51 protein-coding genes and 1 pseudogene (2 of these 52 cut by a window edge) are annotated in these 57671 nt (G+C 50.7%); 28 read left to right on the top strand and 24 right to left on the bottom strand.

What is annotated here, in order from left to right:
* From clpB to rluD, 3 genes are all read right to left on the bottom strand, one after another.
* On the bottom strand, positions 1-2413 hold the 5' portion of the coding sequence (gene clpB / locus AACZ64_RS05410) for an ATP-dependent chaperone ClpB (protein WP_293614135.1). It extends 251 nt beyond the left edge of the window; the window shows 2413 of its 2664 coding nt (coding positions 1-2413); its start codon is at positions 2411-2413; its stop codon lies off the left edge, out of view.
* A 72-nt stretch (positions 2414-2485) separates the two neighbouring features.
* Entirely contained in the window at positions 2486-3232 is a 747-nt protein-coding gene (gene pgeF / locus AACZ64_RS05405) for a peptidoglycan editing factor PgeF (protein WP_293614136.1), read from the bottom strand.
* A gap of 8 nt (positions 3233-3240) precedes the next feature.
* A complete protein-coding gene (rluD, locus tag AACZ64_RS05400) occupies positions 3241-4200 on the bottom strand; it encodes a 23S rRNA pseudouridine(1911/1915/1917) synthase RluD (RefSeq protein WP_293614137.1) in 960 nt (319 codons plus the stop codon).
* A 108-nt stretch (positions 4201-4308) separates the two neighbouring features.
* On the opposite strand from rluD, the gene AACZ64_RS05395 reads away from it, so the two are divergent.
* The 12 genes from AACZ64_RS05395 (at position 4309) to AACZ64_RS05340 (ending at position 16798) form a co-directional block, all read left to right on the top strand.
* Positions 4309-5292, top strand: a complete 984-nt coding sequence (locus AACZ64_RS05395; protein WP_293614138.1) for an outer membrane protein assembly factor BamD — start codon at positions 4309-4311, stop codon at positions 5290-5292.
* A gap of 197 nt (positions 5293-5489) precedes the next feature.
* Complete coding sequence (gene nadE, locus AACZ64_RS05390; protein WP_036859806.1) at positions 5490-6335, top strand: ammonia-dependent NAD(+) synthetase; 846 nt, start codon at positions 5490-5492, stop codon at positions 6333-6335.
* 120 nt (positions 6336-6455) lie between these two features.
* On the top strand, positions 6456-8084 hold the full coding sequence (locus tag AACZ64_RS05385) for an ATP-binding protein (protein ID WP_293614139.1): 1629 nt from the start codon (positions 6456-6458) through the stop codon (positions 8082-8084).
* Positions 8081-9430: a sigma-54 dependent transcriptional regulator gene (locus AACZ64_RS05380; protein WP_293614140.1), complete on the top strand. Its 1350-nt coding sequence runs from the start codon at positions 8081-8083 to the stop codon at positions 9428-9430. The genes AACZ64_RS05385 and AACZ64_RS05380 overlap by 4 nt, the downstream gene beginning before the upstream one ends.
* Positions 9431-9572: 142 nt before the next feature.
* Positions 9573-10079: a GspH/FimT family pseudopilin gene (locus AACZ64_RS05375; RefSeq protein WP_339639753.1), complete on the top strand. Its 507-nt coding sequence runs from the start codon at positions 9573-9575 to the stop codon at positions 10077-10079.
* A 138-nt stretch (positions 10080-10217) separates the two neighbouring features.
* Positions 10218-10784 carry a GspH/FimT family protein gene (locus AACZ64_RS05370; RefSeq protein ID WP_339639752.1) on the top strand — a complete coding sequence of 189 codons (567 nt, stop codon included), beginning with the start codon at positions 10218-10220 and terminating at the stop codon, positions 10782-10784.
* Positions 10781-11332: a type IV pilus modification protein PilV gene (gene pilV / locus AACZ64_RS05365; RefSeq protein WP_293614143.1), complete on the top strand. Its 552-nt coding sequence runs from the start codon at positions 10781-10783 to the stop codon at positions 11330-11332. Before AACZ64_RS05370 ends, pilV begins: the two co-directional genes overlap by 4 nt.
* Complete coding sequence (locus tag AACZ64_RS05360; protein WP_293614144.1) at positions 11329-12096, top strand: PilW family protein; 768 nt, start codon at positions 11329-11331, stop codon at positions 12094-12096. The genes pilV and AACZ64_RS05360 overlap by 4 nt, the downstream gene beginning before the upstream one ends.
* Positions 12097-12108: 12 nt before the next feature.
* Positions 12109-12624 carry a pilus assembly PilX N-terminal domain-containing protein gene (locus AACZ64_RS05355; protein WP_293614145.1) on the top strand — a complete coding sequence of 172 codons (516 nt, stop codon included), beginning with the start codon at positions 12109-12111 and terminating at the stop codon, positions 12622-12624.
* Between the two features lie 21 nt (positions 12625-12645).
* Positions 12646-13026: a hypothetical protein gene (locus AACZ64_RS05350; protein ID WP_293614146.1), complete on the top strand. Its 381-nt coding sequence runs from the start codon at positions 12646-12648 to the stop codon at positions 13024-13026.
* Positions 13023-16397, top strand: coding sequence for a PilC/PilY family type IV pilus protein (locus AACZ64_RS05345; RefSeq protein ID WP_293614147.1), 3375 nt, complete (start codon positions 13023-13025; stop codon positions 16395-16397). Before AACZ64_RS05350 ends, AACZ64_RS05345 begins: the two co-directional genes overlap by 4 nt.
* Positions 16397-16798, top strand: a complete 402-nt coding sequence (locus tag AACZ64_RS05340; RefSeq protein WP_293614148.1) for a type IV pilin protein — start codon at positions 16397-16399, stop codon at positions 16796-16798. Before AACZ64_RS05345 ends, AACZ64_RS05340 begins: the two co-directional genes overlap by 1 nt.
* A 90-nt stretch (positions 16799-16888) precedes the next feature.
* Here the strand turns inward: AACZ64_RS05340 and ispH are convergent, their stop codons facing one another.
* From ispH to murJ, 6 genes are all read right to left on the bottom strand, one after another.
* Positions 16889-17821 carry a 4-hydroxy-3-methylbut-2-enyl diphosphate reductase gene (ispH, locus tag AACZ64_RS05335; protein ID WP_293614149.1) on the bottom strand — a complete coding sequence of 311 codons (933 nt, stop codon included), beginning with the start codon at positions 17819-17821 and terminating at the stop codon, positions 16889-16891.
* Positions 17821-18288: an FKBP-type peptidyl-prolyl cis-trans isomerase gene (fkpB, locus tag AACZ64_RS05330; RefSeq protein WP_036859793.1), complete on the bottom strand. Its 468-nt coding sequence runs from the start codon at positions 18286-18288 to the stop codon at positions 17821-17823. The genes ispH and fkpB overlap by 1 nt, the downstream gene beginning before the upstream one ends.
* A complete protein-coding gene (gene lspA, locus AACZ64_RS05325) occupies positions 18288-18776 on the bottom strand; it encodes a signal peptidase II (protein WP_036861479.1) in 489 nt (162 codons plus the stop codon). Before lspA ends, fkpB begins: the two co-directional genes overlap by 1 nt.
* A gap of 22 nt (positions 18777-18798) precedes the next feature.
* Positions 18799-21606: an isoleucine--tRNA ligase gene (gene ileS / locus AACZ64_RS05320; protein WP_293614150.1), complete on the bottom strand. Its 2808-nt coding sequence runs from the start codon at positions 21604-21606 to the stop codon at positions 18799-18801.
* Positions 21607-21624: 18 nt separating this feature from the next.
* A complete protein-coding gene (ribF, locus tag AACZ64_RS05315) occupies positions 21625-22596 on the bottom strand; it encodes a bifunctional riboflavin kinase/FAD synthetase (RefSeq protein ID WP_293614151.1) in 972 nt (323 codons plus the stop codon).
* Between the two features lie 86 nt (positions 22597-22682).
* Positions 22683-24377, bottom strand: coding sequence for a murein biosynthesis integral membrane protein MurJ (murJ, locus tag AACZ64_RS05310; RefSeq protein ID WP_081890863.1), 1695 nt, complete (start codon positions 24375-24377; stop codon positions 22683-22685).
* 204 nt (positions 24378-24581) lie between these two features.
* Between murJ and rpsT the strand changes: the two genes are divergently transcribed.
* Entirely contained in the window at positions 24582-24851 is a 270-nt protein-coding gene (gene rpsT, locus AACZ64_RS05305; protein ID WP_036861474.1) for a 30S ribosomal protein S20, read from the top strand.
* A gap of 88 nt (positions 24852-24939) precedes the next feature.
* On the opposite strand, the gene AACZ64_RS05300 is transcribed toward rpsT, so the two are convergent.
* A complete protein-coding gene (locus AACZ64_RS05300; protein ID WP_293614152.1) occupies positions 24940-26400 on the bottom strand; it encodes a RimK family protein in 1461 nt (486 codons plus the stop codon).
* A 127-nt stretch (positions 26401-26527) separates the two neighbouring features.
* Positions 26528-28768 (bottom strand): phosphoenolpyruvate--protein phosphotransferase, encoded by a 2241-nt coding sequence (ptsP, locus tag AACZ64_RS05295; RefSeq protein WP_293614153.1) that lies wholly within the window; start codon positions 28766-28768, stop codon positions 26528-26530.
* A 241-nt stretch (positions 28769-29009) separates the two neighbouring features.
* Between ptsP and AACZ64_RS05290 the strand changes: the two genes are divergently transcribed.
* Positions 29010-29678, top strand: a complete 669-nt coding sequence (locus AACZ64_RS05290; RefSeq protein WP_293614154.1) for a 2OG-Fe(II) oxygenase — start codon at positions 29010-29012, stop codon at positions 29676-29678.
* A gap of 18 nt (positions 29679-29696) precedes the next feature.
* On the opposite strand, the gene proB is transcribed toward AACZ64_RS05290, so the two are convergent.
* The 4 genes from proB to rplU all read right to left on the bottom strand — a co-directional run bounded on the left by proB (position 29697) and on the right by rplU (position 32804).
* Positions 29697-30818, bottom strand: coding sequence for a glutamate 5-kinase (gene proB, locus AACZ64_RS05285; protein ID WP_036859784.1), 1122 nt, complete (start codon positions 30816-30818; stop codon positions 29697-29699).
* Between the two features lie 72 nt (positions 30819-30890).
* A complete protein-coding gene (gene cgtA, locus AACZ64_RS05280; RefSeq protein WP_293614155.1) occupies positions 30891-32072 on the bottom strand; it encodes an Obg family GTPase CgtA in 1182 nt (393 codons plus the stop codon).
* 140 nt (positions 32073-32212) lie between these two features.
* Complete coding sequence (rpmA, locus tag AACZ64_RS05275; protein WP_036859781.1) at positions 32213-32470, bottom strand: 50S ribosomal protein L27; 258 nt, start codon at positions 32468-32470, stop codon at positions 32213-32215.
* 19 nt (positions 32471-32489) lie between these two features.
* Positions 32490-32804, bottom strand: coding sequence for a 50S ribosomal protein L21 (gene rplU, locus AACZ64_RS05270; RefSeq protein ID WP_036859778.1), 315 nt, complete (start codon positions 32802-32804; stop codon positions 32490-32492).
* Positions 32805-33052: 248 nt separating this feature from the next.
* Between rplU and AACZ64_RS05265 the strand changes: the two genes are divergently transcribed.
* The 6 genes and pseudogenes from AACZ64_RS05265 to ssb form a co-directional block, all read left to right on the top strand.
* A complete protein-coding gene (locus AACZ64_RS05265) occupies positions 33053-34015 on the top strand; it encodes a polyprenyl synthetase family protein (protein WP_036859776.1) in 963 nt (320 codons plus the stop codon).
* Between the two features lie 201 nt (positions 34016-34216).
* Complete coding sequence (gene fabA / locus AACZ64_RS05260) at positions 34217-34747, top strand: 3-hydroxyacyl-[acyl-carrier-protein] dehydratase FabA (protein WP_036859774.1); 531 nt, start codon at positions 34217-34219, stop codon at positions 34745-34747.
* Positions 34748-34796: 49 nt separating this feature from the next.
* Positions 34797-36014: a beta-ketoacyl-ACP synthase I gene (fabB, locus tag AACZ64_RS05255; protein WP_036859772.1), complete on the top strand. Its 1218-nt coding sequence runs from the start codon at positions 34797-34799 to the stop codon at positions 36012-36014.
* A gap of 36 nt (positions 36015-36050) precedes the next feature.
* Positions 36051-37466, top strand: a complete 1416-nt coding sequence (locus AACZ64_RS05250; RefSeq protein WP_293614156.1) for an undecaprenyl-phosphate glucose phosphotransferase — start codon at positions 36051-36053, stop codon at positions 37464-37466.
* Between the two features lie 137 nt (positions 37467-37603).
* Entirely contained in the window at positions 37604-38239 is a 636-nt protein-coding gene (locus tag AACZ64_RS05245) for a glutathione S-transferase family protein (RefSeq protein ID WP_272993480.1), read from the top strand.
* A gap of 77 nt (positions 38240-38316) precedes the next feature.
* Positions 38317-38820: pseudogene (ssb, locus tag AACZ64_RS05240) on the top strand (single-stranded DNA-binding protein); the annotation flags it as partial.
* 70 nt (positions 38821-38890) lie between these two features.
* On the opposite strand, the gene AACZ64_RS05235 reads toward ssb, so the two are convergent.
* The 8 genes from AACZ64_RS05235 to AACZ64_RS05200 all read right to left on the bottom strand — a co-directional run bounded on the left by AACZ64_RS05235 (position 38891) and on the right by AACZ64_RS05200 (position 47693).
* Positions 38891-40252 (bottom strand): MFS transporter, encoded by a 1362-nt coding sequence (locus tag AACZ64_RS05235; RefSeq protein WP_293614157.1) that lies wholly within the window; start codon positions 40250-40252, stop codon positions 38891-38893.
* A 93-nt stretch (positions 40253-40345) separates the two neighbouring features.
* Entirely contained in the window at positions 40346-41767 is a 1422-nt protein-coding gene (locus AACZ64_RS05230; RefSeq protein WP_272993486.1) for a mannose-1-phosphate guanylyltransferase/mannose-6-phosphate isomerase, read from the bottom strand.
* 38 nt (positions 41768-41805) lie between these two features.
* Complete coding sequence (locus AACZ64_RS05225) at positions 41806-43128, bottom strand: polysaccharide biosynthesis C-terminal domain-containing protein (protein WP_293614158.1); 1323 nt, start codon at positions 43126-43128, stop codon at positions 41806-41808.
* A 40-nt stretch (positions 43129-43168) separates the two neighbouring features.
* Positions 43169-44032: a dTDP-4-dehydrorhamnose reductase gene (gene rfbD, locus AACZ64_RS05220; protein WP_339639750.1), complete on the bottom strand. Its 864-nt coding sequence runs from the start codon at positions 44030-44032 to the stop codon at positions 43169-43171.
* Positions 44029-44571 (bottom strand): dTDP-4-dehydrorhamnose 3,5-epimerase, encoded by a 543-nt coding sequence (gene rfbC / locus AACZ64_RS05215; RefSeq protein ID WP_272993493.1) that lies wholly within the window; start codon positions 44569-44571, stop codon positions 44029-44031. Before rfbC (AACZ64_RS05215) ends, rfbD begins: the two co-directional genes overlap by 4 nt.
* Positions 44568-45449, bottom strand: coding sequence for a glucose-1-phosphate thymidylyltransferase RfbA (gene rfbA, locus AACZ64_RS05210; RefSeq protein WP_272993496.1), 882 nt, complete (start codon positions 45447-45449; stop codon positions 44568-44570). The genes rfbC (AACZ64_RS05215) and rfbA overlap by 4 nt, the downstream gene beginning before the upstream one ends.
* Before the next feature lie 48 nt (positions 45450-45497).
* Entirely contained in the window at positions 45498-46574 is a 1077-nt protein-coding gene (rfbB, locus tag AACZ64_RS05205) for a dTDP-glucose 4,6-dehydratase (protein WP_272993499.1), read from the bottom strand.
* Between the two features lie 12 nt (positions 46575-46586).
* On the bottom strand, positions 46587-47693 hold the full coding sequence (locus AACZ64_RS05200) for a DUF1972 domain-containing protein (RefSeq protein ID WP_272993502.1): 1107 nt from the start codon (positions 47691-47693) through the stop codon (positions 46587-46589).
* A gap of 712 nt (positions 47694-48405) precedes the next feature.
* On the opposite strand from AACZ64_RS05200, the gene rfbC (AACZ64_RS05195) reads away from it, so the two are divergent.
* The 8 genes from rfbC (AACZ64_RS05195) (at position 48406) to AACZ64_RS05160 (ending at position 56712) form a co-directional block, all read left to right on the top strand.
* Entirely contained in the window at positions 48406-48963 is a 558-nt protein-coding gene (rfbC, locus tag AACZ64_RS05195; RefSeq protein WP_272993505.1) for a dTDP-4-dehydrorhamnose 3,5-epimerase, read from the top strand.
* A 98-nt stretch (positions 48964-49061) separates the two neighbouring features.
* Positions 49062-51137, top strand: coding sequence for a glycosyltransferase 61 family protein (locus AACZ64_RS05190; RefSeq protein WP_272993508.1), 2076 nt, complete (start codon positions 49062-49064; stop codon positions 51135-51137).
* A 12-nt stretch (positions 51138-51149) separates the two neighbouring features.
* A complete protein-coding gene (locus tag AACZ64_RS05185) occupies positions 51150-51563 on the top strand; it encodes an FdtA/QdtA family cupin domain-containing protein (RefSeq protein WP_272993511.1) in 414 nt (137 codons plus the stop codon).
* Complete coding sequence (locus AACZ64_RS05180; RefSeq protein ID WP_272993514.1) at positions 51563-52666, top strand: DegT/DnrJ/EryC1/StrS family aminotransferase; 1104 nt, start codon at positions 51563-51565, stop codon at positions 52664-52666. Before AACZ64_RS05185 ends, AACZ64_RS05180 begins: the two co-directional genes overlap by 1 nt.
* A 35-nt stretch (positions 52667-52701) precedes the next feature.
* Positions 52702-53466 (top strand): sulfotransferase, encoded by a 765-nt coding sequence (locus tag AACZ64_RS05175; RefSeq protein WP_272993517.1) that lies wholly within the window; start codon positions 52702-52704, stop codon positions 53464-53466.
* A gap of 27 nt (positions 53467-53493) precedes the next feature.
* Positions 53494-54333, top strand: coding sequence for a sulfotransferase (locus tag AACZ64_RS05170; protein ID WP_293614159.1), 840 nt, complete (start codon positions 53494-53496; stop codon positions 54331-54333).
* Between the two features lie 121 nt (positions 54334-54454).
* Entirely contained in the window at positions 54455-55237 is a 783-nt protein-coding gene (locus tag AACZ64_RS05165; RefSeq protein ID WP_272992066.1) for a sulfotransferase domain-containing protein, read from the top strand.
* Between the two features lie 20 nt (positions 55238-55257).
* Positions 55258-56712 carry a hypothetical protein gene (locus AACZ64_RS05160; RefSeq protein WP_272992068.1) on the top strand — a complete coding sequence of 485 codons (1455 nt, stop codon included), beginning with the start codon at positions 55258-55260 and terminating at the stop codon, positions 56710-56712.
* Here the strand turns inward: AACZ64_RS05160 and AACZ64_RS05155 are convergent.
* Positions 56683-57671 carry the 3' portion of a hypothetical protein gene (locus AACZ64_RS05155; protein ID WP_272992070.1) on the bottom strand. Its footprint extends 775 nt past the window's final position, so the window shows 989 of its 1764 coding nt (coding positions 776-1764); the start codon falls outside the window, past its right edge; its stop codon occupies positions 56683-56685. The genes AACZ64_RS05160 and AACZ64_RS05155 overlap by 30 nt on opposite strands.

The following is a 57671-nucleotide window of genomic DNA, read 5'->3' as shown; positions in this document are numbered from 1 at the left end:
GGAGGCCGAGCTGAATTTCGGCAATACCCCGAATCTGCCCTTTGCCCAGCGGGTGAAACACCACCACTTCATCAATCCGGTTGATAAATTCTGGCCTAAAATGGCCTTCCACCACATCCATCACTGCATTTTTCATCGCCTGATAGCGGTTTTCATTGGTGGTGGAGTCGTCCGACAGATCCGTGCCAGCACCTTCATCAAAGCTGATGGTATCGAAAGAGCGATCTTCCACCACCGCCTGAATCCGGTCAGACCCCAAGTTGGAAGTCATTACAATCACGGTGTTGCGAAAATCCACCGTGCGTCCCTGACCATCGGTCAGTCGACCGTCATCCAACACCTGTAACAAAATATTGAATACGTCGGGGTGTGCTTTTTCAACCTCATCCAGTAGCAGCACCGAATAGGGACGACGCCTGACCGCCTCGGTCAGGTAACCACCTTCTTCGTAACCCACATAACCGGGGGGAGCACCCACCAGTCTTGCTACCGAATGCTTCTCCATAAACTCCGACATATCAATGCGCACCATGGCATCGACACTGTCGAACAGGAATTCGGCCAACGCCTTGCAAAGCTCGGTTTTGCCCACCCCGGTGGGGCCAAGAAACAGGAACGAACCGTTGGGCCGATTGGGGTCTGACAACCCGGCCCGACTGCGGCGCACCGCATTGGACACCGCCACCACGGCTTCCTGCTGACCGATCACCCGTTTGTGCAGCGCATCTTCCATACGCAACAGCTTGTCCCTCTCCCCTTCCAGCATTTTCGATACCGGGATACCGGTCCATTTGGAAACCACCTCGGCAATTTCCTCCTCGGTCACCTTGTTGCGCAATAAATGGGTTTCGCGGGTCTCCGCTTCACTGGCCGCAGCCAACTGCTTTTCCAGTTCCGGAATCCGGCCATATTGCAGTTCTGACATTTTGGTCAGGTCACCGGCACGCCGTGCGGCATCCATATCAATGCGCGCCTGCTCGAGATCGCTCTTGATCTGTGCGGAACCCTGCACAGCTGCTTTTTCGGCCTTCCAGATCTCGTCGAGATCAGCATATTCCTTACCGATTGACTCAATATCCTTCTGGATTTTTTCCAGCCGCTTGCGGGATGCTTCATCCTCTTCCTTCTTGACTGCCTCGCGCTCCATTTTCAGCTGAATCAGGCGGCGCTCGAGGCGATCCATTTCCTCTGGCTTGGAGTCAATCTCCATGCGAATTCGGCTGGCGGCCTCATCAACCAGATCGATGGCCTTGTCCGGTAGCTGGCGATCGGTGATGTAGCGTTGCGACAATTTGGCGGCGGCGACAATCGCAGAGTCGGTGATATCCACCCCGTGGTGGACTTCATAGCGCTCTTTCAGGCCACGGAGAATGGCAATGGTGTCCTCTTCATTGGGCTCATCCACCTGAATTTTCTGAAAACGCCGTTCCAGCGCCGCATCTTTTTCAATGTACTTGCGATACTCATCCAGCGTGGTGGCACCGACGCAGTGCAGTTCGCCCCGCGCCAGAGCGGGCTTGAGCATATTGCCGGCATCCATGGCACCCTCGGCTTTACCCGCACCCACCATGGTGTGCAACTCATCGATAAACAGGATGATCCGACCCTCCTGCTTGCCAAGTTCATTGAGTACCGCCTTGAGGCGCTCTTCAAAATCACCGCGAAATTTGGCACCAGCCAGCAGTGCACCCAGATCGAGTGACAGCACGCGCTTGTCCTTCAGCCCTTCAGGGACTTCACCATTCACGACCCGCTGCGCCAGACCTTCAATAATGGCGGTTTTACCCACACCGGGCTCACCGATCAGCACCGGATTATTCTTGGTACGGCGCTGCAATACCTGAATGGTACGGCGAATTTCGTCATCCCGGCCAATTACGGGGTCCAGCTTGCCCTGCTCGGCACGGGCAGTCAGATCGATGGTATATTTTTCCAATGCCTGACGGCTGCCTTCAGCTTCCGGGTCTGTCACTGCTTCACCTCCACGAATTTTTTCCACCACAGCTTGCAGTTTGTTCTTGTCACCAAATTTGGCCAGAGACTTGCCCAAATCTCCTTTGTCCTCGAAGGCCGCCAACAGCACTGCCTCGCTGGAAATATATTGATCGCCCTGTTGCTGGGCCTGCTTATCCGCCAGGTTGAACAATCGTCCCAGCTCAGGAGAAATAGCGATATCGCCCGTCGGGGTCTGGACCCGGGGCAACTGATCCAGTTGCTGCGTGAGCGCAGCTTTCAGCCCGGCGAGATCAAAGCCCGCCTGACTGAGCATGGGCCCGATGGCACCACCCTGCTGGCTCAACATCGCCAGCACCAGATGAACAGGCTCAAGCGCGGTGTTGTCGCGGCCAACGGCCATCGATTGCGCATCGGATATCGCACTTTGCAAGTGACTGGTAAAACGGTCAAATCGCATAATCAACCTCAATAATGTTTGTCAGAACATATAGTTGGGGCTGGGAGGAGGAATTCAAGAAGAGGTTGGTGTTTAACTGATCCAGATCAGGCTGGCCATTCGTCCGGTCTGTCCATCGCGGCGATAGGAATAGAACAACTCGGGGTTGGCAAAGGTGCAGTGCCCGCCTCCAAAAATGGCCGTGATACCGGATGCCGACAGCGCCAGTCGGGCAAGTGAAAAAATGTCCGCCTGCCAGCGGTCAGTCCGGGTTCGGAGAAAGCAGGCATCAAGCTGTTGCCTAGGCCCCCACCCTGGCGTATTGGCCAGAAAAGCCCGATAGACATCTTCGCCCACTTCAAAGTGGGGTTGACTGATGGCCGGACCCAACCAGGCCAGCAACTGATCTGGACGGTTTTTAAATTGACTAATGGCATTGGCTACCACACCGCCAGCCAATCCGCGCCAACCCGCATGAACAGCGGCCACCTCTCCACCCGCCCTGTCACAGATCAGAATCGGCAAGCAATCAGCCGTCATCACGGTACAAACCACAGCCTGCTGGTCACTGTAGCAGGCATCTGCGCGCCGAATAATGCCGTCACTCTGAGCATGGACCACATCGGTACCATGAACCTGTTCCAGCAATTGCGGCGCAACCGGAAGCCGCAGTAACGAACCCAGCAATTGCCAGTTTTGCTCCACAGACTGGGCATTATCTCCCACGTGGTAGGCCAGGTTCAGGCTTCGCCAGGCAGCCGCAGACAGACCGCCTCGACGCGTGCTGACAGCAGCCTTGACAGAGTGGGGTGCGGGCCAATCGGGAAGGATGATGGACATTGCATCAATCAGGCTGATTCATGATCGGAACGAAGTGCATCCAGCAGATGCATAAAGTCTTCCGGAGCCTCTACCTGCCATTCGACCAACGCTTCCGTCTGCGGATGAATCAGGGCCAACCTGGCCGCATGTAATGCCTGCCGCTTGAAGGTCCGCAATGTATCCTGAAGTTCGTCGGAGGCCCCTTTCGGCAGCTTTAGACGCCCACCGTAAGTGGCATCGCCAACCAGGGGATAACCAATTGAGGCCATGTGCACCCGAATCTGATGCGTCCGCCCGGTTTCCAGCTTTAAGCGAATATGGGTATGACCGGCAAAGCGCTCAATCACCCGGTAATGGGTAATGGCCTCTTTGCCGCCATGATCCAGTACAGCCATTCTGGTTCTCACCTGTGGATGCCGACCCAATGGCTTGTTGACCATTCCGCCGCCCGTCATGACACCCGGCACAACCGCCTCATATTCACGACTCACCGATCTATCCTGCAACTGTCGAATCAGCGATTGATGTGCAGCAAGCGTCTTCGCGACTACCATAAGACCGGTGGTATCTTTATCCAACCGATGCACGATACCGGCTCGAGGAATATTTTCATTGCCTGGCAGATGGTGAATCAGCCCGTTCAACAGAGTGCCCTGATAGTTGCCGGCGGCGGGATGCACAACCAGCCCGGCCGGTTTATTGATCACCAGCAGATGCTCATCCTCATAAATGATGTCCAGGGTCATGGGTTCCGCCGACCACTCACCCTCCGGCTCCAATGTTGCCTTGACTGTCAGCTGCTCGCCGCCAAACAGCTTGTCCCGGGAACGGCAGGACTTGCCATCAACCAGCAGGTCGCCCTCCTTGATCCACCGCTGTAGACGGGAGCGGGAAAATCCCTTGAACAATTCGGCAGCTATCTGGTCGAGCCGGGCACCGCCAACGGTCTCCGGAACAGTCGCATTAAGAACAACAGGTTCAGTCATTGAAGTTTTGAATCCGCTCGGGGCTGTGGTTAAATAGGCCATCTTACAGGCTTTACTTCGGCCGATAAAAACACTTTCACCGTTGACCCACCAGGATTCAATCATTCCATGCGATTTCCCGCTCTATTGTTTGTTTGCTCGATTTTTCTGACCAGTGGCTGTGCCTGGCTTGGAAGCGGTGATGACAAGGATTCCAATAAGACAGATACCTCCGGTTATACCGAGGCCGATTTTTTTGAAAAAATCCAGAAAGAACTGGCGTCAGGCTACTGGTTTCAGGCGATTGAAAACCTGGAGGCCCTGGAAGCCCAGTATCCATTCGGGGATTACGCTGAACAGGCCCAGCTGGAACTGATTTATGCCTACTTCAGGTCTCAGGATTATGAGGCGACCATCGCCTCCGCCGACCGCTTTATCCGCCTGCACCCCCAACACCCCAACGTGGATTATGCCTATTACCTGAAAGGTCTGGCCTCTTTTGTTCAGAGCAAGGGGTTTTTTGAACAATTTCTTCCCACCGATGAAACCAAGCGTGATCCAGGTTCGGCGCGCAACTCGTTTGTCACGTTCAATGAATTGCTCAACCGCTTCCCGGAAAGCGCCTATGCGCCCGATGCCCGCAAGCGGATGGTCTACCTCCGCAACATCCTCGCCCGGCATGAAATTCATGTCGCCAACTACTATTTTCTACGGGGTGCCTATCTGGCTGCCGCCAACCGCGGCCGTTATGTGGTTGAAAATTTCCAGAAAACGCCCGCAGTACCTGACGGACTGGCGGTCATGGCGCAGGCCTATCATTTCATGCAGATGCAGGACCTGGCAGCAGATGCAGCGGCCCTCCTGGCAGCCAACTACCCCCAGCATCCCGCTCTGGATGCCAGCGGCCAGTTCCAGTACCAGGACGACCCCCATTTTATGGAACCAACCTGGTTGAATAAAATGACCCTCGGCCTCTACGACCACCCGGATCCGCCCAGATTTGATTCCCGCCATGTCTTCAATGAGCGTTATCGCAATGTGTCGGGCGGCAACAATCGGGGCGAAGAGAAACGATCCTGGCTCAGTTGGCTGACACTGGGTGTACTCGACTGATAGCAACCAGCGATAAGAAAATTTCAACCGGATAAGGAGCAACAGCTCCTATATCTGTTTTTTACCGACAGGCTTTTCAACCAGGATAATCAAAATATCGTATTCCAACCTGTTTCGAAAATCCGTTATTCTTTATTACCCGTCTATGCTTGTAGAGTTCGCTCAGAAATAGCCAACCTTATTCGGAGAAAATAACGATGCAAACACCAGACGCAAAACATATTTTGCAGGAAATGAAAGTCCTGCCCAGCATTGATCCGGCCTACGAGATCACCAGGCGTGTTGATTTTATCAAGTCGATCCTGACCAGTGCTAACTTGCACAACCTGGTGCTGGGCATCAGTGGTGGCATTGATTCAACAACCTGCGGGCGGCTGGCACAGCTGGCCGTTGAACAACTGAATCAGGAACAGGGCGAGCCGCTTTATCGCTTTGTTGCTGTTCGATTGCCCTTCGGCATTCAGGCTGATGAACATGAGGCCCAACAGGCTATTGAGTTCATTCAGCCCAGTGAGTGCCTGGTCGTCAATATCAAGCCCGGCGTGGAAGCCATCCATGAAGCAGTGCTTGCTGCGCTGAACAACGGGCAGCTTCTGACCGCCTCTCCGGGCCAGACCGACTTTACCAAAGGCAACACCAAAGCTCGCACACGTATGATCGTCCAATATCAGGTCGCAGGCTTGCTGGGTGGGCTGGTGCTCGGCACAGACCACTCGGCTGAGAACGTCACAGGCTTTTATACCAAATGGGGGGATGGTGCCTGTGACCTGGCACCACTGTTCGGCCTAAGCAAACGGCAGGTCAAACAAATCGCTGCTTTTCTCGGCGCGCCTGAACGCCTCATTGAAAAAACACCCACAGCTGATCTGGAATGCCTCGCTCCACAGAGAGCCGACGAGCACGCACTCGGCATTAGCTACGATGAGCTGGATGATTTTCTGGAAGCCAAGCCTGTCAGCGACGAGGTGGCCAACTGCATTATCGAGATCTATCACAATACCCGGCACAAGCGAGATCCCATTCCAACTATCTACGACCAGTAGCTTTTGCCCGCACGGTCCTGACAACACAACCACCTGATTGGAAAATAGCGGTACTGTTCATGAATCGATACCCCTTTTTCAGATAGACTCTGACTCAATCCGACCAGGCCCCCGATCCTTATGCAACTCAATATCGGCAAAGTGACTGCCCCACCGGCACCGGACAGCCTGCTCAAGGTATACGGTTATTACCGGGTCATTTTGTCCAGCGCCTTACTCACGATGTACCTGACAGGCGTCGCGACCCGAATCCTGGGCGCAGAGATGCCACAGCTCTTTTTGGGGACAGTCAGCATCTATACCGTGCTGTGCCTGCTGTCACTGATCTCGCTGAAGGTTTATCGAGCCACACCCGGCATCCAGATGTTGTTTTTCATGCTGTTGACCGACATGGTGGCGATCACGCTGATGATGCATGCCAGTGGCGGACTGGAAAGCGGTCTGGGTTTTCTGATGCTCGCCACCGTTGCGGCAGGCAGTATTCTGGTCGCCGGCCAACTGGCGTTACTACTGGCGGCAACGGCCAGTATCTGCGTGATGCTGGAAACGCTTTCGACGAGCATGATTCTTGGCCAAAGCAAAGAATCCATTTTCCCTGCAGGCATTCTCGGCATACTGTTGTTTGCCACGGCTCTGCTGTTCCAGGTATTAACCCAGAGAATCCGCCTCGCCCAGACAATCGCGGCGGAGAAAGCCATTGAAAGCGAACAGCTGCAGCAACTCAATGAATCCATTGTCAAACGGATGCGGACCGGCATCGTGGTGGTCGACAGGCAGGACAACATCACACTGATCAACAGTGCCGCCATTCAACTGCTTGGCGGACAACAGCCAGGAAAGCCACTGGGTGCTGGCCAGCCACTCAGCCTGGTCATGCCTCTCTACCAGCAGCTTGATCGCTGGAAGACCTATCGTTGGCTTCGAACTCCCACCTTTAAAACATCTACCTCGTCGATAGAAATCCAGGCTAACTTCACCTCTCTCCACCAGGGAGAAGATAAGCAAACCCTTATTTTTCTCGAGGATACACGCTCCCTCTCACAACATGCCCAGCAATTGAAACTCGCTTCCCTCGGTCGATTGACCGGCAGTATTGCTCACGAAATTCGTAACCCGCTCGGGGCCATCAGCCACGCCTCGCAACTGCTCGCAGAGCAGGCCACCGACAACAGCCAGGCCAAGCTACTGGATATCGTTCAGCGTCATTGTCTCCGGGTAAACCAGATTGTTGAAAACGTACTGCAACTATCGCGACAAAAAATCCCGGCATTTCAAAAAATCTGGCTCCGGCAATGGCTAAAAAAATTCCGTAACGAATACATGGACACTCAGAGAACTCCCTGCATCATAGAAATCGAGACCCTGAACAAGGATATCCAGATTTTCTTTGACCCGGGCCACCTGTCTCAAATACTGACCAACCTCGTGGATAATGGCCTGCGTTATAGTGAACAGGCCACAGGAGAGCGCTGGGTCAGACTCGTGGTTTGCAGGGATACGGGTTCAGAATTGCCCTTTTTAGACGTATTTGATCGCGGCCCAGGCGTTCCCTTCGAAGATCAAAACGCCATTTTTGAGCCATTTTTCACGACATCCCATGAAGGTTCGGGCTTGGGGCTCTATCTGGCCAAAGAGCTTTGCTGCGTCAATTATGCTTCACTCAATTATTTTGGAGAGGAGTCAGAAGACAGACACTTCCGGATTGGGTTTTCGCATCCAGACCGGGTATTACCGAGACCTCAATCATGATGAAAAAACGCGTACTGGTGGTAGATGACGAACCTGACATCAGAGAGCTTCTGACCATTACACTTGAGCAAATGGGTCTGGAAGTCGTCACTGCAGCCAAGCTGACCAAAGCGAGAAAACTGCTCGAGAGTGAAGAGTTTGACCTCTGCCTCACAGACATGAAAATGCCCGATGGCAACGGACTCGAACTTGTCGACCATATACAGGCCACGGTGCCACATTTGCCAGTTGCCATGATCACCGCCTATGGCAATATGGAAATCGCTGTCGATGCCCTGAAAAAGGGAGCCTTTGATTTTATCTCCAAGCCGTTGCAATTGATGCGGTTGCGCAACCTTGTCCAATCTGCACTGCAATTAAAAAAGGAGGTTCCAAATCCGGCCATACCTGAAACCGTATTGCTCGGTGAATCGTCCGCTATAGAAATACTTAAACAACAGATTCGACGTGTAGCACGCAGCCAGGCTCCCATCTTTATCAGTGGTGAATCCGGCAGCGGGAAAGAATTGGTGGCCAGAGCAATTCATTTTCTCGGTGCAAGGGCCAATGGCCCGTTTATTCCGGTGAACTGCGGCGCCATTCCCTCTGAATTGATGGAAAGTGAATTCTTCGGTCATAAAAAAGGCAGCTTCACTGGTGCTCATCAGGACAAACAGGGACTGTTTCAAGCAGCCAATGGCGGTACGTTGTTATTGGATGAAGTGGCCGATCTGCCGCTGCCAATGCAGGTCAAACTGCTGAGGGCAATCCAGGAAAAAAGTATTCGCCCGGTAGGCGCAGAAGAGGAAGTGGCAGTGGATGTCCGCATACTCAGCGCCACTCACAAAGACCTGGGGCGGGAGGTACAGAACAACCGCTTCCGCCAGGATCTGTATTACCGCATCAATGTTATTGAGCTGCAAGTCCCACCGCTAAGGGACCGCCCGGAAGATATTCCGCAGCTGTCAGAACACTTTCTGCAATGCTTTTCCCGGGAAGCCGGGACAAAACCTCCAATCCTGTCAGACGATGCGATGGCGGCGATCAGGCAACATACGTTTCCAGGCAATGTAAGGGAACTGGAAAATATCCTCGAAAGAGCATTCACGCTCTGCAATGGTTCAACGATTACCGCCAGAGACCTGCAGCTCCCCAACCATTCAACCGTTGCTTTCGCTCCCGGAAAGGGTTCCGAGTCAGATGTCAGCAGTTTTGGTTCAATCGATGACTACCTGGGTTCCATTGAGAAAGAACTGCTACTGAAAGCCCTCGAAAAAAATCGCTGGAACAAGACGGCCACCGCTCGTGAGCTGGGTATCAGTTTCCGCCAGATGCGCTATAAGTTGCAGAAATTTGACCTCGACTAAAACCGAACAAAGCAACATCAGAAAGGGTTCAATTTCAAACAGAGGAGAGCATTGCATAAAAATCCATTTTGCCACTATAGTCCAGTGTAAGTTTTGGCACTCAAAGGAATGAGTGAAGGCGATACAGGAAAAGGATTTTCAAATGTCACGGGTAAATGGATTTACTCTATTGGAGTTATTGATCATCTCCGCTTTATTAAGTGTATTACTGATAGCGGGCATCCCGGCGATGTCCCTCTGGATACAGTATCAACAATCAACCACCCTGCAGTACTCACTTATTCATAGCATTCAGTTTTCTCGCGCCCAATCGGTCAGTATGCAGAAAACCATCACGCTCTGCCCGGGTCTCGACAACTGCACAACAGAATGGGGCCCGAACTTGTTGGTTTTTGTCGACAATAACCGCAATGGCTCAGTGGACAGTGAGGACCAAATTGTGAAATATATTGTGCTGGATGACGCTGCCCGATTTTTAAGCTGGCGCTCATTCAGAAAAAAATCGTATCTCCAGTTTAACCCTTTGGGGCTCACTAACTCGCTGAATGGTACATTTCATTACTGCCCGGATAAGACAGAAAACCCCTATCAATTTGCAGCTTCTGTGGCGAAAACAGGCAGAGTCCGAATAAGACAACCCGATTGCTGAATAACCGGTTATTTCTAAAAAATCGCCCCGCTCAACCGTCGATCTAACTGATAAAACCGCTTGTCAGCAAGGCATTGACCTACTGTCAACAACACAATCATATTGATGATGGGTGTCAGTGTTTTCTATAACAGCCATATGGCAAACGATGAAGGCGACGTGTACGTGAAAAATGCTCGGGACCAAAGAGGATTTACACTGATAGAGCTAATGGTCACATTGGTGGTTCTGGTAGTGCTTCTTGGGGTAGGCATTCCCAGTTTTAACAATTGGGTCATCAGTACACGCATGGACACAGCTACCATGAATTTGGCGGGAATATTGAAACAGGCTCGGAATGAGGCCGTCAGCCGCCAGAGTGTCATCACCCTCGCCCCCAAAGCCGGGGGCTGGACTGAAGGACTGACGATGTATACCGATACCGACGTTGGTGGCAACACGGCCTACTCGGCAGCAAATGACACCCTGATCAAAGACCTGGAATTCTCCATGGGTGGAATCACAGCCAGCACCAGCACCAATGCCGCTGCTTACATAAGTTTCACCAGTGGTGGACTGCTCAACGAAGGCAATAATCCTGTGGAAATAGTCCTCTGTGACAGCACGGAGGAGGAAGGCGGCAGCTCTATTACTGTCAATCTGGTAGGAAGAACGAGTATTTTGAAGGGAACCAAAACCAACCCGTTACCATCGTGCACATTATGAAAAAAAGGCCTAATGACAATAAATCCCACTCCGGTGCCTCCCTCATCGAGGTGCTTATAGCATTATTGGTATTCAGTATCGGCCTGCAGGGTATTGCATCGTTACAATATCAGGCAATTAAAGAAAATTTTGACTCCTCACAACGCAGCCAGGCCGTATGGGCCGCACAGGAACTTGTCGCCCGCATTCAAGCCAATAAAGCAGGCAGGGAAGACGACGATTACTCGATCACTGACTTCACTGCCGACTGCGACAGTGAGCCAGACCCCTATTGTGCCGATACCGACTCGGACGCCGAGGGCTGTGACGCCACGCAAATGGCCACATTTGATATATGGGAAACCTTTTGCAGCAGTGGCAGTTCACCATTGAATCTTACTGCGTCCATATCCTGTGTAGATGCCGGTTGTCCCCCAGAATCCGACTATCAATTAACACTGCAATGGAGCTCAAAAGCCGTGGCGGATGACACGCAGGATATGACCGATGACGAGGATGCTCGAGAGGCTTTAATCAGGCAGCAGTTTATTCAGGTATTCAGACCATGAGCGCTGATAGAACCCGACAATACGGCCTTTCCATGGTAGAGCTGCTGGTAGCCATGGCGCTGGGCCTGCTGCTTACGGTTGGAGCCCTGCAGATGATGCTCGCCTCCCAGCAGCTCTACGACACCACCGATAGCCAGTCCAGAATTCAGGAAAATGGCCGGTTTGCGCTGGATTTCCTGAGCCGCGAAATCAGCAAAGCCTCTTATCAGACCAACGATGTAGACGTGGAAAACCGGACGTTTCTCACCGAAATCTGCGCAGACGCCTGCACTGAAGACACCACCGGGCTTGCCGGCGACCAGATTGCGGCTGTTTTCAACCCGGAGAATGACCGCGACTGCGCTGACAACACTGTCGGTCCGGATGACATAATCGCCAATGTCTTTTACGTGGATACCGTCGACGGGATCAGTGCTCTCAACTGTCGCGGATTTAACCTCGAGAGCAACAGCTGGATTGGCGTTGGCCAACCCCTGGTCGATGGCGTAGAGAGTCTACAGATTCTCTACCGCGTGGAATTACCCGTTGGCGACAGCTTTTCCTACGTTTCCGCCGACGATGTCACTGACTGGGCAGACGTGACTGCTGTTCGTGTTGCCGTGCTGGTTAACAATGGCCAGGAAATCGGTTCCGGAAACCTCGAAACACGCACCTTTACACTGCTGGATGCCGGCCCTTTCTCCCTGACCGACAAACACGAGCGGCAGGTATACAGCACCACCATCACTTTAAACAACGTGATCTACGCCGATCCAGGCAAATAAAGCAGAGAAATAATGCAGAAAAATAATGCAGCGACTATAAAAAGTAACACCCCTGCTCCCGATCGCAAACAGGGCGGCGCAGTACTGATCGTCTGTCTGGTGATGCTCACTATATTGACGATTATTGGTATAGGAACCACCACCGATATCAGCTTTCAATCGAACATGGTTCGCAACAGCCAGTTACGTTTAAACGCCTTCAACACAGCACTGAGTGAACTGAATGGTCAATATCGAAAAATGGTTGATGAAAACAGAGAGGACATTCTCAATGAGGCCCAGTTCTCTGGACCGGTAACAATCCCTGCGGCTGATTTAACCCAGACATCGGCCAATAACCCTTTTTCTCAAGAGGTAACCGTTGTTTATCTGGCTCCCTGTGGGTCGGGACAAGCTACCGGCTCCATGATTGGTAGTGGTAGTCCCTTTCAAGAATTTTGTTTTGAACTTAACAGCATTGTCGAACTTGATAACACCGGTGTTGGCTCCAGTCAGACGAGCGGCATCAAGCGACTTGTGCCCAAATAACCCGAAAAAAGGTCTATCGCTATGGACATTAAAAACTATTTTTTACCCTTGATCGGTGCAGTCTTTGGCATGCTGCTTACCGCCAACACGGCACTGGCCTTCGGGCCAATCATGGTGGAGATCGTTCGTACTATCGAGATAGCCAAAATTGAGATCAAAACCACTGACGGCGTTCAGGGGATGGGCACAGTGATAGCTTCACCGGTCCAATGCTCAATCGATTGCGAGCCGCAACCATACACATTCGACAGCACAACAACCTTCATTAACGCGTTTGGTGCAGAGCGCCCCATTAGTGAACTACAGACCTGGAGCGGCTACCACGCCAGTTTCACCTACCGCAAAGAAGACAACCAGGTGGTAAAAATCAAAATTATTCCCAGAGAGAGGATAGCAGAATGAAACTTACCAAATTTATTCTCTTTGGCCTGCCGCTACTTGCCGGTATCTCTGTTTCCAACCAACTGCTGGCAGACGATATAGAAATATTCTTCAGCGAAGAAATTTTATCCGAGACCGAAGAATTCCAGCCCAACGTGCTGTTTATTTTTGACTCCTCCGGCAGTATGGATGACGAAATTCTCACCCAACCACCCTACGATCCCGACCATGACTACGGCGGTCTGGGTGACGGCACGATATACGTGCATAACGAAGACTATAGCTACCGCAACGTCAGCATAGACCCCGCCAGAAACAGCTGTAAAGCCATGACAGACCACATGGCGGATTCACCCGACCTTCCGGTTTATGCGGGAAAACGGGTTGCCGAATGGCACGAGAGCACTGTAGAACAATGTACGGGGTGGTGGTGGTGGAGGACCTGTGAAACCATTTCGGTGAACTACTGGCGCGATGTAACCAATTCAAACAAAACCGTAGAGTGCCGGGATGATGCCGGGGTACACGGCATCGACAGCAGCTCCTCTGATCGCTATGCCAGAGACGGCAATAACGGCCCCTACTCCACCAGCAACCAGATCAACTGGAACCAGAACGGCATTACCGATCGCAGACTCTACGTCTCAGCCAATTATCACGAGTACCTGCAAGCCAACCCTTCTGAATATCGCAGGAAACTCGACATCATGAAAGAGGCGGGCACCGACCTGGTCAGCAACTTTACCGGTCTGAATTTTGGCCTGATGCGCTTTAATTACAGCCAGGGCGGTTACGTACTGCATCATTTTTCAGATATTGAAGATGACCGCGACGCCATTATCAATAAAATCAACAATATTCCCGCCTCTGACTGGACCCCATTGACTGAAACCCTGTGGGAAGCCCACCGGTACTTTAAGGGCGATTCGGTCGATTACGGGACTGCCTCAAACCGCGACCCCGCTGCAGTTACCAGCGGCTATTACAACTCCCCCATCGGCGAAAGCTCCTGCCAGAGCAACTATGTGGTGCTGCTCACCGACGGCGAACCCTATTATGACAATGGCAGGGACAACACCATCTCGAACATGACCGGCAATAGCTGCTCCCACTCGGACGGTGCCTCCACATCGAACCGCACCTGTCTCGATGAAATGGCCGAGTATATGGCCAACCATGACTACAACGAGACGCTGGACGGTACACAAAGTGTCAGAACCTATACCATCGCCTTCGATTTTGGCTACGAAATGGAGTTGCTCAAGACAACGGCGGAAAAAGGGCAAGGACAGTATCTGACGGCCAGCTCTTCCGAGCAGCTAAAGACGGCATTTAACCAAATCATTCTGGATATTCTTTCAACATCCACGACCTTCACTGCACCTGCAGTGTCAGTGAACGCCTTCAACCGGCTCCAGCATCAGAATTCACTCTATTTTGCCATTTTTGAGCCAAATATTTATCCTCGTTGGTACGGCAATATCAAGAAATACAGAATCAACACAGACGGCGATATTGTCGGCTCAGACGACGCCATTGCGATCAACCCGGATACTGGCTACTTTCATTCCAACGCGATCAGCTACTGGAGTCAGAACACCGACGGCAACGCAGTTAAAAAAGGTGGGGCCGCCAACAAGCTCACCAATAGCCGGCTTGTTTACACCGTCTCGGGAGATGCCAGCACCAACAATATTGTTCTTAACAGTGCAGAAAATATTATCGCTCTCGACAACGATACCATTACCAATGAGCTCTATGGTTTAAGTGATGATGCCAGTCAGGCTGCGCGCGACAAGCTCATAAAATGGATACTCGGCGTCGATGTCAACGATGATAATGACAACGGCAACACATCAGATGCATCGCATTTTATGGCTGATGCTCTCCACAACCGCCCGGTAGTGGTCACCTACTCCGGGAACTCTGAAGAAAACACCACGGAAGATGTGCTGTTTTTCACCTCCAACGATGGCACATTCCGTGCCATCGACACCAGCAATGGTGAAGAACTGTTCGCCTTCGTTCCCCAGGATCAACTGCAGACACAGCATGCCACTTACATTAACGATCCCGACGCCTCGAAAATCTATGGCCTCGATGGTCCCATGACAATCTGGCGCGAAGAAAACCCTGATGACGATGACATTACCATTGATGCTTCAGATGGCGACCACGTGTACAGCTACTTTGGCATGCGTCGCGGCGGTGATAACTACTATGCCATGGACGTTACCAACACCAACAATCCGAAACTCATGTGGACCATTTTTGGTGGCAGTGCCGGTTTTCGCGATCTGGGACAAACCTGGTCAAAACCAGTGCGTGGCCGCATAAACTGGAGTTGTGACGGGGACGGCGAAAATTGCACCACCAGAGACGTGCTTGTTTTCGGTGGCGGCTATGACACAGCACACGATGTGGCAACTACCCCGACAACGGGGGACATGGGAGCTGCTATTTATATGGTAGATGCCCTGACCGGCCAGAAACTCTGGTCCGCCGGTAATAACGACACCAGCGAGGATATTCACAATCTGGATCTGCCGATGAGCAACAGCATCCCCGGCGATCTGACCATGGCTGACATGAATGGCGACGGCATTGACGACATCATCTTTGGCGTTGATATACAAGGCAGTGTATGGCGTATTGATCTTAATAACGCCACCACCTCGGCAAACAACCTCGCCCAGGGCGGCAAAATTGCCAACCTTGCCGAAGCTGGAGAATTCCGCCGTTTTTACATTGGGCCCACTGTGTCCCTGTCGCAGAAAAAAGGTCGTGCACCCTTCTTTGTACTGACTTTTGGCAGTGGCTATATGGCACACCCAAAAAATACTGCGATAGACGATAGACTGTACTCACTCTTTGAATACAGTGTGTACGGGCCGCCCAAAGACGAAGATGGCGACGTTGTATACAACAGCATAGATAACGATGATTTGTTGGACATGACCAGCCCCGACAGTGACCCTGCCGATCCCCAGACAAATGCACCCAACGGGTTCTACAAAGATGCCATCGACACGGGTGAGAAGTTCATGCGACCGGCACTGACGATCGATGGCACATCTATATACACCTCTTATCTCCCGGAAGGCACCGGAGAGGTTGACACCACCTGTGGAGCCGGTTACCTCGGAGGTGGACGACTCTATGCCATGAACTTTGTCACGGGCAAAACCGTACTGTCCAGCCAGTACATCAACCTGAAGCAACCGGGTAACCCACCGGAAGTCGTCGCACTGTTTGTGCCAGATGAAGATGGTAAAACCTCAATAGAATACTATGTGGGAACGGAAAAAGTTACCGATCCAGACTGTGAGGGTGAAGACTGTCTGGACAAGACCCCCGGACTCTACAGAACCTATTGGCGGGAAAATCAATAGTGAAACAGCGTATCGAGGGATTCAGTTTAATTGAGCTCATGATTGTGGTGGCAATCATCGCATTGCTGGCGATGGTTGCGTACCCGTCTTATATGGAGACTGTCAGGGAAACTCGCCGCACCGAGGGCATTGCCCTGATTAACAAGGTGATGCAGGCCCAGGAGCGTCATTTTATCAACAACCTGACCTATACCACGGATCTGACCGATCTAGGCATGGCGGTGGCAACCAACCTTCCCTCTGAAAACGGGCATTACCAGATCAGCGCCGCAGCTTGCGCAGGGGGACTGCCAATAGATGAGTGCATTAACGTCGTGGCGACGGCACAGGGAAGCCAGGCTGTGGAGGGTAACCTGGGACTCAGTAGCCGAGGGGAAAAAACCGGCAACTGGGAGGACTAGCTCTGGTTTTGTGTTCTTGAAACAGCCTTTCCAAAACAAAAAACCGGACAATGTCCGGTTTTTTTCTTAGCTCATAACTTATCTATTTCACTAGCGAAGTTCTCTTGGCATCGAGAAACTGATATTTTCAGTGGCCCCGGGAAGCTCTTCCGGTGGACGCGCACCCAATGTTTCAAGTTTGTGCACAACATCGCGAACCAGCACTTCCGGAGCTGAAGCACCGGCAGTAACACCAATGGCTTTTTTGCCAACCAGCCAGCTTGGCCTGATATCCAGCGCGCTATCAATCAAATAGGCATCGGCACCACATCGATCGGCAAGCTCTCGCAATCGATTGGAGTTTGAACTGTTTGGCGAACCGACAACCAGCACCAGATCACACTCCAGCGCCAACTGCTTTACGGCATCCTGGCGGTTCTGGGTGGCATAGCAAATATCGTCTTTTTTGGGACCGGAAATGGTGGGAAATCGCTTCCGTAGCGCATCAATCACCTTGGCGGTATCATCAACCGACAACGTTGTTTGGGTAACGTAGGCCAGATTACCCGGTACCTTGACGTCAAGTTGACTGACATCTGTCTCATTTTCCACCAGGTAGATATGCCCACCATTGGCGTCATCATATTGCCCCATGGTCCCCTCCACTTCAGGGTGACCCTGATGACCAATCAGGACGCACTCCCGGCCCTCACGACTGTAACGCACCACCTCCATATGCACTTTTGTCACCAGCGGACAGGTCGCATCAAAGACCCGCAACTGCCGCTGCTCAGCCTCCTGCCTGACAGACTGGGGTACACCGTGGGCACTGAAAACCACAATCACATTATCGGGCACCTCATGGAGTTCCTCGACAAAGAAAGCACCGCGCTCGCGGAGCGCATCCACCACGAATTTATTGTGCACCACTTCGTGGCGGACATAGATAGGGGCACCAAAGATATCCAGGGCACGATTGACAATATCAATGGCCCGATCAACGCCAGCGCAAAACCCACGCGGATTGGCAAGTTTGACCTCCATTAGTGGGTCACCGCCGGTATGACATCAAGAATTTTTACGGCGAAGGTAATTTGATGGCCTGCGAGAGGATGATTGAAATCCACCATGACATGCTCATCATCCACTTCAACCACGACTCCGGGCAACTCGGCCTGGCTGGCATCTGCAAATGACAGCATCAGCCCCGGCTCCAGCTGAACATCATCGGTAAAGTCCCCTTTTGAAAAACGCTGGATGTTGTTGGGATTGTGAGGGCCAAAGCCCTGCTCAGGATCAATCTCCAGTACGGCCTCATCACCGGTACTCAGACCAAACAATGCAGACTCAAAACCATTCAGCAGACTTCCGTCACCCACCACAAAGGTTGCCGGTTTACCTGAAAAGTTGGAGTCCACCACCGAACCATCTTCCAGCGCCAGCGAAAAATGCAGCGTCACCTTCGTATCCGGCCCAATGGTGACAGGTGCCGTTTCATGGGTATCAACCATCAATTTTTCCTCTCATGTGACTGGTCGCGATGGCATAGACTTTCAATGATTAACAGGATAGCACCCACTGTAATCGCAGAATCCGCCACATTGAACGCGGGCCAGTGATAATTCAAATAATAGACATCGATAAAATCAACCACATAACCGAGAAACACCCGGTCCAGTAAATTACCAAGCGCGCCACCGAGCACCAGCGCCAGTGCAATACCCAGCAGGGTTTTCCCAGTGGTCAGACGCGCCATCCAAAGCACAATGAAAATACTCACCGCCAGCGCAATACCGGTAAAAAACCAGCGCTGCCACCCGCCTGCATCACTGAGAAAGCTGAAGGCTGCACCCCGGTTGTGGAGCAGCGTCAGGTTCAGCATAGGCAGCAACTCCACCGCCCGGCCATAGACCAGTGACGCCGAGGCCCAGTATTTGGTGGACTGGTCGATCAGAATGACCAGTACGGACAGGAGATACCAGCCAGCACGGGATTGCATGGTATTTACCATTGGCATCTGGTCACGCAAACAGACGCCGTTCGCCGGCACCTGTGACATTTTCCACACAGCGGCCACATAATTCCGGATGTTCAGCCACCGCACCCACATCGGCACGGTGATGCCAACAGCGGACACATTTGTCATGGGACGTGCGATCAACACGCAAAAACAAACCCTCAAGCTCCGTAGGTTCGGCACCGTTTGCATCACTGAGTGGTGCCAGCCGGGCCTCAGAGGTAATCAACACAAAACGCAATTCATCTTTCAGTTTACCCAACGCACTGGCCAGCGCATCGTCCGCGTACAGCACTACTTCCGCCTCCAGAGACTTCTGGATACCCGTCTCTTTTTTGCCTTCCAGTACTTTGTTGACCGCATTTCGAGCCCTGGCAATCAGCACCCAATCGCTGTCGGGAATCGCATCTGGGGCAGCGGGTGGCAGCGACCACCACTCCGCCATAAATACCGACTCTCCACGCTCTCCGGGCATGACACGCCAGATTTCATCCGCAGTAAAACTGAGCACTGGGGCAACCCACCGAACTAGAGCCTCGGCGATATGGTAAATTGCCGACTGCGCAGATCGTCTGGCCCTAGAGTTCTCCTGACAGGTATATTGCCGATCCTTGATGATATTCAGGTAGAAACCACCCATATCGGTGACACAAAAATTGTGCAGTTTCTGGTAGATGGGATGAAAATGGTAGCTGTCATAGGCGGCGAGGATATCCCGCTGGGCACTGGCAGCTCGCCCCACAGCCCAGCGATCCAGCTCCAGCATATCCTCGACCGGCAACAAATCCCGAGCCGGATCGAAACCGTTGAGATTTGAAAGCAGGAATCGGGCCGTATTGCGGATGCGCCGGTAGGAGTCCGCAGTGCGCTTTAGAATCTCCTCGGAAACGCTCATTTCCGCGCTGAAATCCGTCGCTGCGACCCACAGGCGCAGGACATCCGCTCCCAAATCGTTGACGACCTGCTGGGGCGACATCACATTGCCCAGGGATTTGGACATCTTTCGGCCATCGGCATCCACCGTGAAACCGTGTGTCAAAACAGCCCGGTATGGGGCACTGCCCTTGATGGCAATGGCCGTCTTCAGGGAAGACTGGAACCAGCCGCGGTGCTGATCGGATCCCTCCAGGTAGAGATCCGCCGGATAGGCGAGCTGGTCGCGGGCATCCAGTACAGCGGCATGGGTAACCCCCGAGTCGAACCAGACATCCAGAGTATCCGTAACCTTGGTATAGTCTGCAGCTTCGTCACCCAGCAACTCTGTAGCATCGAGATCAAACCAGGCATCAATGCCCGCCTGCTCAACACGCTGGGCAACCACCTCAATCAACTCGGCAGTGCGCGGGTGCCAATCGCCGGTTTCCCGGTGAATAAACAGGGTTATCGGCACACCCCAGGTGCGCTGACGTGAAATACACCAGTCGGGGCTGTTCTCCAGCATCCCCTCAATGCGGGCCTGCCCCCAGGAAGGATACCAGGTGACGTCCTTCACCGCCTTGAGGGCTTTATCCAGCAGGCCGTTCTGCTGCATGCCGATAAACCATTGCGGTGTGGCGCGGTAGATCAGCGGGGTTTTGGTCCGCCAGCAGTGCGCGTAGCTATGGGTAATTTTATGGGTGGCCAACAGCACGCCCCGCCGCTCCAGCTGCGCCAGAACGGCTTCATCCGCCTTGTAGACATGCTCGCCAGCAAACAGCGGCACGCTATCGCGGAAAAGGCCATGATCATCAATATAATTGAGTGTGCCAATACCGTATTTATTGGCCACCACGAAGTCTTCCATGCCGTGATCCGGCGCTGTATGGACGCAGCCCGTACCGGTCTCAGTGGTGACATGTTCACCCAGTAATATCGGCACCTGGCGATCATAAAATGGGTGCTGTAGCAGCTGATTCTCGAGCCGCTGTCCTTTGACACGGCCAACAACCTGGTAGTCTTCCACACCCCAGCGCTTCATCACGGCAGGCACTAGCTCTTCGGCCAACAGAAAGCGACTGACACCCTCACCGGCATCACACTGCACCAGCACATAATTCAATTCAGGATTGAGACTGACCGCCTGGTTGGAAGGCAGCGTCCAGGGCGTGGTGGTCCAGATGGCCACTGCGACCGGCCCTTCGCCGGTCACATTATCCACGAGGGCCAAAAAGGCTTCGGTATCCACAACCGGGAACGCCACATCGATGGAAAAAGACATTTTGTCCTGATATTCAACCTCGGCTTCCGCCAGGGCTGAGGCACCGACCACACTCCAGTAAACCGGCTTGAAGCCACGCACCAGATGACCATTTTCTATGATCTTGCCCAGTGCCCGAATAATATTTGCCTCAAACTGGTAATCCATCGTCAGATAAGGGTTTTCCCAGTCGCCCAGCACGCCGAGACGCATAAAATCCTTTTTCTGGCCATCCACCTGACGGCGCGCATACTCCCGACATTTCTGACGAAATGTCTTGGTGTCCACCTTGACGCCGGCTTTGCCGATTTTCTTTTCAACCTGGTGTTCGATGGGCAGTCCGTGACAATCCCAGCCGGGCACATAGGGCGCGTCATAACCGCTCAGCGTACGGGACTTGACGACGATATCCTTCAAGATTTTATTGACCGAGTGACCGATATGAATATCGCCATTTGCGTAGGGAGGACCGTCGTGCAAAATGAATTTTTTTCTGCCGTGACGCTGCTCACGAATTTTTTCGTAAAGCCCGTCGCTCTGCCAGGATCTCAGCATGGTCGGTTCCCGCTGAGCCAGGTTGGCCTTCATGGGAAACTCGGTAAACGGCAAATTGAGAGTGGCTTTATAATCAGTCATCGTTTTCCAACATCGGGGTTACACCTCGGCAAAGTACTGCCGGGCCAGCGCAATATCACTGTGAATTTTCGTTACCATTGCTTCGAGAGAATCAAACGTCTGCTCTTCCCGTATTTTCTTTTTGAATTCCACATGAATTCTTTGACCGTAGATTAGCTGATCAAAATCCAGCAGATGTACTTCGAGCACCGGTTTTATCAAGTCGCCCACGGTGGGCCGCACGCCCACATTCGCGACTCCGGGCAACCGTTTGCCTTCCAGCAGCACCTCCACCACATATACGCCGCTCAATGGCGCGCGATAGCGATAGAGCTGCACATTGGCAGTGGGGATACCCAACTGTTGACCCAATTGCTGCCCATAAACCACCCTGCCGGTAATATGATAGGGTCGTCCCAGCAAGGTTTCTGCCAGCGCAAAATCGCCGACTTCCAGCACCTGGCGAATGCGTGTACTGCTGATCCGCTCACGGCCATACTGCAAGGTATGCGTGTCGATCACGTCAAAACCCTGCTGTTCCCCAACCTGTCTGAGCAGTTGGTCATTACCGCTGCGATCATGCCCAAAGCGGAAATCGTCTCCGACCACCAGACAGCGAACATCCAGTCCTTCTATTAATACTCTGTCAATAAATTGTCGGGCAGACAAACTGCGCAACGAAGGATTGAACTGAAGGCAGAGAACCCTATCTACACCTTCGCTGACCAGCGCCTCCACCTTTTCGCGTAAACGCATCAGCCGGGCCGGAGCCTGCTCTCCCGAGAAAAACTCCTGAGGCTGGGGTTCAAAAATAATCACCACAGAAGGCAGCCCGTATATTGCGGACTTTTCACGCAACTGTTGCAGTATTGCCCGATGGCCGAGATGAACGCCGTCAAATGAACCGATCGTCGCGACACAACCTCGATGTCCCGGACGCAGATTATGCAACCCACGGATAAACTGATGCTTTTTTCCGGTCACTGGTTTGGAGTCACTGGCGGCTTTCATCGCGAAACAAAGGCAGCAGTATAACCCAGCCCAATGGGGGAAAAACAGGCGCGGCGCCGCCACAGCAACACTTTTGTGACAGTGCCCTAGCGATGGCGGAGGTGAGAAGGTCGCATGCCACCCACCAGCAAAAACAGTGTGTATACCAGCATGCCACTGAGACAAATCAAGAGCATCCAGCCAGCACGCTGCCAACCGCCCCAGAAGAGCCACTGATTCAGGTGAGCCGTGAACCCCAACAGCACCGTCGCCATGACCAGATTCGCACCCAGCAAGGTCAGCAAAAAGCGGCGCCAGCCGGGAGAAGGATGATAAATACCGAAGCGATACAGGCCCCTAAACAGCAGTCCGGCATTCAGCATGGCCGCCAACGATGTTGCCAGCGCCAACCCGACATGCCCGATGCCAAAATAGTGGTCCAGCGGCAGGGCAAACGCCAAATTGAGCACCATATTGGTTACCAGGGCAATCACCCCAATACGCACTGGGGTTTTCATATCCTGCCGGGCAAAATAACCGGGAGCCAATACCTTGATTAGCATGAAAGCAATCAGGCCAATCGCGTACGCCTGGAGGCTGAGGACCGCCATTCCGATATCCCGCGGCGTCATCACATCACCATAATAAAACAGGGTCGTGAGAATCGGCTCGGCCAGTATCATCAATGCCACCGCCGCTGGAATGGCAACCAGCAGCACCATACGCAGAGCCCAGTCGAGAGTGCGGCTGAATACTTCCCCGGTACGGGCAGCATGTTGCCGGGACAGGCTGGGCAAAATCACGGTGGCGATCGCAATGCCAAACACACCCAACGGAAGTTCAGACAGCCGGTCGGAGTAATACAGCCAGGAAATACTGCCCGTTGGTAGAAACGAGGCAATCACAGTATCCAGCAACAGGTTGATCTGGCTGACAGAAACGCCAAAGATTGCCGGCACCATCAGTCGAAGCACTCTGCGCACACCTTCATCCCGCCAATCCACTTTAGGGTTCGGGAGCCGGTGAATCTGAGCAAGAAATGGTAACTGAAACAGCAGTTGCACAACCCCGGCCACCAGCACGCCCCAGGCCAGTGCATAGACGGGCGCATCAAACCAGGGGGCGGCCACCAGTGCCGCGGCTATCAGGGTGAGATTTAACAGTACCGGCGTGAAAGCGGGCACGGCAAAACGGTCGTAACTGTTGAGAATTGCCCCGGCCAGGCCTGTCAGGGATATCAACATCAAGTAGGGGAAAGTGATCCGCAGCATACTGCTGGCAGCGTCAAACTTGTCCGGGTAATCGAGCCAGAAACCAAAGGCGAACAGTGCAGTGACTAACGGCGAAGCAATGACCACCAGAATGGTGAGCACAATCAGCGATGAACCCAGCACGCCAGCCACGCTATCCAGTAAAGCCTTGACCGCTGCCGGGGTGCCTTTTTCGCGATACTCACCCAGTACTGGCACAAATGCCTGGGCAAATGCTCCCTCGGCAAACAGTCGTCGAAAGAAATTCGGAATTTTAAAGGCGACAAAGAAGGCATCGGCCAGCGCATCGGCACCGATGACCCTGGCAAACACCATATCCCGCAGCAAGCCAAGCACCCGGGAGAGCATCGTCATACTGCCGACCACACTACTGGAGCGCAGCAGGCCAGGCGCTACGGGGGGTTCGGCGGCTTTGTGCTCGGAAGGATTTGAATCGTCTGAATTCTGTGGTTGCAAACCGGCATTGTCCCGACAATAGCTAAACGCAAGGGGCAAATCATAGTGATTTTGGTGACGGGATGATAGCGGCATTGCTGATTGGCAAGGCCCGGACAACCAGCTTCAACAACCGGGATCGACTGCTGGGTATCGCGCCTGAATACGCCGACACATGCCCAGCAACCAAACTAAACGCAATTTGCGGATTTTGTGGGCTTTGGCCTGTTGATAAGCCGTCCCAAAACCTGTATATTTCCGCGCCTTGAATCAAGACTCACGATTGAGAGGAGCACCCAGGTGGCCAATACACCCCAAGCACGCAAACGCGCACGTCAGAATGAACAGCGTCGCCAGCACAATGCCGGCCTGCGTTCTATGGTACGCACCTATATCAAGAAAACCTACGCCGCCATTGCAACCGGCGAAGTGACCACGGCGACTGCCGCCTACAACTCTGCAGTGCCCGTCATTGACCGGATGGCCGACAAAGGTATTATTCACAAAAACAAGGCTGCCCGTCACAAGAGCAGACTGAACGCCCAATTGAAGGCAATGGCTGCCAGCTAAAGGTTTACAGTTGCCATCAAAAAAAACCGGCCGATGGCCGGTTTTTTTATGGCTGACCGCTAATCGGCGATCAATAATTAATCATTTTCTAGCGACCTTTCAGCTCCAGACGCCGGGCCATTTCCGCCATTACCAGCATATAAAGCTCATCCCCGAGATAGACGTCCTCTACCTTGTAGTCAATGTTGGGGTTATCGTTGATTTCAATTACGTAGGCCTGCTTGCCCTGATGTTTGATATCGACGCCATATAAACCACTACCGATCACCCTGGCTGCACGCAATGCGGCATCCAGCACCTCTCTCGGCACTTCGTAGGTTGGCAGGGTTTCAAAACCACCTGAATTAAAACGTTTGCTGCCATGATTGTAGATTTGCCAGTGATTGCGAGCCATGTAGTAACGGCAAGCATACAAAGGCCGATAGTTGAATACCCCGATGCGCCAATCAAAATCGGTATAGAGATACTCCTGGACCAATACCAACGCAGTGGTTTTCAACAACTCAGCGAGATGCGCCGACAACTCCTCGCGGTTAGCAGCTTTGAATACGCCTTTGGAAAATGAACCTTCGGGTATTTTTAACACCACGGGGTAGCCAAATTCCTTTTCAATGGCATCCAGGTCGTCTGGGGTGTGCGTGGAAAACACTTGGGTTTTGAGGGCGGGGACACTATTGTAGGTAAAGGCATCCTGTAAAAACACCTTGTTACAACAACGCAAAATGGAGGTAGGATCATCGATTACTACCATCCCCTCTATCTCCGCCTTCCTGGCAAAGCGGAAGGTATGATGGTCGATAGCGGTGGTCTCACGAATAAACAGGCCGTCATATTCGCCAAGGCGCGGGTAATCCCTGGCAGTGATTAACTCCGCATTGATATTACACTTGGCGGCAGCCTTGATAAAACGGCTCAGGGCTTCCTTGTTACTGGGAGGCATGATCTCCTTGGGATCCACCAGCACACCCAGCTCCCAGCGATAGGATTTCTTCTTTTTCGGGCTCTGCCAGCGTTTTTCGTTAAATTTGAGCATCGCTTCCAAAAATTTCGGACGCTCCGCTTTTGGCAATTTACCCAAGGAGATGGCAACAATACTTTTTACTTGCCAGCCACCAGACCAGAACAACACAACTTTCAGCATGGGGGCCGGATACACAGAAAACAGTCGCTGTCCGAAGCGGGAAAAACCGGGGTCTGATGCAACCCCAAAATTCACATAAAACGTTTTTTTCTCCCCTTCTCCTCCCGTATTGGAACCGGATAACAGCAGCTCACCCGTGATACGCGACATGTACAACAACTTACTGCGCAGATCGTTGATTGTGTTCACAGAAGGCATCACCCGATGCCCCCGGGCCTCCGCCAGCAGGGAACAATAGTATCCCCTACTCAAATACTTTCCACTGTCACACAGGTTGATCAGGCTGAGCTTTTTCTCGCCTTTTTTCGGGTGATCCTCCAGATATTGTGCAAAACTGATGGCCCGGTCATCGAAGCCAAAGCCGTTGATGTCCTCGAGATCGTCCACCACCAGCAAAAGATTGGACATAAATTGTTTACTCTGTCTGTATTGTCAGCAAATATAGAGAGACGTTCCCAGGCTACCGGATCCCGGCAACCTGCCGGTTCATCAGATCTACCCTGTTAACCAACTGAAGAAACCCACTGTCACGCCGCTATTTAAACAGCTCATCAAGACCGAGGTTATCGAGTTCGAGGCGCACCAATTTCCGTATATCAGCGGGATAGTGGCATATCAGCGAATCGTGCGCCAGACGCTCGGCGGTAGCAATAGGCAGCGTACGAATCAACCACTTCATCTGGGGTAATTTAGCGGCACTCATACTGAGCGTACGCATGCCGAGGCCGAGCAACAGGACCACTGCCACCGGATCCGAAGCCATCTCACCACAGAGACTGACCGGGATCCCAGCATCTTTGGCCAGCTTGAGAATGCGCTGAATCTCGAGCAGCACAGCGGGGTGCACATGGTCATAACGGGCTGACACCCGGGGGTTGTCACGATCCAGCGCCAGCAGATACTGGCTGAGGTCATTGGAACCGATGGAAATAAAATCGATCTTTCCGGCCCAGAACGGGATTTGGGAAATAGCCGCCGGGACCTCCACCATAACGCCCAAATCGGGCCTGGTAACAGCGTAGCCCTCCGCTGTCAGCTGTTCCATGGCATCAAGAAAAATCTCGGAAAAGTCGTCGAGTTCACTGGTGGAGCTGACCATTGGTAACAGAATTCGCAGATTGTCCATGCCCTCTGCTGCGCGCATCATGGCACGCACCTGAGTCATCAGTAACTGGCTGTTATCCAGGGTGAAGCGTACTCCACGCCAGCCCAGAGCCGGATTTTTTTCGTTGTCGACCGGGAAATAGGGCAATTGCTTGTCTCCACCAACATCCAGGGTCCGCATATGAACCGGTTTGCCTTTGTAAGCTTCCAGGACCTGCCGATAGACTCCGATCTGCTCTTCCTCGGAGGGGAAGCTATCGTGCACCATGAAAGGGATTTCTGTGCGGTACAGGCCCACACCCTGGGCGCCACTCAAGAGTCCCGGAGAGATATCTGCCAACAGCCCGGTATTGGTATAAAGGGTCACGGCAATACCATCCGGACTCACAGCGGGCAAATCGCGCATTTTTTCCAACTGTTTCATCAGGGCGCGGCGATCATTCACCAAGCGCTGATACTCTGCCAGAACCGCATCACCGGGATTGAGCAGTACCTGACCATTGTTCCCGTCAACAATAATTTGGGCGTCATCAACCAGCCGACGCAACCGGCCGGTGCCCATGACAGCAGGAATACCGAGCGCATTGGCAAGCACGGCTGTATGTGACAGACCTGAGCCGTCAAAACAGACCAGCCCCACCAATTTGTCACTGGGGATCAGGGCAATATCGGAAACACTTACCTGAAAACCCACCAATACGATGTTCGTATCGGGGGGAATGGCCACAGGCTTGATCCCCCGCCAGGCGTTGAACAACTTGTTACCCAGATGGTGAATATCTTCGTGACGGGCTTTCAGATAAGGGTCATCCATCTCCAGAAACAATTCGGCAAAATGCTGCACTGCCTTACGTAGCGATCCCGGCAACCAGTTGCCGCCACGAATGCCCTTCTCTACATAAGAGCAGAATGCCGGATCCTCCAGCAGCATGTTGTAGGCGCTGAAAATACCGGCGACACTGCCGGATATCTCTTTGCCGAGGGACGTCTGCTCGTGATCAATTTGTGCCCGCACCACGGCAAGCAGTTTCTGCCAGTCCTCCACGGCACCGGGAATATCTTCACAGGGCGCATCGAGCACAGAGTACAGTTCGCCGTGATCGCTTATTTTGATATGACCGATACCGATACCGGGTGCACCCTTGACACCAGACACCCGCTCGTTGAGGCCAATCATATCGCCCTGAGCAAGCGGACTGGTACCCAGCAACAATGCCAAATGGGCTGCCAACGTCACTAAAAAGCCCTGCTCTTCCTCAGATAGCTCGCGAATTTCACGCCCCTGAACCACCAGAACACCAATGACTTTGCCAGCATGCACGATAGGCACACCACAAAAACTGTGGAACTGCTCTTCCCGTGTCTCTGCGACATAACAATATGAGGGGTGTACTGTGCCATCGGCCAGATTGACCGGATGACGACTGGTGGCGACCAGCCCCACCAGCCCTGTGCCAGGCGGCAACTTGACGTTGCGTACGGCTTTTGCGGCCAGACCGTGGGACGCCAGTAACAGCATTTCTCGCTGATCATTCGCCAGGTAGAGGCTGCACACATCCACCGCCATGGTCTGACTGATAGACTCAACGATCAGGTTAACCTGATCAATAGGTGTATCAGCCGTCGCCACGGTCTGGACAATACGAGCTAACTCATGAACAACACTTTTCATAGCAATAATTGTTAACCATCAACATCCAATGGAAAAAACCTTTCAGACTACCGTTCTATCCAACAACACTCACTTCGCTATTTAAGAGGATTGCAAAAAAACCACAAGGGGTATTTATCACGACTGCCTGCCCACAAGTGCCACAATATCTGCAAAATCAGCGTGAAGAAAACCTCGAACCCATTTACAGCAATCCACCTTAGATCCGATAATCGCACACCTCAATCCGGTTAGCACCAACATGACATCCATCTCTTTCGACACCTCTGACGAACAGGAAGTCGAAAATCTTCTGTTTTCACAGATTGCCAGTGATCTCAAAGGGAAAGGCTACGCGGTTATTCCCAACGCACTGCCCGGACTATTGTCGGAAGAACTGTTTGGCCAGATACAATCGCTTCACAGCGATGACTTCAGCGAAGCAGGCGTGGGCCGAAATTGTGATCAAACCCTGAACCGATTTGTCCGACGGGATGCCATCCGCTGGATTGCAGGGGCAACCCTACCGGAGCAGCGTTGGCTGGAGTGGAGCGGTCGACTACAGATTTATCTCAATCGGCACCTTTTTCTTGGCTTATTCTCTTACGAGAGCCATTTTTCACATTACCGTCCAGGGGATTTTTATCGCAAACATCTGGATGCCTTTCGGGGTCAGACCAATCGTCGACTCTCTACCGTGGCTTACCTGAATCCCGGCTGGATGCCAGACGATGGAGGTGAACTGATTCTGTTCGGTGAAATGGGTGAACCGGAAATCCTCCGGGTAACCCCGGCTTACGGCACGCTGGCCATCTTCCTGAGTGAAGTATTTCCCCACGAAGTTTTGCCCACCAACCGACACCGCTACAGCATCGCTGGTTGGTTTAGGGTCAACGGATCTGTCAATGATCGGCTCGACCCCCCGGCCTAGCCCTACGGGAAAGGCGGACTAGATCAAAACCAGATTGTCCCGGTGAATCACTTCTTTATCATCACAATAACCGAGGATATCGAGAATTCTGTCACTGCTCTTGCCAATAATCAGACGACTCTCGGCAGCACTGTAGTTGACCAGACCGCGGGCAACCTCATTCCCGGCCAAGTCAACACAGCGTACCAGATCACCTCGATGGAAATCCCCAACGACCGCTTTCACTCCGACCGGCAATAGACTCTTACCCTGCTCGCGCAGCGCCCGGCAGGCACCCTCGTCCAGCGTCAGTGACCCACGCACTTGCAGCCGGCCGGCCAACCACTGCTTGCGGGCAGCTATCGGCATCTGTTCTGCCAACAGCAGCGTTCCAAGATCTTCCGCCTTTGCCAGTCTGGTGAGCACCTGCTCGTTGCGACCACCAACAATCACTGTGCTCGCTCCCGAACGGGCGGCCAGACGGGCGGCACGCAATTTGGTAATCATGCCCCCCCGGCCCAACGCACCGCCTTCGCTGGCCAGTTTGTCCAGTGCGGGATCACCTGCCCGGCCCGAGGAAACCAGCCGGGCCTTTGGAGAGGTTCTCGGGTCGGCATCATAAAGTCCATGCTGATCAGTGAGAATCACCAGCAAATCCGCATCGATGAGGTTGGCCACCACCGCCGCCAGCGTGTCATTGTCACCAAAACGAATTTCATCGGTAACCACCGTATCGTTTTCGTTAATGATCGGCACCACCCCCAATCCGATCAATGTCTGTAATGTATTGCGGGCATTGAGGTACCGCTCGCGGTTCGACAAATCATCGTGATCGAGCAGCACCTGTGCAGTGTGGCGGTTGAATTGTTGAAACTGGAATTCATAGGCCTGCACCAGGCCCATCTGGCCTACGGCTGCCGCTGCCTGCAACTCGTGAACAGCCGATGGCCGCTTCCGCCAGCCAAGTCGAGACATACCCTCGGCAACAGCCCCGGAAGAGACCATCACCACTTCAATGTCCTGCTCGAGTAATTCTGCCACCTGGGCCACCCAGGCACCGATAGATTCCCGATCGAGACCACGACCATCGGCAGTCAACAGGGCACTGCCTATTTTTACGACCCAGCGGCGGGCATTGCGGACAATTGTTCTATCGTTCATGGCTGGTCTGCTGTCTGGTGGTCCGAATCCTGGTTGAGAGTGGCTGATTTCCGGGACTGAATCGACAACGATTCAGGGGCTATAAACGACTTCCACGTCATAATCATCATCGTCAAAGTCATCGTCCTGGTCATCAGATTTACGACTGCGGCGCAGGGATTCAATTCGGTCACGTGCCTCATACTGCATCTGGTGTTGAACATCCAGTTCCCGACGGGCTACCTCCGGGTCACTGCGTTCAGCCTCCCAACAGGCTTCCAGATACTCGAGAATGTCATCACACAGCTCGGCCGTACCTTCCGCGGACAAGGCAGACACCTGATACACCGGCCCTTCCCAGCCCAGTTGGGCGACCACGTCGCTGCAATATTGCTGGCGCTCCGCCTCGGGCAATAAATCCACTTTATTGAGCACCAACCAACGATCCCTGCTCCACAGAGTCGGGCTGAACTGATCCAGTTCATCTTCAATAATGGCGATATTATCCGCTGGATTTTTTCCATCGGGCGGCATCATATCCACCAGATGTAACAGCAAGCGGGTTCGCGTCAAGTGTTTCAGAAAACGAATGCCAAGACCGGCACCTTCGGCAGCACCCTCCACCAGGCCGGGCACATCAGCAATCACAAAACTGCGATACTTGTGGGGATTGACGACACCGAGATTGGGAACAAGTGTTGTAAAAGGATAATCGGCAACCTTGGGGCGCGCAGCCGAGACAGCGCGAATAAATGTCGACTTACCGGCATTGGGCAAACCAACCAGGCCCACATCCGCCAGTACTTTCAGCTCCAAACGCAGGTTGCGTTCCTCACCCTCTTTGCCGGGTGATGTCTGGCGCGGCGCACGATTGACACTCGACTTGAACCGGGTATTTCCCAGGCCGTGAAAGCCTCCATGAGCCACCATCAGGCGCTGGCCATCATCGGTGATATCGCCGAGCACTTCCTCAGTATCTTCATCAATTACCGTAGTGCCCACCGGCACCTTGAGAACCAGGTCATCACCACCCCGACCGGTACAGTTGCGACTGCTGCCAGATTGACCACTCTGGGCACGATAATCCCGCTGAAAGCGATAATCCACCAGGGTGTTGAGGTTGATATCCCCTTCCAGATAAACCGAGCCACCGTCACCACCATCGCCACCATCGGGCCCACCTTTGGCCACGAATTTCTCACGGCGAAAACTCAGGCAACCGTTACCACCGCGACCGGCATGTACGTGAATCGTTGTTTCATCGACAAATTTCATGACGGGAGTATACCGCGCTCTGAGGGGTTGGGATTAAATAGTACGCCACCGGCAGCACGAACACATACAATCCACTCGATATTCAAATATTCAAACACAAAAAAGCCCCGCCTGGGCGGGGCTTTGCGATAAAGCCAGCCTCAGGCGGTTAGAATATTCACATACTTGCGATTATTGGGACCTTTCACTGTGAACTGTACTTCACCGTCTGCTGTAGCAAAAATGGTGTGGTCGCGACCAATGCCAACATTGTTGCCCGCATGGAACCGGGTACCGCGCTGACGAATAATAATATTGCCCGCTGTGACCTGTTCACCACCGAAACGCTTGACACCCAGTCGTTTACTTTCGGAATCGCGCCCGTTACGGGTACTACCACCAGCTTTTTTGTGAGCCATGACGTTCTCCTATCTGATCTTAACCGGCACTGATGCCCGTGATTTTCACTTCGGTGTACCACTGACGGTGGCCCATTTGCTTCCGGTGATGCTTGCGGCGGCGGAACTTGATGATTTGCACCTTGTCCGCACGACCATGACTAAGCACTTCACCGGTCACCTTGGCACCTTCAAGCAACGGCGCACCAATCTTGAAATTTTCACCATCGGCAACCATCAGCACTTCATTGAAGTCAATATTGCCACCGGTGGGGACTTCCAGCTTTTCGAGGCGCAGGTATTCGCCTTCCTTCACCCGGTGCTGTTTGCCACCACTCTTTATAACTGCGTACATAATATGCTCCGTATTCGCTCATGCCAGTTCGAAGCCTGCAGGAACGATTTCCTCAAGGCCGGTTTTGCGAGGGGCAGGATTTTAAGGGAAAGACCCTGTTACCGCAAGGAAATATTCCATTGTACAGGTGATGTCAGCACCGGAAACTTGACAGTGACAGAGGCCCTCTCTAGGATGCGACGCGCCTATCGTACAAGTCCCGCGTGCATTGGCTGTTTACACCTATCGTTGCTGGCCAGGGTTACGGCATGTTGCCATTCCATAAGGTAGTTAAATCCGAATTTGAACAGGTGAATGAGCTGATCATTCGCCAGCTGCACTCTGACGTCGGGTTAGTGGAAAATATTGGCCAATACATCGTCGACGCGGGCGGCAAACGACTTCGCCCACTACTGGTGTTACTCATTGCGAAGAGCTTTGGCTACCGGGGGACACAACACATCTCACTGGCCGCCATTATCGAGTTCATTCACACCGCCACGCTACTGCACGACGATGTGGTGGACACCTCCAGCCTGCGACGTGGAAGAGCCACAGCCAATGCGCGGTTCGGCAATGCTCCCAGTGTGCTTGTCGGAGACTTCCTCTATTCCCGGGCGTTCCAGATGCTGGTTGCCATCGATAGCATGGCGATCATGCGAATCATCGCCGATACCACCAATATCATCTCCGAAGGTGAAGTGCAGCAACTAATCAATGCTGGCAACCCCGATACATCCGAAGCGGCCTACCTCAATGTCATTCACAAGAAAACAGCTCAACTCTTCGAGGCGGCGGCGCAAACTGGCGCCATCCTGGCAGGGGCGTCGGCCACCCAGGAAGAAGCAGCAAAACATTACGGTTATCATCTTGGAATGGCATTTCAGCTGGTAGATGACGTGCTCGACTACAGTGGTCAGGCGGACGAACTTGGCAAAAATATCGGTGATGACCTCGCGGAGGGCAAACCGACACTGCCTCTGATTTGCGCTATGCAGAGGGGGACGCCAGCGCAGGCCGCGATGATTCGGTCAGCCATTGAGAAAGGTGCCCTGGAACAGCTCGACCAGATTAGTGATGCCATCCATTCGACTGGCGCACTCGACTATACACTCACTTGTGCAGCTCATCATGCAGAACAGGCGAGAGCCTGCCTGGCAGATTTTACAGACTCACCGGAACACCGGGCATTGGCAGAACTCACAGAGTTTGCCCTCCAACGAAAATGCTGACATCCAGCACAGGGATATCTGCCACGAGCATCAATACAATATAGTGTGTGCTCTGATCTGATGGATGAGGATTCATAGGGCAATAATGCCCTCTACGCTCCCCCCTTCTTTTCTGGACTTAATGAGCAAATCCGCTAAAATTCACCGCTTCGATGACAAACCAGCACCGGGTAAAACCGACCAACCAGGACAGTCCACTCAATGACGAAATTCGTTCCACAATCACAGAACGCGTATACCCGCGAGGAAATCGTCGCCTGTAGTCACGGCGACCTGTTCGGTGAAGGCAACGCCAAACTCCCCGCTGACAACATGCTGATGGTGGATAGAATCACCCGCATTCATGCCGAAGAAGGCCGATTTGGCAAGGGCTTGATAACTGCAGAACTGGATATCCATAAAGACCTGTGGTTTTTTGGTTGCCACTTTCATGGCGACCCGGTTATGCCCGGCTGCCTTGGCCTTGATGCCATGTGGCAGCTGACCGGCTTTTTCCTGGCCTGGAAAGGCAATCCCGGCAAGGGACGGGCGCTGGGCTCGGGCGAAGTGAAGTTTTTCGGCCAGGTACTACCAGAAGCAAGCACCGTGACCTACCAGATTGATATTTCGAGAATTGTCGAAAGAAAACTGAAAATGGCTATCGCCGATGGCAGTGTTTTTGTGGACGGCCGCGAGATTTATACGGCGAAGGATCTGCGTGTTGGACTGTTCGAGTCAACTGACAACTTCTGATTTTTTCTACTACAATAGCCGAACCTGACAGTCGGCATAGGTATAAACGATGAAACGTGTAGTAATTACCGGAATGGGGATAGTTTCCTGCCTGGGTAATGACAGAGAAACCGTCACCACAGCGCTAAAGGAAGGGAAATCCGGCATCGTATTCCGGGAAGATTTTGAAGAAATGGGCCTGCGTTGCAACGTGGCTGCCCGGGTCGACCTTGATCTCGCGGAGCTGATTGACCGCAAGATTCTCCGTTTTATGGGCCCCTCTGCGGCATACGGCTATATCGCCACCGAGCGTGCCATTGCCGATGCCGGCCTCAGCGAGGATCAGGTCTCCAATATCCGCACCGGCCTAGTGATGGGGTCCGGCGGCGTATCCGGTGAAATGTTCACCGAAACCATTGATGTCATGCGCGCCAAGGGCATCAAAAAAGCGGGTCCCTACCGGGTAACCCAGATCATGGCCAGCACCGTTTCCGCTTGCCTGGCGACACCATTCAAAATCAAGGGCACCAACTATTCCATCGCCTCCGCCTGTGCCACCAGTGCCCACAGCATTGGTCACGCAATGGAACTGATTCAGATGAACAAACAGGACATTGTCTTTGCCGGTGGCGCCGAGGATATGCACTGGTCAATGGCGGGCATGTTCGATGCCATGGGAGCACTGTCGACCAAATATAACGATACTCCTCAACTGGCCTCCAGGGCTTATGACGCTGACAGGGACGGTTTTGTACCGGGAGTCGGTGCAGGCTGTCTGGTCGTGGAAGAACTGGAACACGCCCTGGCGCGGGGCGCCACAATCTATGCCGAGCTGGTGGGCTATGGCTCCACCTCCGATGGCTATGACATGGTGGCGCCGTCCGGAGAGGGCGCCGCGCGCTGCATGAAAATGGCGATGCAAACCACCCAGGGGGATATCGACTACATCAACACCCATGGCACCAGCACACCCGTCGGTGATTTGCAGGAGCTGAAGGCCATCAGGGAGACTTTTGGCGAAAAAGTACCACCCATCAGCTCGACCAAATCGCTATCCGGGCACGGACTCGGCGCCGCTGGTGTTCAGGAAGCGATTTTCAGTCTGTTGATGATGGAACACAACTTTATCTGCGCCTCCGCCAACATCGACAACCTGGATCCGGAAGCGGCAGACCTACCCATTGTCACCAAACGGGTAGACAAGGCCAACCTGCAGCGTGTCATGTCCAACAGCTTTGGTTTTGGTGGCACCAATGCAACGCTGGTTTTTCAGCGCTACAACGCCTAATTTGCTATTGAAATTATTCTTCACGGGAGAGCTGGTTTGGTTCTTCCGTTATACGACCCAGACGATCAATTGATGGCAACCAGCTCACAGCCCTCATCCACTTCCAGCTTTGCGCCACTCATTGCCATTGTTGATGCCCTCAATGTCATCTTAGCCAGTTTAGTGGCTCACTGGCTCCGCTTTGGCTTCGCAGACATGTCCGCCAAATTTGAAGTATTGACCGGTGGCACAGCACTCCTGCTGGTTTTTGTCCTCACCATTACCGGCGTCTACGACTCATGGCGAGGCAGACGACTTCCTCCCCTCCTCAAACGCTATACTTTCTCGCTACTGCTGACTGTGGCAGTGCTCATGGCCTTTCTGGTTTTTACCAAGACTGCAATCGAGTTTTCCAGGCTCTGGTTAATTTACCTGGTGGCATTAACCTGGTTGGGAGGCACGCTCTACCGTTGCGGGTACCACTTTTATCTGAAACGCCTGCGAAGTGCCGGTAAGAACCTGCGGTCGGTACTGGTCATTACCAGCGATCACCACCACGCCAAGGTACTCTTTGACGAGCGGGAAATGCAGCAGTCCGGTTACCGACTGGTACATCATGTGCATTCCAGTGAAATAGAGCGCTGGGCTCACTCCGGTCAGGTGATAGAGGAACTCAGTAAATATTCGGTCGATGAAGTGTGGCTCGACCTGCCGCTGAGCATGGGAAGGTTTATTAAGGACATTGTCTATGCCCTCCGCCATGTAACGGTGGACATCCGCTTTTTCCCCGACTTTGAAGATATCCAGCTCCTCAACCACAAGGTATCGAGCATCCTCGGTCACTACGCCATAGATATCAGCTGCTCTCCAATGCGAGGCTTTAATCGTACCCTCAAGCGCTGTGAAGACCTGGTGCTGGGCATACTGATCTGCGCACTGGTCACACCTGTCTGCCTGGCAATTGCGCTACTGATCAAATTCAGTTCGCCCGGCCCCGTATTGTTCAAGCAGTATCGTAATGGTCAGGATGGCAGACGCTTCAAGGTTTACAAGTTCAGATCCATGACCGTTCACCAGGAAGCCAATGGTACGGTAACCCAGGCGAAACCCGATGACCCGAGGCTCACCAGACTGGGGGCTTTTCTGCGACGTACCAGTCTCGATGAATTACCGCAGTTTTTTAATGTCGTACAGGGCCGCATGTCCATCGTTGGTCCCAGACCCCACGCCCTGATCCACAATGAGTATTACATGGATCTGATCGAATCCTATATGTGGCGACACAAGGTCAAACCGGGGATTACCGGACTCGCCCAGATCCGCGGTTATCGGGGCCTGACCGACACACTGGAAAAGATGGAGCGACGGGTCGAGTGTGATCTTGAATACATCAACAACTGGTCGCTGTGGCTCGACCTGAAAATCATTACCCTCACGGTGTTCAGCCTCTTTCACAACAAAAATGCCCACTAACCCACCTTACTGAACCAGCTCCCCACTAACCACGCCAATCAACCGGGGGCTTTCCCTGCCTGCCCACAACCGTTAGCATCAGCAAACAACGCCCAGTCATGCACCGTGCTCACTAACAACCAGAATAAGGAAATGCCATGAAACTCTATGACTACCCCGGTGTACCCAACCCGCGACGGCTGAATATCTTCATGGCCGAAAAGGGCATCGATTTTCCTCGCATTGCGGTGGATTTGCTGAAAGGTGAACAACTTACAGAAGATTTCCGAGAGAAAAGTCCCAACTGCGATGTGCCGGTGCTGGAGCTTGATGATGGCACCTGTATCTCCCAGACCAACGCCATTGCCCGCTATCTGGAAGCCCGCCATCCGGAGCCACCCCTGTTTGGCGCCACTGACCAGGAAATCGGATTAGTGGAAATGTGGAACCAGATTTGTTTTACCAACGGCTTTCAGGCAGTGGCAGACCTGTTCAGAAATGGGCCTGACTGGTTTGATGGAAGAGCTCTGGTCGGACCGCACAATTACGACAAAATCCCGGCCCTGGTGGAACGAGGCCGCCAACGCATCATGAATTTCTATGATGACCTAAACCAGCATTTAGCCCACCGTTCCTACCTTGCCGGGAACAATTTCTCCATGGCTGATATCACCGCACTGGTGACCATCGACTTTGCCGAATGGGCAGGGGTAGCCATGCCCGAGGGGCACGAGCATCTTCACTTATGGCACCAGCAGATATCGCAGCGTCCCAGTGTCGTGGCCAACAGCTAAGTACGAGACCTGAGCCAATGACAGGACTGCGCTTCCGAGGTAAACTGTCGTCCTAATTTTAGTCAGTGGAGCAAGGCATGGCTCGGGGTATCAACAAGGTTATTTTGATTGGCAATCTGGGGAAAGACCCGGAAACACGGTATATGCCCAGCGGTGGTGCAGTGACCAACCTCACACTGGCCACCAGTGAAACCTGGAAAGACAAGCAGACAGGCCAACCGCAGGAACGAACCGAGTGGCATCGGGTTGTTTTTTTTAATCGTCTGGCAGAAATCGCTGCCGAATACCTGAAAAAAGGCAGCAAGGTATATATTGAGGGCTCGCTCAGAACCCGCAAGTGGCAAGACCAGAGCGGTCAGGACAAATACACCACTGAAATCGTGGCGAATGAAATGCAGATGCTGGATAGTCGTGGCGGGGCAGGCTCGGGCTCATCAGGCTACGACGATGGCATGCAGCAGCAAGGCCCATCAGGTAGCGGTCAAGGAGGCTACAGCAAACCCCAGCAACAACAGCCACAGCCACCGGGGTCTAGCAATAACAACAACAGCACAGACCCCGGATTTGACAGTTTTGATGATGACATCCCGTTCTGACAAACCAACCAAATCCAATAAAAAAGCCCGCGTAAAAGCGGGCTTTTTTATGCCGTTAAACCGGTGCCTCCAGGGGACGCCCCAGTGCTGACTCCATCGTAGACTGACAGAAAGAATCCTTATCCACTTTAAAGTAGGCAAGCCGGTGTTCCGGCATGATCACCACATCCTGAACACCGGGAACTGGACCGACAAAACGCTCGGCAGCAATCACTTCGCCCGGCATCAATGACACTACCAGGCTTTTCAAATGGGCCGGTTTCTTCATCGTCACCGCAGCGGCCAGCCAGACCAGAATCGACACCGCCACCATCCAGAAAACTTCGGCATAACCAAATCGCCAGGCCACATAACCGCCTGCCAGCCCACCAAAAAAGGCCCCCATAAACTGGCTGGTGGAGTAGATACCCATGGCTGTGCCGCGGCCACCGGCCGGCGCCAGTTTGCTGACCAGCGACGGCAGCGACGCTTCCAGCAGATTAAAGGCCATAAAAAACAGGAATAAACCCACGATAAACCCATAGCGGTGACTGGTATTGGCGGCGAGAACCATTTCGGCTAGAGCCAGCAGAGTAACCGCGCCAATAAACACCGGTTTCATTTTACGGCGCTTTTCCCCAACGATAATAAAAGGCAGCATGCAGAGAAACGACAACCCCATGGTGCCGAGGTAAATCATCCAGTGATCACTGCGGGCCAGACCCAGGCTCTGCTCCAAAAGCACCGGAACTGCCACCCAGCTGGCCATCTGGGCAAAATGCAGGGTGCCAATCCCCAGATTGAGCCGCAACAACTCAGCGTCTTTTAACAACCGGCCAAACATTGCCGGTACCGCTTCTGCTTCCGCATTGTGAAGCAAGGTCACCGGCGTGGGGATCACCAGGGCCAACACGCCAAGGCTCACTACCGACATCCCGGCCGCCAGCCAAAACAACCCGGACAGACCCCATTGATTCGCCAGCACCGGTCCGAGCACCATCGACAGGGCAAACGAAATCCCGATACTGCCCCCAACCAACGCCATGGCTTTAGTGCGATTCTGTTCAGTCGTCAAATCAGATAATAACGCCATGATCGTACTGGCCACTGCACCCGAGCCCTGCAAGGCACGCCCTGCAATCAGGCCCCACATGGAATCAGACAACGCAGCGATAACACTCCCCACAAGAAACAACAACAACCCGCCAGCGATCACCGGCTTTCGGCCTACCCGATCGGAAAGAAATCCCAGGGGAATCTGGAATAATCCCTGGGTAAGACCGTAGATACCCAAGGCTAAACCCGCCAACAAGGCCGAGCTGCCACTGTAGTCGCCAGCGTAGAGTGCCAGCACTGGCAGTAACATGAATAACCCCACCATGCGAAAAGCATAGAGAGAGGCCAAACCTAACAGGCTTTTGCGTTCCAGTGGATTCATGGGAATGACAGCGTTGATATCAGAGGCGGATATTATAAAGGGCGGACAAAGGAATAAGTAGGGAACCAGAAATCTTAGGGCCTCTTATTTTAATCAGTTTCGCTTGTAGATATCTTCAAACCTGATGATATCGTCCTCGCCCAGATATCCCCCAGACTGTACTTCGATGATCTCCAATGGAATAGACCCCGGGTTCTCCAGGCGATGTGTTTCGCCAATAGGGATAAATGTCGATTCATTTTCCGATAGCAGAAATGTCTCTTCGCCCTTTGTCACCAATGCGGTACCACTCACCACAACCCAGTGTTCCGCGCGATGGTGGTGCATCTGTAAGGAAAGCCGCCCACTGGGTTTGACCAGAATCCGCTTTACCTGGAAACGTTCACCATTTTCAATGGCATCGTAATACCCCCAGGGTCGAAAAACCTTGCGATGGGCCTCTGCTTCGGAACGCTTTTGCTCTCGTAACTGATCTACAATCTTCTTGACCTCTTGCACGCGGTTTTTGTCAGCTACCAGAATGGCATCGTCACTTTCGATGATCACCACGTCCCGCAGCCCCATTGTCGCAATCAATTTTTGATCAGCCTGGATAAACGAGTCATGGGTATCCAGTGCCATCACATCACCTTTCAGAGTATTACCGCACTGATCTTTTTCAGATATAGCCCAAAGCGCCGACCATGAGCCCACATCACTCCAGCCACAGTCCATTGGTACCACCACGGCATCGGGAGTTTTTTCCATGACGGCATAGTCGATGGAATCCGCGGGGCAATCGAGAAAAACAGCTCTATCGGGCCTGAGAAAATCGCTGTCTACCGAAGCCGATGACATGGCTTTTTGGCAAACCGACAAAATTTCAGGACTGTGCGCCTGCAGCTCGTCCAGATAACGGCGCGCGCTGAACAGAAACATCCCACTGTTCCAGAGATAGCCGCCCTCGGTCAGATATTGCTCGGCAAGGGCTTTGGCCGGTTTTTCTACAAACCTCGATACTATTTTTGCAGGACCACTACCGACCAAATCACCACACTTTATATAGCCATAACCGGTTTCAGGTGCGCTCGGTACGATACCAAAAGTCACCAGCTTACCTTGCTCGGCAAAGGGCAAGGCGGCGATCACCGCCGCCTGAAATGCATCGACATCCTGTATTGCATGATCTGCCGCCAATACCAGCAACACCGGGTCATCACCCTCCCCGGCATGCTCCAGAGCATAACAAGCTGCCAGCGCCACCGCAGGTGCCGTGTTCCTGCCCTCTGGCTCAAGCAGAATCATGGCCGGATCACAACCTGTCGACCTGAGCTGTTCTGCCACAATAAACCGGTGGCTTTCACCACAAACAAACAAAGCAGGTTGTGTGTCTAACGCTCGCAAACGACCGTAGGTTTCCTGCAGCATAGTGTCATCCCCCAACAGTGGCAGGAACTGTTTTGGATACAACTGTCGTGAGAGCGGCCACAACCGGGTTCCTGAACCACCAGCCATCACAACGGGGACAAGAGACATCACTTTATACTCCCTTCAAACAAGAAACTCGGGCCGTTCTAGATTTTTCGCCAGATGGCCAATGTGTTAAAACCCAGTAGCCTGTTGACCTGATATACGCACAGCAGGTTTTTTGATGCAACGGCAACCGAAGTCGCAATAGCTGCACCGATCAGCCCATAATCGGGAATCAACAAGACCCCCAGGCCAACGCCCAGGACTGCACCGATAAAGACATTCCAACGCAGCTGGGGCTCGTGACCGGTCATACTCAATAAAGAACCCACAGAACCCACGGCAGTGCCAATAAACTGGCCAACCGCCAAAATCATCAAGGCAACGGCTCCCGATTGAAACTGCGGCCCAAACAGCCCCATAAGCCACTGGGGGAAAACCATCATAAAGATTGCTGATGGTACCGCCAGCAGCAAAATCAACCGTACTGACCACAAAGCAACTCGCTCCAGACCAGCCATATCACCCTGACTGTACAGGGCGGCAAATTTGGGTCCGGCGCTGGCATTGACAGCAAACAGGGCAAAACCAATCAACATGGCAGTCCGTTGGGCAACGGCAAACAGCGCCACATCCTCGACCGAACCCCAGACACCCATTAGCAGTTGGGATGACCACTGAATAACCTGCCCGAGAATTACAACACCCCACAAGGGCATACAACTGGCGTACAGCAGGTCACTGGGAAAGTCCGCCCCCTGTTCTGTACCGGGCACCGCCCTGTGCCAAAAAAACATCCCGATGACCAATGCCAGCGTACAGCCAATCAGGTAGATCCATGCTACCTCCTGCGCCCGGGTAACGGGAAAAATGAGCAGGCCAGCCAACATGGTCAAAGGCACAATACCGGTTAAAACCATCACACCGGCAATGATTTTTTTCATCCCCAACAGGGCAAAAACATGCAGGGTATATAGCCCCACTAAAGGCAAAGCCATAACCATAATCGGCAATACAGCACCAAACCCCGGCTGTTCGAAGACATAATTGACCAGCAACTGATTAGACACCAACAGTACCAGCATAAAAAGCAAACAGAGACCACCGCCCCACAAGAGTGCCTTGCGGTAGACCCCATGAAGTTTTACGGTATCCCCCGCCACGCGGGCACGGGCCACAAACCGCATGACACTGTTGTCCAGACCCATACGGCCCACAGAGGACAGCAGAACAACCAGCGTAAAGCCGAGAAAGAACAGCCCCGCCTCGGCAGGGCCAAGTTTGCGGGCAATCACGATATTCATCATGAAAGCGAGAATAGCTGTCAGCACCTTGACAAACAGGCCGAGCGAGCTGCCGAACAGCACCTCACGAAAGTGGGGGTTACTCTCAAACCATCGCTTCAGGTGATCAAGCTGATTTACCATGGGATACCTGAAGCAATGTGGGGAAGGATTTGTTGTGGACTCATTCTGCCAACACCGGCATCAGCGACTCAATGGCCAGCTCCCAATCACCGGTTGACTGGGGAAGGCAGGCCCGCAGTTTCGCATCATCGAGTACAGTATAAGCTGGGCGACTAGCCACACTGGAATATTCAGCGGCCGTCACGGGCAGGACTTCGGGCAGCCGCCATTCTGGTCTGAGTTTACCCAGACAAGCAAAGATAGCCTGGCTGAACTCAAACCAGCTACAGGCACGCCCGCCGGAATAATGGTAAATGCCGGAGGCAGCTTCCACCTCAGCCAACCTGATTATCGAGACAGCCAGATCACCCCCATAGGTGGGGGTCCCAGTCTGATCTATAATTACCTGTATGGTCTCGCGGCCATCTGCCAGTTTCAGCATCGATTTGAGGAAATTATTGCCGTACTCACTGAACAGCCAGGCTGCGCGAACAATAAAATAACGGTTTGCCCCGACGGCGTACTGCTCTCCCACCAGCTTGCTGGCGCCGTAGACATTCAGGGGGTTTACCGGGTCAGACTCGCGATACGGTCTGGTGGTTCTTCCATCAAATACATAATCCGTTGACACCTGCACCAGCAGAGCGCCAACTTTATTGGCCGCTTCAGCCAGATAGCCCACGGCCTCCGCATTAACCCGCCGAACAATCTCGGGTTCACTCTCAGCACGGTCAACGGCCGTATAGGCTGCGGCATTGACAATGACGTCGGGCCGAAATCCTACAACGGCAGCCTCTACAGCCTGCCGGTCGGTAATATCCAGCTGATTACGGTTCAAAGCCAGCCCATCGTGCGCCGTCATGCGGAGCCTGTCTTGCAAACAACGGCCTAGCTGCCCGTCTGCCCCGGTCACCAGAATTTTCATGACTGGCAATAGGCCGCAAAAGTGGGGGCACCGGCATCTTTGTCCGACAGCCTGATAGCCGATGCTTCGGGCCACTCAATCGCCAGCTCGGGATCATTCCAGAGAATGGCGCCCTCGTCATCCGGATCGTAGTAATCCGTACATTTATACTCAAAATCTGCCACGTCACTCAACACCAAAAAACCGTGGGCGAAGCCCGGTGGCATCCATAACTGGCGCTTGTTTTTTTCATTCAACAATAGGCCGTGCCACTTACCGAAACTGGGCGAGTCCCGACGCAAGTCTACTGCCACATCAAATACTTCGCCCCGCAAAACCCTCACCAATTTTCCTTGCGGCTTGTTGATCTGGAAGTGCAAGCCACGCAGGACACCTTTTTCAGATCTCGAGTGGTTATCCTGAACAAAGGGCAACGCAATACCCGCCAATTCTGCATAGCGCGCCACGTGAAAGGTTTCCAGAAAAAACCCACGGTCGTCGCCGAACACGCGCGGCTCGATAATCAAACAATCCTTGAGGGGCGATGCGATGACTTTCACTGATAACCCTCGGCTACCCGAACCAGATATTGCCCGTAATTAGTCTTTTGCAGCGTCTCACCCCGACGGCGAAGCTGGTCATTGTCAATCCAACCCTGCCGATATGCGATCTCCTCAAGACAGGCCACCTTGAGTCCCTGCCTCGCCTCAATTGTCTGGACGAAATGGCTAGCTTCCATCAACGAGTCGTGGGTGCCGGTGTCCAGCCAGGCGAAGCCCCGACCCAGCAAACTGACATGCAGCTTTCCGCGTTGCAGATACGCATTATTCACGTCTGTGATTTCCAGTTCACCGCGTTCTGACGGGGTTATTTTTCTGGCGATATCCACCACACTGTTGTCATAAAAATACAGACCTGTCACGGCATGGCTTGATTTGGGCTCTGACGGCTTTTCTTCAATGGAAACAGCCTTGCCATCGGGGTCAAACGAGACGACACCAAAACGCTGGGGATCGTTGACATGGTAACCAAAAATAGTCGCACCTTCCTCACGTTGAACGGCCTCGCGGAGCATGGCACTAAAGCCAAAACCGTGAAACACATTATCCCCAAGAATCAGGCAAACATAGCTGTCACCAATAAATTCTTCTCCGATCAGAAAGGCCTGGGCCAGACCGTCAGGCGAGGGCTGCTCCGCATAGCTGATCTCCAGCCCAAACGACTCGCCGTTGCCAAACAAACGCCGAAAGGCTGGCAAATCCTCCGGTGTTGAAATGATCAAAACCTCACGGATACCTGCCAGCATCAACACCGACAGCGGATAATAGATCATCGGCTTGTCATAGACCGGCAATAATTGCTTGGAGACCCCAAGGGTAATCGGATGCAACCGTGTACCCGAGCCACCCGCCAGAATAATGCCTTTATAATTGTTCATATCTTTTCCAAAACCAACATCACCATAGGTGACAAATTAGTTGGGTAGTTATTGCGATTTAACCGTGCCGGCACGATCAAGCTTATAGGCACCAGAGAGGGTGCGCTGCCACCACTCCGGATGATCGAGATACCATTGAACGGTCTTGCGCAGACCGCTCTCGAACGTTTCTGCGGGCACCCAGCCCAATTCTCGCTGAATTTTTGACGCGTCGATAGCATAACGCCGGTCATGGCCCGGCCGGTCATCCACATAGGTAATTAAATCCCCATAGGCATCAACCCCTTCAGGTCTATCGGGTGCCAGCTCCTCCAGCAGCTCACAGATTGCTTTCACAACCTCAATATTGCGTTGCTCGTTGTGACCGCCAATATTATAAGTTTCTCCTACCCTTCCTCGGTTTAAAACCTCAACCAGGGCACGGGCATGGTCTTCCACATAGAGCCAGTCCCGAACCTGTGAACCGTCACCATAGACGGGTAACGGCTTACCGGACAAGGCGTTGAGAATCACATGGGGAATCAGTTTTTCCGGGAAATGGTACGGCCCGTAATTATTGGAGCAGTTGGTCACCAGAATGGGCAAGCCGTAGGTGCGATGCCATGCCCGAACCAAATGGTCTGCACTAGCCTTGGATGCAGAATACGGTGAACTCGGGGAATAAGGTGTGATTTCGGTGAACAGGTCTTCCACCCCCTCAAGGTCGCCATACACCTCATCGGTGGAAATATGATGGAAACGGAAAGCCGCCCTCTTATCTTCCGGCAGCTCACCCCAATAACGGCGGGTGGCTTCCAGCAGACTATAAGTACCGACGATATTGGTCTGGATAAAATCTGCCGGGCCGTCGATGGAACGGTCGACGTGTGACTCAGCAGCCAAATGCATCACCGCCGTCGGTTTGAATTCGGCAAACAGCGCATCCAACGCCGCACCCTCGCAGATATCCACCTGATAAAAGTGGTAACGCAGTGAATCGGACACGGAAGCCAAAGACTCCAGATTGCCGGCATAGGTCAACTTGTCCACGTTGACCACAACACAGGAGGTTTGGGTCAACAGCTCGCGTATAACCGCTGAACCAATAAAGCCGGCACCGCCAGTGACGAGAATGCGAGAGGTCATAAAGTACTCATTCTATTTGTCAGGATACCAACTAGTCAGCAACTCATCGTACTCACGCAGCACCTGAGGCCAGGTAAAACGCTCGCGAAAGCGCCTACTGCTGGCCGATTTCATCCGTGATACGGCCACATCATTGGTCAATAATTGATCGAACAATACGGCACAAGCTGACTCATCTTTAAAATAGGCAGCATCAGGACCGGCGACCCATTTGTTGAATTGATTGTCATGAGCGATAACCGCACATCCCGCACCCAAAGCTTCGACCAATGAAGGGTTGGTACCACCAACACTGTGACCATGCAGGTAAAAGCGGCTAAAATATCTCAAGGCTTGCACTACAGCCGCCTCATAAATGGCCCCGGGAAACAGAACTTCACCACTCGCGGCATCCATTACCTGACGGTGATAGCGATTCTTCTCCGGGTCAAAATTACCGAGCACTACCAACCTGTGATTGCGGCGCCTATAACTAAAAGCCCGCACCATTTCCAGGAACGAGTTCTCCGGCTCCGGGCGGGCAATGATAATCGAGAACCCACCCGGCTCAAGGCCATAAGGAACCAGGGCGGCCACATCTGCTTCAAGCACTTCATCGCCGCCGTAGGAAATCATTGTAATTTTATCAGCGCCAACACGGGTGGCGAGGTGTTGTTTGATTTTCGGATGATCGGCAATCAGATGATTACCCACCCAACAGCCAATGCGCTCATTCAACCAGAACCATGCTCTGGCAAGCGGCCCCCACTTTTTTCGGCTCCACTCAATACCATCCATATTGATGATATTCACCTGCCCTTTCAAGCGTTGCAGGACATTAAACAATGCTGTGTTGTAGCCAAGCGTCAGAAACAATCCATCCTGATCCAGTGCGTGCCATACGGTCCTCAAATCAAACAGCACCGTGCTCAATGCCCCCTCGCGATTGATCGGAACATGAACCCGATTCACACCGTGCCAGACGGAACTGTAGTCAGGTCCACGGCCCAACTCCTGGCAGTACACAGTCACATCCCAGTCTTTTTTTACTAGATACTGACACAGACGATCTGCGAAGGTTTCAAAACCACCGTGCTTTGCAGGTACGCCTCGAATACCAAGAATAAATAATTTCTTCACTTACCTGACGCCCCGTTGGCATATAACACTATTTGAATACTGTTTAGCGGCCCTGTCAGCTCGTCTTCTCTAGGCTCTACATGGGTGATCAACAGCATGATCAAAGCTAACAAACTTGGCATGAGCTATGCGTTGCCCAACCCCCGACGTGAGGTGCCATAATAAGCTGCACCAAATAACTTATGCAGCTATCTGCCATGGGTCACCCTATATCGCTGATGTTAATAGACTGCAACCAGCTTGAACGATACAAGCCGTCACATGAAGCATTAATGTAAAATTCAAGCTGCTTAATTTTCTCGCCAAATTAGCACCACTGGTTGCACAGTTTGGATAAGATTTTCCATTTTATGCTGCCCTATTTAAAAACGCCACTTGGCTTGGAGCAAGCATTCGCCCTAAAATAACCACTCATACCTTAAAAAAGGCTTTCTGAGCCAGTTGTGTAGTTCGATACAGAGCCAGTGTTGTGTGTCTCACAATTTGTGCATGCCATAGAAAATGGCAAGGTTTATTCGCCTGAGCTGAAAAGAATTTCTTTTACAAGCAATGAATCACAGTGGAAGAGCTGGAAAGCCTGCCAGCTCCCACGCCCAGAAACGGCTCTGGTCAATATTTGCTCCAAATGCTAATGTGAACACTTGAACACTGTTGCAGCTAATCAGTCACTGACTAGCTTATGACTAACCGGCCCCACCCTGCCCATTAAACTATGAAAGTGACACGCACAGAAATTCCTGACGTAGCCATCATCGAGCCAGACGTTTTCAACGATGAGCGTGGCTTTTTCTTTGAGAGTTATAATCAACTAAAATTTGAACAAGCCATTGGCAGAAAAGTTAACTTTGTCCAAGACAACCATTCACTGTCAATAGAACAAGTACTCAGAGGACTTCATTATCAGATCCCACCAAATGCTCAAGCAAAACTTATCAGAGTGATCCGAGGTAAGATCTTTGATGTCGTAGTTGATATTCGTAAGGATTCACAAACATTTGGACATTGGGCTGGTGAGATTCTGTCTGCTAAGAATAAAAAGCAGTTATGGATACCAGAGGGGTTTGCACATGGTTTTCTGACTTTATCGAAGAGTGCTGAGATTATATACAAAACAACGGACTACTACTGCCCTCAATCTGAACGAGCCATTGCTTGGGATGATTTTAGGATCGGGATAGTTTGGCATGGGTTAAAAGAACCTGTGTTATCTACAAAAGATATAATGGCAAAAAAGTTAGACGAGCTGCTCGATAAGGATGATTTATTTTGAGTGAGCCTAGCAAGGCTAGACTACATTAATCTGAGTTTTTTAGTATCAGTTTAGTGAGTATCACTTGAGTTAAAGTTGAATCAGGTTGAAATAGATCAGTGTCAGAATTTATAGCAATACCTAAAAATGAAAGTTCTTCGACAAGTTTATATCAAAGGTTAAAAACTTCATATTTAGGTAAATTTTACTTAATTCATATTAAAAAACGCCCCCTTCTTAGGGCTGCCGTGTCTTTAGGGTGGAGGTGCTTCTACCCCATAATCCAACGTTTAATAGTCACGAAAAAAACTAGCTGGAAAATGCTGGAGAGTATCAATGAATACGCTTCAAGAGAAAGGCTGAGTGGCTACCAATTAATTGAGCCCTGCCAATTCGATATTTCCGTAAAACAAGTACTACCGGTAGACTTTGAATATATTAAAGGTAATACAGCTTCTCAACAACATTTCCCAGGCGTATTTATTTATCAGTTGAAACAGGCAAAAGTACGTGGAGGGAGTAACTTGGTTAGTGTTAGTGAAACAATTATTCACCATAATTTATCTGACTATACTACTGACTACACTTCAGAAGAGTTACACGCTCGGCTAATCATAAAGCCGCGAGCGAAAAAGGCAATGTGGCTGGAATTAGATGAGACACCTGCAATAATTCCAGAGGCCGCTGTATTTCTTGATGCTACATCTTATAATTATGCGCATTGGTTTACTGAGGTTTTGCCAAGAATAGTTGCTTTTTGTGATAATGATAGGTTTGCCAATATACCTCTGATTATCGATTCAGACTTGCACCAAAATCTAATGGCATCTCTCTTATATATTGTGCCAGATAGAAAAATTTATCTCTTACCTCTCGGCCGTGAATTGATTGTTACGAAGTTGTTTTATACAACGGCATGCGGTTATGTCCCTTTCCATCCCAGGAAAAAAAAGTTTCGTTATCATGGTGAGTTTTGTCCGACCGCACTTAATAAAGTGAAAAAAAAGTTTTCAGAAACTATAAAAAAATCTTTATCGCACACCCCCAAGAAAATCTATTTGAGGCGCAATTCTGGTTTACGGAATATTGTTAATTCGACTGACATTGAGCGCATATTAGTAAGTTATGGTTACACCATATTTGAGCCAGAGAAATTATCCTTCGAAGAACAATTTTTGCTTTTTAGCAATGCTGAGTCAATTATCTCAGCTTCCGGCGCAGCATTGGCTAATTGTATATTTTGCTCGCCGGGGACTGAAGTTACGGTTTTAATGTCAGATCATAGAGAGATGATCTATAACTACTGGAGCAACATGCTCTCTCCACTTGGACTAAATGTTAACTACATAATTGGCAATTCAATTAATTCGGATCTATTCAGCATACATTCTGATTTCAATATACAGATATCAGGTTTGAAAGAACATATTGAAACTCTTGGCCACAGAAACATAAAAACTCAACAAATTCACCCTACAGCGAATGTATCTCCTTTTGCCGATATCGGTGAAAATGTATTGATAGGGCCTAGTACAATAATCCATCCAAATGTTGTGATTGGTAAAAATAGCCGTGTTGAGGCATTTTGCGAGCTAGGTGTAGCAACACCATTGGGGGACAAGTCACCGTTAGTCATTGGCGAAGGCGCACTCATCAGATCACACTCTATTTTTTATGAGTCATCATCTATAGGCTCGGGCTTGGTGACTGGTCATAACGTTATAGTGCGTGAGAATACGGTTGCAGGTTGTAATTTCCAAATAGGCACAAATACTGAAATACAGGGTGACTGTAAAATCGGCAATTATGTACGTTTTCAGTCAAATGTGTTTGTCGGAAAGAAAACTACCATTAATGATTTTGCCTGGGTTCTACCTTATGTCATTTTTACAAACGACCCTACACCGCCAAGTGATACTCTGCTTGGTGCCTATGTCGAAGAGTTTGCATGTATTTGTGCTGGTTCTTTGATATTACCTGGTGTCAGAATCGGCAAGTCTTCGCTCGTTGCCGCAGCTGCATGTGTGACTAAAGATGTGCCAGCAGGAAAAGTGGTCGCAGGGAACCCAGCCAAAGTTTTGAAAGACACCACAGAGGTAAAGTTAAAGGATGGTTCGAACAAGCCTGCATATCCGTGGACTAGCCACTTCGAAAGAGGCTATCCGGATGATGTGACTAGTGAATGGAAAAAATAGTTGAATTGAAACATGATTAAAGATTGTAAGATTGTAGAGCTGCCAAAAATTGACGACCCAAGAGGGAGCCTCACATTTATTGAAGCGGAAAAACATATTCCTTTCTCGTTTCAAAGAGTCTATTACTTATACGATGTGCCTGGGGGAGCTGAAAGAGGTGGGCACGCTCATAGGGAACTTCACCAGTTGGTAATAGCCATGTCAGGCTCTTTCGATATTCACCTGGATGATGGAGTCGAAAAGAAAACGGTACATCTAAATCGCAGTTATTATGGCTTGTATATCCCGCCGATGATGTGGCGGGAAATAGATAATTTCTCATCCGGATCGGTATGTATGGTGCTTGCCTCTAATTATTATGATGAACTTGATTACTACCGTGACTATGATGAATTTGTACATGATGTTAAGAAGGCTCTAATCTGATGCAAGTGCCTTTTTTAGATCTGAATAAACAGAATCAGCAGATTCGTAAAGAACTGGATGCAGCGTATAAAAGGGTAATGGATTCAGGCTGGTTTGTGACGGGTAGTGAGCTCGAAGCATTTGAACAGGAATTCGCAACGTTCAGCAATGTTAAATTCTGTATCGGGGTCGGCAATGGACTGGATGCACTACAGCTGTTGTTAAGGGCCTATGAAGTAGGTCCGAATGATGAAGTCATTGTTCCATCGAACACCTTTATTGCGACTTGGTTAGCCGTTAGTCAGACTGGGGCAAAGCCCGTTCCGGTTGAACCGGACACTACTACTCACAATATCGATCCGTCCTTGATTGAGTCCGCCATAACAAGCCGAACTCGAGCCATTATGCCAGTTCACCTATACGGCCAACCAGCTGATATGGATCCGATCAATAAAATTGCAGAGAAATATGGATTGATAATTATTGAAGATGCAGCGCAGGCACAGGGGGCAATGTATAAAGGGCAGCCTGCTGGTTCACTCGGCCATGCTGCAGGCACCAGTTTTTATCCCGGTAAGAATTTGGGTGCATATGGAGATGGCGGCGCAGTATTAACCAACGATGCCATTGTTGCCGAGAAAGTCCGAAAACTTCGCAATTACGGTTCAAAAATAAAATATCAACATGATATAGCTGGTTTTAACTGCCGACTTGACGAAATGCAGGCCGCTTTTCTCAGAGTGAAGTTGGCTGTGTTGGGGCAATGGAATAATCGGCGTAAAGTGGTTGCAAACAGATACACAGAGATACTGGTTGACCAAACTAAAATCGTGCTCCCTCGGTTAAAAGACGGATGTGATTCTGTTTGGCATTTATATGTTATCCGAACAAAACAACGTGATGCACTTAAAGAACATCTTGCCAAGCTTGGCATTGACACAGTAATTCATTATCCAATACCACCACACTTACAAGCATGCTATCAAGAACAATATACTGGAAGTCTGCCTATCGCCGAACAGCTTGCCAGTGAGGTCTTAAGCCTTCCAATGTCACCTATGCTATCAGACAAAGAAGTAGACTATGTCGCATCATCTGTTCGAGAATTTATTGAACATAGTTAACACTTCGAGATAAGCAGAATAATATCGAAATACTTATGAAAAAGTTTTTTGTTATGACCCGAGGACGAACAGGATCAACAGCGATTGTTGATGTGTTAAATAAATCAAATAATGTCTGTGCAGCTCAAGAGCTTTTCTTGAAATTTGAGTTTGAGAAAAAAGATTATAAAAAGTACCTCATTCCGCCGTACGAACTGTGGAAAAATACAGGCAATGTTTACTCAGTATTATTGAGGAAAATATCTAATGAGGCAGTCAATATAGAAAAGTATTTGAATCATGCTGAAAAAATTATGGCAGAAAATAGCGTAAATGCATTCTGCTTTAAATTATTAAGCCATAACTTTGATGAAATACCTGCACTCAAAAAGCAGTTGCTTAAAAGCAGTTTTAAGACTGTTTATCTGACACGTAACGTTCCTCGCCAAGTCATTTCAGGAATGGTGGCGAAATTACGTGGTATTTACAATATGCATGAACGTGAAGGCTACAGTGATAACGCGAGCTATGTTATCGATGTTGATGAGTTTAAATCACTTGTGAAGTGGGAGACGAAAGCTGTAGCTAACGATATCGCTATGCTTGAATCATCAGGTTTTGAATTTATTCAGGTCCGTTATGAAGACTTTGTTCATAACCCCGATGCTTTTTTTGCGAATATTTTTAGTTTCATTAACATACCACAAGAAATACTTCCAGACAGTTCATTTTCTATCATGATTAAAGATTTAAGCAAGGTCGTAAAAAATTATGATGAAGTTTATAGCTGCGTTGATAAGCTTGGTCTTGAGTTACTATGAGCATGAGTAAGGGGGCAAATTAAGTACATGAATGTCCCAAAGATATTAATCGTAGGGTCACCTAGGAGTGGTACGACCCTCATAAATGGCATTGTTTGCAATAATATCAACACTTATCCTCAGCTTCCTGAGTGTACATACATAACACAACTTATCCGACATTGTAACGACTTCATTCTCTACTCAGATGTTCCCAGGTTCAAAGCTTACGGCAAAGACCGAGAGCAATTAGTAGCGAATTATAAATTACTAACTGATTCGCTTATTCAAAATGCATTAGCGAGTTTTGATTATGTGCGGAATAAACAACTTGTAATGAAAGACCCTGAACTCACGCTTCTGATTGATCACATTCCAGAGTTTTTTGGTGATGAATCAAAAATAATTGGCGTGATAAGAGATCCGAGGGCAGTATTTGCTTCATTTCGGAAAGTTCAGCTTAAAAAAAAAGCTGCAGTATTTAAGCATTTTCGTAAAAACATGGATTTGAAATCTTTTATGAAGTTTTTAGACTCCACTATTGAATTAAACCTCTTACTAGATCTTATATTCAATTACTACTGGAGACTTCATGACTCAGATTTATATAAGAATGGAAGAGTACATATAGTCACTTATGAAAACATACTAAGTGGAGATAACAAGGAGTTTGAAAGTCTAGAAAATTATTTAGGATTTGAATTAAATAAGAAAGGCTTTGGTGAATTGCCATTTGGCTTTGATGAGACAGATCCAACTTTTAGCAAAAACTATGGAAAGACAATTTCTAATCCTGAAACAAATTTTAGAGATAGTCTGTCAAGTAAGTCCATTCGGAAAGTTGAAAATGTTTTCAGTGGTTTAAATGAGATTTACCAGTGGTGGTAATGTTAGCAGCTTAGATGATGTTTTCTAGATTCACCAAGGTACATTCATATGACTATGTAATTTTTATTGTCTAGTCTATTGCTCCAAAAATCAGTTATTGAAATTTGAGAATAGTTCAAAAATGAAAAAGTTTTTTATGATGACCAGGGGGCGGACTGGTTCGACTGCAGTTATTGACTCTTTAAATAAGACTCGTTCAATAACTACTGCCCAAGAGTTGTTTATAAAATATAAAGTTAACAAAAAAAGTAGTCATGCAATTAAGCAAAGTGAGCGAATTATTTCCAGGTATGATATCTGGCGTCAACAAAATGCAGGACTGCTCTCGATTATTAGTGAGAAACTACTGAGAAGCGACGCATTGATAATTCAGTATCTCGACGAGGTTGAAAGTAGTGTCAAAAAATCAGGTGTGGATGCATTTGGCTTTAAAGTGATCAGCCATCATTTCAAGCAAAGACCTGGCCTCAAAGAAAATTTGGTGAAAAGAGGGTACTCAGTTGTTTACTTGACTCGAAATATTCCCCGGCAAGTGATTTCCGGCATAGTTGCAAAAAAAAGGGGTAAATATAACGCTCATGAAAAAGAAAACTACCAGAATGATTCGAGTTTCTTAATTGATATTGATAACTTTAGGTCATTGATTGAGCTAGAGCAGAAATCCCAGCAAGAAGATCTGACTCTTCTTCAAGCCATGGGTATAGATTACACAGTAATCAGGTATGAAGATTTTGTCTCGAATCCAGATCAGTTGTTTTCGGATATAATGTCTTTTTTAAACCTTCCATCAGAAAAAGCACCGAAGAGTTCTTATTCAATCATGATTGAGAATTTGAATAATACTATCGAGAACTATGAGCAAGTCCGTGAATGTACCAAACAGCTCGGAATGTCCCTTGACTGAAATATTTTGGAGTCAAAAGTTTGGCTATAAATAATAGTGCTATTCAAAATATTACAAGTTACATAGCCGCGGAAAAAATCAATAAGGCGTTACGAAAAATACAATGGTCAGTTCTAAAAATTATATCTGACGATCACTATACAGCTGCGATTTATGATTCCCCAGAACTCGATCTGCTATGCGAGAAAATCGGAAAATATGTGGCAAAAAAAATCCAAGATTCTGATTCTCCTAGCCACAACAAGACTACTCAGCATTCTGTGGTTATAGTTTGTAGCCGACTTCAAGTTTCTGGCGGCCATACTAGAGTAATTGAAGATTTTATAAGACACCTTCCCAATAATGATCTACTGGTATTAGTCACCGAAGTTCCGGCCAGGTCGGATAGAGAACATGCTGGTAGGAGACTGACCGAACTGGGTGCCATGGTTGAATGGTGTGGAAGGGGTAATTTAGAGAAACGGCTTTACTGGCTGGGCAGGAGGTTATTATCAGCCAATCCAAAGGATATATTCCTTTTCAATCATCATGAAGACAGTGTCGCTGTCGCTGCAATGCAGGTTGCTAAACAAGCAAAAGTACATTTTTATCACCATGGAGATCATCATTTATCGCTTGGTGTTCATCTTACTGGAGCTGAGCACATTGATATTCATGCATTCGGATATGAAAACTGCAGAAATAAACTAGGTATCGTCAGAAATACTTACTTTCCCTTAGTCACCGAAGATAGGGGCGCACGACCTGACTCTATCGGGTTTCTGGCCGGTGATCACTTAGTTACTTGCACTGCAGCAGGTAAAAACAAAGTGGAAATTAAACATGCCGATATCTCATATATAGATTTTATTCCCAAGTTATTGTCTTCGTCCAAGGGACGACATATCCATATCGGGAAACTGAGTTGGTTCGCACGCTGTCGTATACGACGATCCATTCAACGATTGGGGCTGAAGCAAAGTGCGTTTGTTTATATTCCCTGGGTTCAAAGTGTCTGGGATACCTTGCATGAGCAAAAAGTAGACATCTATATAAGCTCATTTCCTATTACTGGTGGCAGAACCTTAATAGAGGCGATGGGATCCGGGACACCTGTTGTTCTGTACAATAACCCAAAATCGCGTTTGCTGAGTGGAATTGATTTGGTTTATCCAGCTGCATTTATATGGAGCACGGAGAGCAATTTGCTCGATTACCTGCAAAGCCTGACAGCTGTAAAACTGCTTACTGAAAGTAAGCTCGCCAGAGGTCATTTTCTAAGGCACTACCGTGATGAGTTGCTGGAGGAAGCATTGACTCCACAAGCTTACCACGCCCCACCCCCTCTCAATCCCTTTAAAACCAGCATACCTGAATTGCCAGATAGTTCGCTATTTTTAAATAAGAACGCTCACAGAAGAACGTCTTTCAGGGCGAGTATTTATTTTAGGCTAAAATATTTACGCTCAATTATCCTGAACAACTTTATGAGTTAAGTGACGAGCATTTAATGTTTGGGAAAGTAATTTTTGATTTCCCATAATATTGTTAATTTCATCAATTAATTTTAATCCTTTGTTAAATCGAAAGTTGAGTAATTCTCGCTCGAGTGCATATGTAAGTGCAGCGAGCTGGTATAAGTCTGCAGGATAAGATTTAAGTTCAGGTCGATGCATACTTGCTTGCTTGATCGAATCTTCAATTAACTCAAGCTTATCGTGGCTAACTGGCCAATTAGCTCCGACTGGCTCTAACTCCCATTTCCCCCAATGGATCACCATGGGGGCAGCTTCCTGCGATCTGATCGCTAGCATCTGATTGAACTGTGGGTTTATAAACCATAAAGGTAAGCTTTTTAATATCGCAGATAAGTTATCAAATTCATCAATAAATTGGGCTATACAAAGTTGTTCTTTTCTTGATGATGCTAATTTTAGATACTTGATATGAGTGATTCCAAAGCGGTCAGCAAGGGTCTTTTTAGAACGGGAATATTGCCGTCTAAGTGCATCACTGGGTGTTAACCTCAATAACAGTTCAAGAGTTTCTACCTCCCGTGCCCAAGGCTCAGGCTGATTTAATGGTGGCATATCAGTCAAGTCATAAACATGGCACCTGATGCCAGCAATGCTATCCATTAAAAGCAATGGTGGCGATATCAACTGTCGCGAAGAAATATCTTGTAATAAAGCTTCCTCGTGGGTTGCTTGAGGAAGGGCTGCCTTGTCGAAAACTTTAATTAGGAGGTTTTTTTCTCCTTTATTCAAGTCGACCTCAAAAAAAGCAAGGTTTCTTATACCAGTATCTAGCCAAGATACTGATATTTCTTTGACATCAAAACCTAAACATTCTTTAAATAAGATGCTAACCCATTGATATTGTTTTTCGTCAATAAGTTTCCATAACGTAGAGTCAGTATCTGAAGTGCCCGGTTCAAGGACATGATGATGAAAAA

Origin of the sequence: uncultured Porticoccus sp., assembly GCF_963975625.1 — a bacterium.
Classification (GTDB): domain Bacteria; phylum Pseudomonadota; class Gammaproteobacteria; order Pseudomonadales; family Porticoccaceae; genus Porticoccus.
This window is presented reverse-complemented; position numbering and strand designations above follow the sequence as displayed.

What these genes read in the sequence shown, in the direction of transcription:
- pgeF (WP_293614136.1), bottom strand. Translation starts at nt 3,232, where the DNA reads ATGTCCATCATCCTTCCCGATTGGCCCGCACCCCACTCTGTCAAGGCT.
- rluD (WP_293614137.1), bottom strand. Translation starts at nt 4,200, where the DNA reads ATGACTGAACCTGTTGTTCTTAATGCGACTGTTCCGGAGACCGTTGGC.
- AACZ64_RS05395 (WP_293614138.1), top strand. Translation starts at nt 4,309, where the DNA reads ATGCGATTTCCCGCTCTATTGTTTGTTTGCTCGATTTTTCTGACCAGT.
- nadE (WP_036859806.1), top strand. Translation starts at nt 5,490, where the DNA reads ATGCAAACACCAGACGCAAAACATATTTTGCAGGAAATGAAAGTCCTG.
- AACZ64_RS05385 (WP_293614139.1), top strand. Translation starts at nt 6,456, where the DNA reads ATGCAACTCAATATCGGCAAAGTGACTGCCCCACCGGCACCGGACAGC.
- AACZ64_RS05380 (WP_293614140.1), top strand. Translation starts at nt 8,081, where the DNA reads ATGATGAAAAAACGCGTACTGGTGGTAGATGACGAACCTGACATCAGA.
- AACZ64_RS05375 (WP_339639753.1), top strand. Translation starts at nt 9,573, where the DNA reads ATGTCACGGGTAAATGGATTTACTCTATTGGAGTTATTGATCATCTCC.
- AACZ64_RS05370 (WP_339639752.1), top strand. Translation starts at nt 10,218, where the DNA reads ATGGCAAACGATGAAGGCGACGTGTACGTGAAAAATGCTCGGGACCAA.
- pilV (WP_293614143.1), top strand. Translation starts at nt 10,781, where the DNA reads ATGAAAAAAAGGCCTAATGACAATAAATCCCACTCCGGTGCCTCCCTC.
- AACZ64_RS05360 (WP_293614144.1), top strand. Translation starts at nt 11,329, where the DNA reads ATGAGCGCTGATAGAACCCGACAATACGGCCTTTCCATGGTAGAGCTG.
- AACZ64_RS05355 (WP_293614145.1), top strand. Translation starts at nt 12,109, where the DNA reads ATGCAGAAAAATAATGCAGCGACTATAAAAAGTAACACCCCTGCTCCC.
- AACZ64_RS05350 (WP_293614146.1), top strand. Translation starts at nt 12,646, where the DNA reads ATGGACATTAAAAACTATTTTTTACCCTTGATCGGTGCAGTCTTTGGC.
- AACZ64_RS05345 (WP_293614147.1), top strand. Translation starts at nt 13,023, where the DNA reads ATGAAACTTACCAAATTTATTCTCTTTGGCCTGCCGCTACTTGCCGGT.
- ispH (WP_293614149.1), bottom strand. Translation starts at nt 17,821, where the DNA reads ATGGAGGTCAAACTTGCCAATCCGCGTGGGTTTTGCGCTGGCGTTGAT.
- fkpB (WP_036859793.1), bottom strand. Translation starts at nt 18,288, where the DNA reads ATGGTTGATACCCATGAAACGGCACCTGTCACCATTGGGCCGGATACG.
- lspA (WP_036861479.1), bottom strand. Translation starts at nt 18,776, where the DNA reads ATGCAATCCCGTGCTGGCTGGTATCTCCTGTCCGTACTGGTCATTCTG.
- ileS (WP_293614150.1), bottom strand. Translation starts at nt 21,606, where the DNA reads ATGACTGATTATAAAGCCACTCTCAATTTGCCGTTTACCGAGTTTCCC.
- ribF (WP_293614151.1), bottom strand. Translation starts at nt 22,596, where the DNA reads ATGAAAGCCGCCAGTGACTCCAAACCAGTGACCGGAAAAAAGCATCAG.
- murJ (WP_081890863.1), bottom strand. Translation starts at nt 24,377, where the DNA reads ATGCCGCTATCATCCCGTCACCAAAATCACTATGATTTGCCCCTTGCG.
- AACZ64_RS05300 (WP_293614152.1), bottom strand. Translation starts at nt 26,400, where the DNA reads ATGTCCAATCTTTTGCTGGTGGTGGACGATCTCGAGGACATCAACGGC.
- ptsP (WP_293614153.1), bottom strand. Translation starts at nt 28,768, where the DNA reads ATGAAAAGTGTTGTTCATGAGTTAGCTCGTATTGTCCAGACCGTGGCG.
- AACZ64_RS05290 (WP_293614154.1), top strand. Translation starts at nt 29,010, where the DNA reads ATGACATCCATCTCTTTCGACACCTCTGACGAACAGGAAGTCGAAAAT.
- proB (WP_036859784.1), bottom strand. Translation starts at nt 30,818, where the DNA reads ATGAACGATAGAACAATTGTCCGCAATGCCCGCCGCTGGGTCGTAAAA.
- cgtA (WP_293614155.1), bottom strand. Translation starts at nt 32,072, where the DNA reads ATGAAATTTGTCGATGAAACAACGATTCACGTACATGCCGGTCGCGGT.
- rpmA (WP_036859781.1), bottom strand. Translation starts at nt 32,470, where the DNA reads ATGGCTCACAAAAAAGCTGGTGGTAGTACCCGTAACGGGCGCGATTCC.
- rplU (WP_036859778.1), bottom strand. Translation starts at nt 32,804, where the DNA reads ATGTACGCAGTTATAAAGAGTGGTGGCAAACAGCACCGGGTGAAGGAA.
- AACZ64_RS05265 (WP_036859776.1), top strand. Translation starts at nt 33,053, where the DNA reads ATGTTGCCATTCCATAAGGTAGTTAAATCCGAATTTGAACAGGTGAAT.
- fabA (WP_036859774.1), top strand. Translation starts at nt 34,217, where the DNA reads ATGACGAAATTCGTTCCACAATCACAGAACGCGTATACCCGCGAGGAA.
- fabB (WP_036859772.1), top strand. Translation starts at nt 34,797, where the DNA reads ATGAAACGTGTAGTAATTACCGGAATGGGGATAGTTTCCTGCCTGGGT.
- AACZ64_RS05245 (WP_272993480.1), top strand. Translation starts at nt 37,604, where the DNA reads ATGAAACTCTATGACTACCCCGGTGTACCCAACCCGCGACGGCTGAAT.
- AACZ64_RS05235 (WP_293614157.1), bottom strand. Translation starts at nt 40,252, where the DNA reads ATGAATCCACTGGAACGCAAAAGCCTGTTAGGTTTGGCCTCTCTCTAT.
- AACZ64_RS05230 (WP_272993486.1), bottom strand. Translation starts at nt 41,767, where the DNA reads ATGTCTCTTGTCCCCGTTGTGATGGCTGGTGGTTCAGGAACCCGGTTG.
- AACZ64_RS05225 (WP_293614158.1), bottom strand. Translation starts at nt 43,128, where the DNA reads ATGGTAAATCAGCTTGATCACCTGAAGCGATGGTTTGAGAGTAACCCC.
- rfbD (WP_339639750.1), bottom strand. Translation starts at nt 44,032, where the DNA reads ATGAAAATTCTGGTGACCGGGGCAGACGGGCAGCTAGGCCGTTGTTTG.
- rfbA (WP_272993496.1), bottom strand. Translation starts at nt 45,449, where the DNA reads ATGAACAATTATAAAGGCATTATTCTGGCGGGTGGCTCGGGTACACGG.
- rfbB (WP_272993499.1), bottom strand. Translation starts at nt 46,574, where the DNA reads ATGACCTCTCGCATTCTCGTCACTGGCGGTGCCGGCTTTATTGGTTCA.
- rfbC (WP_272993505.1), top strand. Translation starts at nt 48,406, where the DNA reads ATGAAAGTGACACGCACAGAAATTCCTGACGTAGCCATCATCGAGCCA.
- AACZ64_RS05185 (WP_272993511.1), top strand. Translation starts at nt 51,150, where the DNA reads ATGATTAAAGATTGTAAGATTGTAGAGCTGCCAAAAATTGACGACCCA.
- AACZ64_RS05180 (WP_272993514.1), top strand. Translation starts at nt 51,563, where the DNA reads ATGCAAGTGCCTTTTTTAGATCTGAATAAACAGAATCAGCAGATTCGT.
- AACZ64_RS05175 (WP_272993517.1), top strand. Translation starts at nt 52,702, where the DNA reads ATGAAAAAGTTTTTTGTTATGACCCGAGGACGAACAGGATCAACAGCG.
- AACZ64_RS05170 (WP_293614159.1), top strand. Translation starts at nt 53,494, where the DNA reads ATGAATGTCCCAAAGATATTAATCGTAGGGTCACCTAGGAGTGGTACG.
- AACZ64_RS05165 (WP_272992066.1), top strand. Translation starts at nt 54,455, where the DNA reads ATGAAAAAGTTTTTTATGATGACCAGGGGGCGGACTGGTTCGACTGCA.